Below are 57,671 nucleotides of genomic sequence, written 5' to 3' on the forward strand. Positions count from 1 at the left end.
CGGGTACCTTTATGGATATTCAAGCTAAAGCAGAAGCAGCAGGTATACAGCCCCCAGCTTTAATCATAGTAGGGTCGGTGGTAAGCCTGCATGAAAAATTAAATTGGTTTAATCCGCGCTAAAGGCTAATTGGAATTACTGTGTACTAAGGCGTGCAGTTTTGCTTCATACAAACTCTTATCTACCGTGTTATAAGTCAGCTCTATCGCTCGTGTTAGGGCTTTTTCCGATAAGTTTTGACGGCCAAGTTGATAATAACTTTTGGCTAAACCAAAGTATGCCTCATGCAGGTAAGGCGCGATATTCTCGGCTTTTTTGTAATATTTATTAGCTAACGTAAAACTATTTTCTGCAAAAGCTTGCTCACCTAAATCAATCCAACGATAGGGATTATCATCGTCAATGGCATCGACTTTTTGTTCGAGTGCCGTCACCTCAATCTCTCGCCCCTGAGACTGCAGCAAAGCAACATAATTACTGATAACGTTACCTGAGGCCAAACCGTTGTCCAACATAAATTGGTATAAGACTTCTGCCTGATTAGGATCGCCGGCACGATTAAACGTTACGGCCAAAGTATTTAAGGTCTCAGTATTAAGAGGATTAAACGATAAGCCCTTTTGCAATAGCGAATAAGCATGGTCCAACTGTTTGTTTAATAAGGCCTCGGCAGCAACGTTTTGATAGTACATAGCCATAAAATCCGCTTGCGATACCCTAACACCAGTGACATCTGATCTACTCGGGAAATAATCAATGATGATGCTTGGTCGTCTCACCACTATTACGGATGCAGGGGGGGCATAGTTCGGGTCATAAATAAAGGTGCGAACATGAGATGACAATGTCATTAACCTTGAATTACGGGCATACACGGGGGCACTGTGCACCCTTTGAAATGCCGTTTCTAAATTCACAACATCAGCTAAGGCTTTTGTGACAATTGCCAGAGACAGACAATTACCCGTTTTTAAAAACAGGGCTTCAGATGCTCTTAATGTTGCGCCGCGAAAACCGAAATCGTCCACAAAGGTATCGAGATAGTCAAACAAACGAATATGTCCTTGTGTTTGCTGATTTTTGGGGTCGTGATAGTAACGAAGAAAATCTGTTCTCTGTTTTTCAGTTAGAGCAAAAATATCCTTTTTGGTCGGCACTGAGATGGGATCAAATATCTCGGTATTTAAGCTTGGCAGAGTCAATGGCGCTGGTACTGGTAATATTGACACTTGCTGTTTAGTCACTGATGAGCATCCGACGAGTAAAAGAAAACTACAGGTTGTCAGTAAAATTAACCCTTTTGGCATTAACAATTTCCCCTAAAACTTTGATAACTTACCAATAACGTTCCATAGATATGTGCCCGGGAGAGCGGCGCAAGTGTTTAGACAACCCCATTTCAGTAAGTAAACTAACGGTATCGGTAATCATCTGGGGATTACCACATAACATCACTTGGCTATCGGCTGAGCTAATGCGTAAATCTACTAGAGATTGAATCGTGTTATTCGCTAATAAAGCAGGAATGCGCCCTTGTAAACTGTCTTCACCTTGTTCTCGGCTGACCACAGGAACAAAATGAAATCGCCCTGCGTACTGCTCTTTCCACCCTTCAATAAGAGGTAAATAGGCTAAGTCTTGTTGCCAGCGGGCGCCATAAACTAGCACAATATTATGATATGTCGCCCACACTTGTTGAGTGGCTAATATTGACAAAAAAGGTCCCACACCCGTACCGGTTGCTATCAACCATAAATCTCGACTTTGCGGCACTTCATCTAATATCAAAAAGCCGGTAGGAGGAGCCATCACTTTCAAACCATCACCTACTTGTAATTCGTGTAACTTTGGCGATAACGCTCCCCCTTCTACCGGCACCGCAATAATCTCTAATTCACTGTCTTGCGGGGCATTTACCAGCGAATAGGGACGCGAAATAATCTTGCCATCATCTTGTAACAAACCGACTTTAGTAAATTGCCCGGCTTTGAAATTAGGAAAGTCGTCACATGAAAATCGCAAACTAAACAAATGGTCATTCCAGTCTATGCGTTTTACTACTGTTGCATCTAACCACTGCGCCATTGTGTTTCTCCTTACGATCCGAGTTGATTTTCAGCTGCTTTATTAACCATGTTGCACTGATAGGTTACAACAAGCAACCAGCGAAAGTAGGTATGTAACTTTCTTGAAGGTTGACAGAGCGCTTTTGCTATTCACAAAAAGTGCTAGGATGTTGACGGTCACTTCACTGCATCAATATCAAGTATAAAGAGGTTAATTAGATGAAAACGCTCAGCTCTTTTATTTTACTCAGTTCGGTTTTATTCAGCCCCGTCACGGTCATGGCATCAAGCTTATCAGAAGCCATTAATGCCGATTACCAGCAACATTTAGCCCCCTTGTGGGATCATTTTCACCGTAATCCTGAACTTTCCTTAATGGAAACCAAAACAGCCAAACGTCTAGCCAGTGAATTACGTGCCATAGGTTATGAAGTAACTGAAGGTATTGGTGGCACAGGTATCGTGGCAATGTTAAAAAATGGCGCTGGCCCCATGGTTATGGTTCGCGCAGATATGGATGGCCTGCCCGTCAAAGAATTATCAGGTTTGCCAAACGCCTCTAAAGTGATGATGACCGATTGGAATGGTGAAAACGTCAGTGTGATGCATGCCTGTGGCCATGATGTGCACATTACCGCGTTAGTCGGTACCGCGCGTTACATGGCTGAAAACAAAAACCAGTGGTCTGGCACCTTAATGTTGATTGGTCAGCCTGCTGAGGAAAAAGGCCCAGGCGCTTCTGCGATGATGCAAGACAATATATGGCAACGTTTCGGCCAGCCTGACTATGCGTATGCCTTTCATGTCGACGCTAATTCACTCGCGGGTAAAGTCACGGTAGATGAAAACTCGCCCTATGCAGGTGCAGATACGGTGGATATCATCGTGCATGGCATTGGCGCTCACGGTGCTTCACCCCATCAAGGTAAAGATCCCATCATGATTGGCGCACAAATCGTGACTAACCTTCAAACGATTGTCAGCCGAGAGTTGGCCCCAAGAGATGCTGGCGTCATTACCGTAGGCGCTTTTCATTCTGGCACCAAACATAATATTATTTCTGCCCAAGCGCATTTGCAGCTCACCGTTAGGAGTCTCAACCCGCGGGTACGCGAGCAGCTGCTATCAGCCATCAAGCGAGTGGCTATTGGTACAGCTCGCACCGCAGGTGTACCTGAAGATAAATTACCTGAAGTCATTATCAGTGAAGATGCTTACCCACCCACTTATAACGATAAAAAGCTCGCTCAACGTTTAAAAGTATTGATCAACGACAAAATGGGTGAAGACATGTTGTTGGCACCTAAAGAAGGTGGCGGTATGGGTGCAGAAGATTTTGGCTTTTTTACCACCGACCCTTATATTCCTAGCGTTTATTTTAATGTAGGCGGAACGCCCCAAGCTGACTTTGATCGCGCCGCAGCTGGTGGCGCTCCAGTAGGTAGCCACCATAGCCCGCAATTTAAAATTTCGCCAGAACCGGCAGTCAAATCAGGTGTAGAAGCAACGGTCATCGCCTTGCTTGATTTAATGCCTAAGTAGCGCATTAAACCCAAAACGAGCCGCAAACAGAGTCATTGTTGTATATTAACTATAGCATTCAGTGATTCTGTTTAGGCTCTCATATGAGTCGATTTACATTCGCAGTTTTTTCAAAGTCTCTATCAACTCTGTTGCTTGTAGCGCGGTATTGTAAATATGAAAAGACAATCTTAAAACGCCAGCGCGTTGGTCGTAATGGGCATTCAAGGCGGTTAAATCTTCAATCACTGCCAGAAGAGCCGCTGGTTTAAAGTCTAAACACAGCGTTCCGCCCTCTTCTTTTAGCTTATGCTGACTAAGCAATAAAGGCTGTGCGGCTTGATACACTTTTTCACGTAGTTGAAAATTGTGCTTGGCTATTTGCTCGATGCCTATCTTTTTCAGTTGCTGCAAACTGCCCAGAGCCGTCGCATATGAGGCAACATTGGGTGTACCGCCCCAAAAACGCTTCGCGTCATTGGCATAGACAAAATGTTCGATATCAAATTCAAAGGGATTGGCATGAGAAAACCAGCCAACATCAATGGGTTGAAGTTCGCTTAGTTGCGCAGATTCAAGCCAGATGAAACCAGCACCAGGCCCACCACATAACCATTTAACACAAGAGCCCAGTACACAATCCACTTGCCACTGGGTGATATCAATCGGCACCACGCCCACTGATTGCGCGATATCCACAACAACCTTGGCATTTTGAGCTTTGGCCAGTTTGGCAATATCAGCAACAGGGGATTTAATCCCAGAGTTGCTGTGCACATGCGTTATTAACACAATGGCAGTGTGGTGATTAATCTTATCAGCCCACACATCACAGTCTCGCGGATGCTGGTTTTCTGGAATAAGTTCGAAACGGTATCCTTGCTGCTCCAAACGTTTGGCCACAAAACCTAAAGACGGAAAAGCACTGGCATGCATCAATATTACGTTTTTATGCGCCTTTACTGGCATCGACATTAAGTACTTAGTTAGTGCACTGGAGACATTTTGCTGCGGGCAAATATCCTTGGCATCAACTCCCAACACCCCCCCAAGTTCATGGCAAAAGTCGTCAATAATACCAAGCCAAAGAGGCCAGGCTTCACCGCCATGTTGTTGCCATGGATTCAGATACCGTTCGTTTAGCACATGCCGGGCTTGATGGCTTAAACAGCCAACTGAGTGACTCAGTAAATACATACCTTGAGGCACAGCAAATTGTGCCGCTATATCTAGGTTCATGAGTGAAAAGGACATTGGCTGATAGATTCACGAACTTGACCATATTCCCCGCCCCACGTATCGGTCATACGGCTACGAATATTCCATAGTTCAGGAAAAAAGCGATGTTTTGCACCATTTTCTAAGAGCTCAACTGGGCGGCCTTTTAGCGATTTAGACGCCAAACCAATAGAACGCTGGATCAAAAAAATATGATTGGTGCGAAATTTTTGTAAGAGCTCGTCAAATTCTAATAGAGCTTCTGCTACGGCATAGCTATCGTCATGGGCAAATTGGCTGTTATAGATCTGCTCTACGGTCTTAGCCCGACCATCTAGGTAATGCTGTTTATACACATCCCATAAATCAGCAGGCACCTTGAGTAAGGTGCGAAAACCTGGCGATTCTTGGCCACTGCCATTGCCTAACTGCAAACGAATTTCTTGGTATTCTTTTGGAGACATGGTTTCGAGTACATCGAGTTGTTGAATCATCATTCGCTGTAAAAAGTGCACTCGCTGCATCAAGTTCAATACCTTTAAAGTACGTTCTTGCTGAATGTTTTCTAACACCTCAATTAAGGTATAAATCATCAGTTTCATCCACAACTCCTCAACTTGGTGCACAATTTGAAATTGTAATTCGTCACCATTACACAAGCTATCTAATGGCTTTTGACAGGTAAGTAAACGTTCACACTCTAAGTAAGTACCGTAATCGAGCATGGTGGGGTTATTTAATAAGGTGGAATATTTAGTGCGATACATAAATGTCTCAATCGGTGGAACATGGCTAAATATTAAGTGATTAGCCTTTGAACATTGTTCCGATTACACTGATTAATGCAAAGATTAAAAAACGTTGACCTAAAATATGACTAATTTAGAAAACAAAAGGACTCTTAAAGCCTTAGATGCCACTGACAAAAAAATACTGCAGTGCTTAGAGCAAGATGGTCGCATGTCTTTCGCCACACTGGGCGAGCACATAGGTCTAAGTAAAACGCCCTGTTGGAATCGTGTGAACGAGTTAGCCAAGCAAGGCGTAATAGCCGGCTACAATACTCGTATCGACCCTACTAAATTAGGCCTGACCATAAAAGCCCTTGTACATGTAGTAGTTGATTTTAGTTATTACCGTGCGTTTGAAGCGGCGATTATTGCTCACCCAAATGTACGCTCATGCCAAGCAGTCACCGGTGAATACGATTATGTCTTAGAAATATTAGCGACAGACATTCAAGCCTTCGACCACCTTCTGCGTGAAAATTTGAGTCAGTTACCGGGCGTTGAACGATTTAATACTGCGATCTCTACTCGCATGGTAAAAAGTGATGGCCCCTTTACGTTAATGCGTTAGCCCACGCCGTAGCATTCAATAAAAGCATTAACAAAACGTTGAGGTGAGGCAGGATCCATATTGAAATACAGTGAAGGCTCAATTAGCTCCACTTCCATCAAGGCAAATTCACCTTGATATCGAACTAAATCAACACGGGCATATAAAGCGTCGCCGGGTAGTGATGCCAAGGCATGCCTTGCGCTGGTTAACATCGCCTCATCAGGCTCAATGGTTTTTAATTGACCTCCGTGCTCTTCTTGTACCCGAAAATCACCGTGTTTAGGTTGTTTTAGAATGGCGTGACTATAGTGTCCGGCAAAATAAAACAAAGAGAATTCACCCTCTTCTACAATCGCGGATAAAAATGGTTGTAGCATGAACGGGCGTTGATTGAATAAGTGGTTCAAGGTAGATTCAGCAGCCAGCAGTTGCTCAACGCTTAAACGAAAGGTATCGTCAGCATTGGCACTCACTAAAGGTTTTATGACTATTTGCTCTGTGTCAAAGTACATAAAACCTTGTTGAATTTTTGCTAAATCAAATGCCTCGAACCATAGAGTAGGCACAATATTGATGCCCTGATTTTGCATGTCTTTTAGGTAGGTTTTGCTGATGTTCCACTTGACCAATTTGAGGCTGTTTTCAAGACGTGCGCCTGACGCTTCAATTTTTACTAAACACTGCAAAAACGCCTGAACATCACTTTGATAATCCCAAGTACTTCGAATAATCACCACGTCATAATCTGCCCATTGAACCGAGGTACTGCGCCACGACACAAGATCTGCAATCCAGCCTTGGTGCGCCAACGGCTCTATCAGCAGTTGGTCATAGGCAAAAAAGTTCGCTAGAGAATCCATCGTCAACAGCGCGCATTTTTTCATAGTACTGATTTTCCGATAAGTGAAGGGGCAATTAAAAACTCAACGTAAGCTTCAATATGCCTTAATTTAACCCGCCATTTATTATATTAAAAAATACGCAAAACATACTAATTGGCGATTAAACCACCAATTACTGGTCTTTCAAGAAGAAAGTTGTGTATTAACTAACAATTTCTAACAATTGCAAATACTAAGTTGTTAATACCTAAGGTAATATAACCTTATTGTAATTAGGGATATATGGACACCAAATAATAATGAAAACAAATTGGAAAAAATTCGCCTTACCTTTCGTCGTGTTGCTGGTGGGTGTTGGGGCTGTCAAAGCCATTAATGCATCAGCAGAAAAAGAAGAAGATAAACAAGCGGTAGATACTCGCCCTACAGTTAAAGTCGAAAGTATAGAATCTGCTGATTATCAAGTACTTATCACCAGTTTTGGTGAGGTTACACCCCTTGAAAGCACCGCCATTTCGTCACAAGTCGCGGGCGAAGTAACCGCTTGGAATGAAAACTTTGTTGCTGGTGGTTTGGTCCTGCGCGGTGAAACCTTGTTTAGTATTGAAAAAGACACGTATGAAGCCGCTTTGCTGCAAGCTGAAGCCAATCTGAGCTCAGCTCAAAGTTTATTGATTGAAGAACAAGCGCGCGCCAATGTTGCCAAACAAGAAGCGAAGAATTTACCCAACAATAAAGTCAGCGATTTATACTTACGTAAACCCCAAGTATTAAGTGCTGAAGCCGCGGTTAAGTCGGCTCAAGCTCGATTAAAAATAGCTCAACGAGACCTCGACAATTGTGAAATTAAAGCCCCTTATGATGCGCTAGTTATCAGTCGCAACGTAGGTGTTGGCCAATATGTTAATCAAGGCGCTCAAGTTGCGGTGTTAAATAATGTTGAAAAAGCCGAGATTGTGTTCCCTATTGCGGGTTTTGATAATGCCTTTTTACCTAATGACGTAGCCGGTACCCCTGCGATAATTACCACTAAGGGGTTTGACGCCATCACTCGAAAAGGCGCTATTGCTCGGGATTTGGGTGTCGTTGACCAGGCGACTCGTATGAGCCAATTGGTGATCAGAATTGATGACCCCTATGGTATTAAAAGCAATGTTCAGCCGCTTAAATATGGTTCTTATGTCGAAGTACAATTTGTAGGTAAAACCCTGCCACAAGTGTACCGCTTACCCCAAGAACTGGTGACTAATCGCACTGTATGGATAGTGAATCAAGACAACAAGTTAGAGCCCCGCAAGGTCGATATTGTTCGTGAAGAAGGCGCTTACTTTTTAATTAGCGAAGGCTTAAGCAACACAGACAAAATTGTGGTAACCCTACCCGAATACCCGCAAAAAGGTATGGAAGTCAAAACTGCCAAGCCTAAGCCTGCGTCTGACGACAGCAGCCTTAGCGTTAAAAAATCGTAAGAGGCGCGTATGGACATCAATGAACCTAAAGAAAAAGGCTTAATAGCGTTTTTCGCGAATAACCCTGTGGCTGCCAATTTAATGATGTTTTTTATCATTGTTATGGGCCTAGTGAGTTACTTCACGATACAGCGCCAGATGTTTCCCAATATTGAAATTAATTACATCAATATCAGTGCTACCTACCGCGGCGCCTCCCCCCAAGAAATTGAAGAAAGCATATTAGTTAAAATCGAAGAATCTTTAAAAGATATCACTGAGATTAAAAAACTCGTTGGCCGTGCTTTTCGTGATAGCGGCAGTATTAGTCTAGAAATTTATCCTGATGAAAAACTAACGGACGTACTCGACAAGGTTAAAGCTCGAGTCGACAGTATTGCCACCTTTCCTGCCGACATGGAGCCCGTGCAAGTATCGCAAGCCGAGTTTAAACAAGATGTGATTGAGATGTCATTGGTGGGCGATGTCCCGCTGACCGAACTCAAACCCTTAGCCAAGCAAATTGAAAACGAATTATTAGAGCTCGATAACATCTCTCTGACATCCGTTAGTGCGCCAGATGACGAGATTGCCATAGAAATTTTGCCTGATGTGCTGCGTAAATATAATTTATCCCTAAGTGATGTCAGTGCTGCCATACGCCGCCATTCTGCCAATTTTTCAGCCGGCCAAATTCGCACTGAAGCGGGCCTTATCTCTGTGAGGGTTGAAAACCAATATTACAACGGCGAAGAATTTGGCCAAATTCCCATTAAAATAGGCGCAAATGGTGCAAAAGTGCTGTTGCAAGACATTGCCACCATTTCAGATGGTTTTACCGAAGGTGAGCGCTATTTTAAATACAGCGGCCAAAATGCCATTTTTATGGACGTCAAAGCCACCAAAGCGCAAAACATCATTCCTGTTGCGCAGTCTGTGCACAGTTACATCGAGCAGAAAAATAAAAGTTTACCCGCCGGATTAGAATTGAAAGTGTTGGTCGATATGACGTACTACCTCAATGGTCGTCTTGACATGATGCTTAAAAACCTTGTTCAAGGGGCTATTTTGGTTGCCATCTTGCTCTCCATTTTTTTACGCTTTCGTTTAGCATTTTGGGTAATGATGGGTTTGCCCGTGTGTTTTCTTGGCGCAGTGATGATGATGCCGATATTGGGTGTCAGTATTAACGTACTGTCACTGTTCGCCTTTATCATGGTGCTGGGGATTGTGGTAGACGACGCGATCGTCATTGGAGAAAGTGCCTACAGTGAAATAGAAGAAAAAGGCGGCGGTGTTGATAACGTCGTACGCGGCGCTAAAAAAGTCGCGACGCCGGCAACCTTTGGGGTACTCACTACCATCGCAGTATTTGCCCCAACGGTATTTTCATCAGGTCCAGAAGGTCAGTTTTTTTATAATATCGCCTCTGTGGTTATCTTATGTCTGATATTTAGCTTAATTGAATCAAAATGGATCCTGCCTGCCCATATTGCTCATATTAACTTTAAACCCATCAAACCCGGTAGCTGGCGCGAACGTTTCAACAAAAAGTTCTTTGGCTTTGTCAACGGCCCCTACAAAAATTTTGTGAGCAAGTGTATTGATTGGCGCTACCTCACTTTTGCCGTTTTTATTGCGCTTTTAATGTTGAGTAAAGCCTTGTACGACGCTAATTATGTACGCTTTATCCCCACTCCCAAAGTACCCAGTGACTTTCCTTCTGTTATGATCGAAATGAACGAAAACGTGTCTGACTCGGCTACTATTGATGCCTTAAAAACCATTGAAAAAGTCATCATGGATATCGAACAACAAACCAAGGACGAATACGGAAAAGGCATGATTAGAGATATTCTCGCCTTTAACCAAAGTCGCACCGAGGCCCGCATCGTTGCCCCCTTAGTTGGTGAAGACGAACGTGTGTTTGATACCTTCGAATTAGCCAGAAAGTGGCGGGAAGCCATCCCCGTTATCCCGGGCTTAAAATCAATGACGGTATATGACGATCTAAACGGAGGCGGTAGTGATGGTGAGTTCGGCTATCTGTTGTATGGTCCCGACGTGGACACCCTTAATGCGGCAGGTTTGCAATTTATCGCCATGTTGCAACAGCAAGAAGGTCTCTACGACATCAGTTCGACTATTGACCCTGCCAGCAAAGAGATCCAACTTGAACTACTACCCGTGGCGTATGACTTAGGTTTGAATTTATCCAGCATTGCTAGTCAAGTGGGGGCCAGTTTTTACGGTGACCAATCGCAACGCGTAATACGTGGTGGTGAAGAAGTACGCGTCATGGTGCGTTATCCCAAGCTTACTCGGGAGCGCTTTGCTGCCTTAAAGTACACCGTTATCACCACACCTAGCGGCCAAGAAGTATTGCTAGGTGATGTTGTTACCTTGAGTGAAAAACCGGGGATCAGTTACATACGCCGCGAAAGTGGTTACCGTAGTGTGTATGTGTTTGGTTCTATTGATGAAGAAACCATCGAACCCAACGAAGTGGTTGAAGCCATTGAAGAAAAATTATTGCCACAGTTAAAAGAAGACTATCCTTCGGTTAAAACCGAATTAGGGGGCTCGGTAGAAGAACAACAAGCGCAACAAAACGAGCAAATGTTATTCTTTATTGCCGGCATGATCATGGTTTACATCTTGTTAGCCGTGCCGCTAAAAAGCTATGGCCAACCACTGATTATTATGTCAGTTATTCCTTTCAGTTTAACGGGCGCAATATGGGGTCATTTTGCCTTTGGCATGGACCTGAGCATGATGTCGATATTCGGCCTTATCGCTGCAGCTGGGGTGGTGATTAACGACAGTCTGGTAATGACAGACTTTGTTAATCAGCGCCGCGCTCAAGGTTTTTCAATTCGTGACGCCGTATCAGAAGCTGGAACGGCACGCTTTAGAGCAATTACGCTTACCTCGATCACGACCTTCTTTGGTGTTGTGCCCATAATGTTTGAACCTAGTATGCAAGCTAAATTTGTTGCGCCGATGGCAAACGCACTCGGCTTCGCGGTACTTTACGCAACCTTAGTCACCTTGGTTTTGGTGCCTTGTTTGTACATGGTACTGGAAGACATAAAAGCAGGCTTTGTCAAAATTGGGGGCTTTATTTCACGTCTGTTTCGACGTAAAAAAGCCTCAGTTGAAATCAGCCACTCACAGATATAAATCTATCCCCTAAAAGCGCCGCAAGGCGCTTTTTATCGCTTTGCAAATTAATGATGTCGCTGTTATTGCTGGGCGTAATGAGGAGAGGCCTAGCAGAGCTAGTCTGAAAATGATTGAAATGACTCAAGCTAGCGCAACCCTATTAAAAACACACTTGGCTCTTAGACTCTCCTTGTTTCAAGCGAAGGGCAGCCTTTTTTAATCTGAGCTGTTGTTATAACTCAACAGGTGTCCACTCCTGCTCTTGTTTACATGTCTGACGTCGAGCACGCTATTTGAATGCGTAGTGATGCAATGCATACTGCTAGGTAAACCGCTTATATCTGAACACACTAGGGCCTGTAGATGGCCTCCTCCATTCTTGCATAAGTAAACAGGTTGTTTTGACAATGAGGCTTGCTTTCTTCTCGGTTTCATTCTGCATTCCATATCTAAAACTGAGTGAATACAATGACCTGTGAAAGATGCTTAGTATAAAAAGATCAAGTATATTGGTGCTAATTGCACAAAAATCATCCTTACAATAAGAACAAGTCAAAATGAACACAATAACATCGCATCCAAAGTATGACCGGGTCACGCTATACTCGCGCTTTATGACCGTAAGGTATTAAGTCGTTTATGTCTGAAAAGCTCGCTCTTTTTTACATCGGTGACTGGCAAGTTACGCCCAATACCAATACCTTACGTAAAGGCGATATGCTCAAACAACTTGAGCCCAAAGCCATGGACGTGCTCATTGCCCTTTGCCAGCAGCAAGGGGAAGTCCTAAGCGCTGATGAAATTGTCGAACATTGTTGGGGCAACGCTGAACTCGGCGACAACCCTGTGCACAAAGCCATCAATCAACTGCGCAAAGCCTTTGACGATAAACCCAGCCAGCCCACTTATATCGAAACCATTCGTAAACGTGGTTATCGCATAGTTGCCAAGCTTAACTTCCCCTTAAATGATGAATTAAAAGCCCAGCAAAGTAGTTGGCAAGGCGAGTCGCCGTTTCCTGGTTTAAGTGCCTTTGAACCCAACGAGGCCGACGTATTTTTTGGTCGTAACGAGCAAATCAGCACGCTGCTAGAGCGGGTGTCCAAACAAGTGAGTTTTGGCCGCGCTTTTTGTTTGATCCTCGGCCCCAGTGGCACCGGTAAATCGTCATTAATTAATGCCGGTGTGCTGCCTAAATTACTGCACCATAACGGGTATGATGGTATTGGTGTGGTGTCGTATACCAGTTTAGATTTTGCTGATATTAACCAAAACCGCTTATTTATTGATTTGGCCTCTGCCCTACTCGATTGGGATATTGCTGATCAACCAGTGTTCTCCGGACTCAGCGCTGATAGCTTAGCTGAGCAATTGCAACACGATTGCCAAGCCGTGCTCAGCCAATGTAAACAGGCATTAAGCAATAGGCCAGCACTGTTTGCCAAACCATTGTTGTTTTTGTTTATCGACCGTCTTGAAGTTTTGCTTTCGTCGCCCTTGTTTAGTGATGCAGAACGTAGCCTGTTTTTAACAGTTATTGAAACATTGGCGACCTCAGGTTGCATTTTGGTATTTAGCGCCTGTCGTAATGACTTTTACCCTTTAGTGGTTAGCCACCCAAGCTTAATGGCCGGTAAAGACCATGGTGCCCATTTTGATTTGTTGCCGCCCACCCGCGGTGACCTAATGCAAATGATCCGCTTGCCCGCCATTGCCGCCAATTTAAGCTGGTCGCACGATCCGAGTAGCGCCATGGCGCTGGATGAAATTTTATGTGCTGAAGCGGCGCAACATCCTGACTCACTGCCAATGTTGCAATACACCCTACAAGAGCTGTATTTGCAACGCAGTAGTGCTAACGAATTACAGTTTTCTGTGTATCAAACCTTAGGCGGTATTGAAGGGGCCATCGGTAAAAAAGCGGAAGAGATTTACCAGCAACTGCCCCCAGAGCAACAAAGCCAACTTGCTTATGTCTTGTCGCTGTTAGTCACCTTAAACCCCGATGGCGAAACCATTACCAGTCGCGCAGCTCGTTGGGCGCAGCTAAGCCAAGCCAGCCAAAACGCGTTTGTACAAGCCATGGTCGACAGTCGTTTATTTGTCTCTCACCTGCAAAATAACGAAGCCTGTTTTAGTTTGGCTCATGAAGCACTATTACGCCGCTGGACTAGAGCCAGTGAGTGGATTGCCGATCATCAAGACAGCCTAGCGATTAAAAGCCGTTTACAGCAACTCTGCCAGCGCTGGTTAAATGAAGGCAAAAGCACCGCCTATTTATTGGCCGAAGGCAAACCTTTACAAGAGGCCTTAAGCCTGCAACACAGCAGCACCTTTAGTCTAGACAACAACGAGCAGGCGCTTATCCAACGTTCAGTAAAACGAGCCAAAACCAAACGCTGGTCAACGGGTGTAGCCATTCTAATGCTTTGTATCCTTAGCTTTACCTCGGTATTAATGAGCATAAAAAGCCAAGAATCACAAAACGTCGCCCAACAAAAAAGGTTAGAGGCAGAAAGTTTGTTGGGTTTTATGGTGGGCGAATTTGCCGACAAGCTGCGCAGCGTAAAACGCATGGACTTACTTGATGGTATTAGCAATAAAGCCTTGGAGTATTTTAGCCAGCAAGATGAGATAACTGAAAACACCTCACTTTTACCTTTTGCAAATAAAGAACAAAATTTTAAAGCTCGCTTTCAACACGCACAAACCTTAGGGGCTATGGGCGAAGTGGCCTACAGCCGAGGAAAAAATGACGAAGCTCAGCAAGCGTTCTCAGCCGCTAAAGTCATCTTAGATACATTGTATGCACAACAACCCAATAATATGGAACTGCTAAAAACCTCAGGCGCCAATGCTTTTTGGTTAGGGCAACTTGCTTATGAGCAAAGCAACTTTGCGAATGCTCAACCTATGTTTCAATTATATCGAGATTATAGTAAGGCGATGAATGAACTTGAGCCTGATAATGTCGATAGCTGGATGGAGCTGGCATATGCTCAAAGTGGTTTAGGCGCATTGTACTTATTAACCAACAATTACACTGAATCTGAATTGGCCTACGAGCATTCCATCGAGCTTATGCAGAAAGCATTGATTGCACAACCAGAGAATAATCTGATTAGAACCAACCTTGTTGATGTTTATTCTTGGCTGGCAACAACAGAGCAAAATTTAGGCAATATAGCCCATGCTTTAAGGCTTCATCAGCAGGGCCAACAAGACTTAGAGTTAATATTAGAGAATGAGCCAAACAACGCCAATACCATGGAACTATTGGCCTATTCATTTTGGCATCAGGCGAGAATACAAAATTATAAAGGAGAATTTACTCACTCAGCCAATAATACCCAGCGTGCGGCAGAAATACTGAAAGCCATTCTAATTCAAGATCCTGATAATGAATTATGGCAAGAACGTTATCTCAGTCTTCAAGTTTTTAGTATTTTACTGAATGCTAAAATCCATAAAGAAGACATCGATGAATCATCTAAAATGGAACAAATTACCAATAATTTGTTTAGCAAAATTATAACGCGGGTAGATTTGCCCATAATGATGATTAAGTATTATCAACGACACAATAAATGGCAAAAAAGTAAGTCACTGATTGAACAAACAGATATTTATTTTGATAACTATACAAAGCAAGATGAGCCCAATTTTATCGTTACCAAAGCTGAGTTAAAGATTCTACAAGCCTATCAAGCTAAGTTTACTGGTATTAACGCCGAAGTTAGCCTTAAATGCAGTCAAGCAATTGCATTACTTGAACCCTTGGTTTCAAAAAGCTTAAATATCGAATACTTGTTTCCTTTCGTAAAAGCGCATAGTTGCCTCAAAACCCTGTCTAAAATACCTAGTCAATTGGCATCGCTTAATGCGATGGGAGTGACTTCTTTTGACTTTGAAGACTCTTTGCAGCAAACCATTAATCAATAAAATAAAAGGACCATGCAAGGCCAGTACATTTTTCATCCTTAAAAAGCAAACTTAGGAGTAATTAACAAATGAACCAAAAATCAATAGCACCTGAAAAGCCCTTTAGAGTAGAAGTGGATATCACAACTACGCCACCTACATACACCTACTATAATCGAAGAGGTGTCAATTGTGACGGTTCAGTCAGCGTAACCGAAGCGAACACCGCAGTGAGTTATAGCTTGATCAATAACACTAACAATCTAATTTTTGCTGCACCAATTATTGAAGCTGAAGATCCTAGCGACCTCACTATTTTGATTTCCAATAATCAGCAAACAATCACCTTCTATGATAAAGATCTCACCAACGAATCAGTATGCATAAAATTAGTGGTAGTAAAACCTACTGTGCCAACCAATCCTTACGTTAGTCTCGATCCCATTATGAGAAATGTGCCAAATTAGATTATCTACATTGGCAATCTCAATAAATATGTCTTCGCGCTAGTACTCAGTTGCTAGCTTTTTTACTTCCTTCATTCCCATACTCACTCTACCGAAAACATTCCGTCATAAATTAAACTATTAAAAACAACAAGTTAAAATCAGAAGATTACCGGAAGGTTAAAGTACATCGATTTATCTACACTTCATTCCATCGAATTGAGCAGAACACATTCTGTTCAAATAAAGCCAAGTGCCAAAGGCAATGAGTCGTCTTTTGTAGTTGTAAAATAAACAGCAAATGTTGGAGAGAAATCAATGAAACTGATACTAGTCATTTATATCGGCTTGCTTACCTTGTTAGGCTATGTGGTTCAACTAGGTTTACCCACCCAGAATTTAACACTGGCCTTTATCGCACTGAACATCGTTTTTTTACCCATCATCATCGCTTACTTGCTCAAGTTTTATTTCACTTTCTCATTACGGCATAAAAATTACTAATAAAAACATGTGGTTAAGATAATAAGACGAGCAGAAGCGTAGCACTTCAACGTCCTACTACAGTGACGTAAATCAACAAGTCTTCGTGTAAACAATGTGCGTAAGTTAAGGAAGTAACGATGTCTGACTTTAAAAAAATAAAAACGTATGACGCATACAACACTGAGCAAAACTCGATAGTAGAGCGTTTTGCTATTCCACTGTCCAACGCCAAAATGGGCTCGTTTATCAGCATGATCAATGTCATCGCAGAGGGGATTTTTGTGGTGAACGCCGATGGCGTTATCGAAGTCATCAACCCTATCGCAGCCAAATACTTTGGTAACTCACAAGATAAATTAGTCGGACAAAAGTGGTTTCATTACTTGCATGACCGTCACCGTGAACATTACGAATATATTTTTTTAAATTGGAAAGACAACAATAAACTTCCTCTTAATCACGGTCCTAAAGAGGTTTTGTTAAATCGCGCCGATGGCTCGTGGTTAGAAGCTGATTTATCGATTTCATGTTTGCCAGAAAGCTTAACTGATAATGCCCCACTATTTGTTGGTGTAGTGCATAACCTAACCAGCCATAAAGCGGAATATAGCGAATTACGCCGCCAAGCGAGCACTGATCATTTAACGGGCTTAGCCAATCGTTTTAACTTAGAAAAAACCCTAAATTCGAGCTGGAACGACTGTTTAATGCATGCTCAGCCACTGAGTCTAATATTGATAGATGTGGATTATTTCAAACACTTTAACGACCAATTTGGTCATGTCAATGGTGACAAATGTCTACAGCGAATTGCGCAAACTATTAATAGTTGCCTGCCTTCACGAGATGCCCTAGCTGCCCGCTATGGCGGCGAAGAATTTGCGATTATATTACCGCGTAGTCATGCACCAAATGCTGAAACAGTGGCCAGGCGTATTCAGCAACAAATTAGTATTCTTAATTTTAGTGATTTAGGCTTGCCTGCCAACTTTAGAATAAGTGTGAGCCAAGGTATTGCATGTGAGCACAATGGCCAATACCGCACCCCTGAAGCATTGATATGCGCAGCGGATACCGCGCTTTACCGCGCCAAGTCAGAAGGCAGAAACAGAATTAACCTAAGTTTATAACGATCAACATCCTTGGCCAATGGTGGCGGATGACACTCCGCCCCTTGGTCTTTTTTATTTATACTGTCACTTCAAACAACTGACCAATGCCCATCGACACCAGCATTGCCAGCGCTCCCCATATTAGCACCCGCAATGCAGCCTTAGTTTTTGAGGCACCACCCACATGGGCAGACACACCGCCTAATAAAACCAATGAACCCAGCGAAATAACAATAATCGTTGGGATCAGGTTTTCCACCGAAAATAACAGCACAGTAATAAGTGGCAGGGCGGCACCCGCAGAAAATGATAACGCAGAAAATAATGCTGCCTGTAAAGGATTACCCTGCGCTAACTCGGTTATACCTAGCTCATCACGTGCATGGCTGCCAAGTGGGTCAACTTCCATTAATTTCTTGGCCACAGTAAGGGCTAACTCACTGTCTAGCCCGCGTTTCCGGTAAATCGTAGCAAGTTCGTGTACTTCGGCCGTCCAGTTTTCGTCTAGATGTTGTTGCTCGAGTGCAAGCTCGGCTCGTTCAATGTCGGTCTGTGAACTCACAGATACATATTCACCGGCTGCCATTGACATTGCCCCTGCCACCAACGCGGCTAACCCCACTAAAAACAAATGGTCTGCAGCAACACCTGAGGCCGCAATACCAACCACTAAACTGGCGGTTGATACAATGCCATCGTTTGCGCCCAGCACAACGGCTCTAATCCATCCAATACGTTCAGCTTTGTGTTCGTGATTGTATTCCATGTTAGCCCTTAAACTTCAGCATTCGTTTCAGTGTGCCGTCTTTCTTAATAAAATGATGAAACAATCCAGCAACAGCATGAATACCAATCAATACGTAACCCAGCTTACCCATGGTTTCGTGAATTTCTTCAATTTGATGGGCCAATTCTTTGTTTTCCTCAACTAGTTGCGGCAAAGACCATGAAAAAATGTGAATAATATGCCCTTCGGCACTCACTAATGTCCAACCCAGCAGTGGCATTGCGATCATCAGTCCATACAACGCAATAAACATTAACTTAGAGGCCCACTGTTGAAATGCACCATAGGTTTCACGCTCAGGAGTGGGTGTCACTAAACGAACTAATATGCGAAACCACACCAAGGTAAAAATCGACAAACCCAATAGGTAGTGCGTGGTTTTAATTAAATCACGAGCTTCGGTTCCCCTTTCAAACAGACCGCGCAATTCAATACTGGCATACACACCAGCCAATAAAATTAACATCAGCCAGTGCAACCACACGGATAGAGGTGAATATTGCTTTTGCATCATCGATTTCCTTGTAGACCAAGTGCTTGATACTAGAACATGGACCAAGCATGTTTGTGTTAACGAATTCGTAAACTGAGTGCATGTTACCAATGAATTATGATTGTACGCTTAAGGTTTTTAATAAACAGGCACGATTCTGTTTATATTTGAGTGTGATAAGCCGATAGCGACGGGATGTTTAATAATTTAGCTATTGTTCACAATAGGTAATAACGATGAACAAAAATTAATATTGTCCATCGTCATATTGAGCCTTTGTGACGCTGAGTTGGCTTAAAAACCTCTTGTTTGACTCATCAAGGTAATTTCATCTGCGCGCATGTATAGTTTGTTTTCTTTATATTGCGCTGCTGGCAATGCACCGAGTTCAACCGCTTTTTGGATGGCGCGCTCAATGACTTTTTCAGCTTCAACCGTTTCATCTAACATGCCTATTTTTGCAGCCGTTTCAGGGTCGTAACCCCGTGACTGAATAATAGCTTGAGAATGATGCCGTGGGTCGATATGCGTTTTGGCTAAAATTTTAAGAATGGGCGCAAAGCGCATACCAATTTCAGTTTCAGGTAACTTAAGCGAAAAGTTACCTTGGGCCCCTATCCGATAATCAGCAGCTAATAACATAAACACGCCCATGCCAATGGCATGCCCTTCACAGGCAATGACCAGCGGTTGCGGGTGGCGATACATTTTTTCGGCTAAGGAAAAACCGGCCAGAAACATTTCGTTAGCCACATCCATACCTTGTGCCACTACTTTTAAATCAAAACCCGCTGAAAAGATACCGGGATTACCACAGATCACCACGGCTTTGGCTTCGGATTCAGCCCGCTCAAGAGCCTCAATCAAAGATTCTGCTAACACTTTTGTAATTGGATTAACCTTGCCGTTATCCAATGAAATTTTGGCAACCCCATTGTCCAGTAATTCATATTTCATTTTGTGCTCTTCCGCTTAACTTCATGTGGTGTTAACTATACTCGAAACACCCATCAAATTTACATGCAAGTTGTTAATTATTTTAACGTTAATGACTTATTCTGGTGCGTGGCTGTTGAGCCGATGTATCAACGAAAAGCAAGGTAGCTAAACATTTCAGTGAGGTAAAAAAAGTTCAAAAAGAGAAGAGCCAAGCGATATCAGCCAATCAATCCACAAGGCTAAGCTCTACCTTACCTGAGGTGATATTGATTAATTCACGTTTAAATACACTCAGCTCAGCACTCGCGATGGCTAAGCACACGCTAACGCGCTGATCATAGCTAGCCTGAATGTCGGCAGCGTCAAACCGCCCTATTAGGCGCCCCACCGCACCGTCATGCTCATAGTCATAAACGAGTTTTAAGTCAGTTCGATTGACTTTTGTTGTTGTCGGCAAGATTTTCAATACTTCAGTAACCGCATCAGAATACGCGCGCTGTAAGCCGCCTGTACCCAATTTGGTGCCACCAAAATAGCGCACCACTGCCACCACAATATCACCTAAGCCACTGTGCTGAAGTACTTTAAGCATGGGCATTCCTGCTGTGCCGCTGGGTTCGCCGTCGTCGCTCATGGAACGCACGGTTGTACTTGGGTGCCCGGCAATGTAAGCCCAGCACACATGACTGGCTTGCGGGTGCTGATCTCGTAAAGAGCGAATAAAGATTTCTGCTTCGTCCCGATTAGCCGCCTTAGCTGCAAAAGTCATAAACTTGCTGCGTTTAACGTCTAATTCTATGTCAACCTGAGAAGCTGGCACGCTATAGCTAAGATGCGTCATAGGCATTTACTATCCATGCTCACCGACAAGCCCTAATATTTCCAATAATTCATCCAGTTGCTGCGCCACAAAGTCAGGGCGAGATAAGGCTATCGACTCACCATGGTTGTAGCCATAACTCAAGCCAAAGGAGCGACAACCTGCATTTTTGGCCGTTTCTATATCGTGTTTTGAATCACCCACCATTAGTACTTGCTTACTCTTGAGCTGGTATTTGTTTAACAACCAGGCTAATGCCATCGGATCAGGCTTTTTACGGGCAAAGGTATCGCCACCGATAATGTCCACAAAGCAGTATGCTATATTTTGCTGGGTCAAAATAGCGGGTAAAAATTGACTGGGTTTATTGGTCAATAGTGCCATGTTTATGCCTGCCTGATGTAAGGCAGCTAATGTCGTGCTTACCGTAGGATATAACTTGCTACTTTTGTGCTCTGTTTGGGCATAAAACTCATCAAATAACTGCCTTGCTCGTAAACACAATTCAGGCGCGAGTTCAGGCTTAACAATAATATTTTGGCTCAAAGCGCGGGCAAGTAAGGTATCGGCACCATTACCTACAAAATCACGCACTTGCGTTTCGCTTACACTCGGCTGACCAAGGACCTGCAAGGTTTGGTTGGTGGCAATAGCAAGATCAGGCACGCTATCAATTAAGGTTCCATCTAAATCAAACACCACCAGTTCAATGTCAGACAATTTCACTTAAACCACTTGCCCCGCAACCCAGCCGCTGCTCCAAGCCCATTGAAAATTGTAGCCACCCAGCCAGCCGGTGACATCCATCACTTCACCGATAAAATACAGGCCTTTGACTTTTTTGGACTCCATGGTTTTGGAGGAGAGTTCGTCAGTGTCTACCCCGCCCAAAGTGACTTCTGCGGTACGGTAACCTTCGGTGCCATTAGGTTTCAGTTGCCACTGATGAAACGCTTCGGCCACTTGCTGTAACTGTTTGCCTTGGTATTGCTTAAGCGGTTTATTATCAATGCCCAAATAGCCTAAAAAGGTTTGTACATAACGTTTTGCGTAGTGGGTGGCAAGGGCAGTACTGAGCAGAATATCCGGTTGTTGCTGTAGCTGTTTTTGCAGCTCAGCGTTTAAATCGCCATGGGGGAATAGATCAAATTCGACCGCTTGGCCGGGCTGCCAAAATGACGATATTTGTAATACTGCTGGGCCACTTAAGCCGCGATGAGTAAACAGAATATTTTCGTTAAAGCTGCTGTCGTTGCAGCTTGCTCTGGCATCGAGGGATATTCCGCTGAGTTCGGCTAGTACGCTTTTGTCTTGCTCGTGTAAGGTAAAGGGCACTAAACCGGCTCGAGTGGGCAATACCTTTAAACCAAATTGCTCAGCCACTTTATAGCCAAAGGGGCTCGCACCGAGCTTGGGCATCGATAAACCGCCAGTCGCAATCACTAAAGATTCGCATTGGTACTGCACGCCAGCAGATGCGCCTTGGCTGGTTTCAAGCACAAAACCTGAATCAATCTTTTCAATACTCAAGATCTCGCATTGGTTGGTGACGCTGGCTCCGGCATTTTCACACTCAGCCAGTAACATCGTTAAAATATCTTTGGCGCTATCATCACAAAATAATTGGCCTAAGGTTTTTTCGTGATAAGCAATGCCATACTCAGCAACAAGGCCTATGAAATCCCATTGGGTATAACGGCTCAAAGCAGATTTACAAAAGTGTTTGTTACTCGACAAAAAATTTTCGTGACTGGCATACATATTGGTGAAATTGCAGCGTCCGCCACCAGACATTAGAATTTTACCGCCTATACGCTTAGCATGATCAAGCACAGCAACCGAGCGGCCACGTTTACCCGCTTGTGCCGCACAAAATAGCCCAGCAGCACCTGCACCAATCACAATAACATCGACTTGTTTTTTCAGAATCAGTACTCTTTCTTCATAAGTTGGTAACTAGCATTACATATGCTTTGGTAAGGCATAATTCTACCAGCTTCTGAGCAACATTTGGCACTGAGTTTATACGCTTCTGACGATTGTTAAAAAAGCCATCAACTGAAAATTTGACCTGCGCTATCTAATACAAAAACGCCCTGACTGAATAACAGAGATTTACATGTGTTAAGCGGTTATGATAATTGATTAATATTAATGTCTGAGCACATCCTTAGATACTCAATGGTAAACTTAACCACCATGCGACAAAGACATTAGTGCAAGCCATTTTTGTTTGCTACAAAGGACAGTTCAATGCGCAATTGCTTACCCATCTACTACGCAATTTTTTCTCTTTTTTTTATGTTTTTAGGCAAACATGTTCTGGCGCAGGAAGTTAAACCAGCAAAGCTTGATTGGTGTTTTGACAATATTAATGGCGCCCATCAAATGCTTGGCTCTCCTCCTAAGCCCAGCGGCAAAAGTCTTGAATTAATGCAGTACCTCGCCACAGAAGTTGGCTTCGAGATCAGACATTTAGCGCCTATTCCCTCGGCCCGTTGTTTGATACTCATTCAAAAAGGAGAGGTGGATATTATGACTAATCTGGTCTATCACCCAGCTTTGGCAAAATCATTGTATTTGTATCAATACCTTAAAAATCAAAACGCTATCAAGTTTGTGGTACTAGCAGATTCTAATTACACCATCGACTCTGTTGATGCTCTAATGGCGCTCGATTTTGCTTTGGTTCGTGGCTATGCTTACGGTGACAAATTAGAAGACATATTTAAAAAGACTAACGGTTCTTCCACATTTTTTGTCAACTCTGCAGAGGTTGCCCTAAACTTATTAAAGACTAGACGCGTTGATGGGGTGTTACTTCCGTTGTCCAACACCTCGAATATTGAACAGCAAAATCAAGAGCAGCATCTTTTTAGGCACCTTGATCTACCTGACGAATTGAATCCAGTTGGAGCAGTGTATGTCGGCTTGTCGAAAAAAAGTCAGTACACACACTTAGGTCCCGCTATTGAGACGGCTTTGAATAAAGCGGTCAAAAATGGCTTTATCGAAACACTAGTAACAAAAAACCGCGCCAGTGGGCCGTAATAATATCAACAACACCCTGTTCGAAGGTATCCTTGCAGGCTCAATGCTTTTTAGTGCCCAGCGATTCTAAGGGGCGCTTAAGACTGTTGGGCGAGCCGACAATAAATCCGTTTAAATCGGTATATTTTTTAACATAATAAAGTGACATCTTTTTAGCACTTAACTACATTTAATTTTCTGGTATTTTTATGGGCCATTAGGCTAATGATTCGTTTACGTAGTCTCGGAGTGTCGTATCAAATTAAGTTCATTGATCAGTAAACCTCTTAACATGCTGCAGTCATGTTGCAATGACCCCACTGCTGATTTAAAAACTCAACATTACTACCGTTACCGTCAGTTTATCGCGGTGTTAAATGTCATCCCATTAGCTAGTTTTGCCACTTACTTTATTGCTGGCTTAGGGCTAGTAACAACTTGGCAGCAAATCAACCTTTGGGCTCTTGGGGTTTGGGCGCTGTTTTTAATCATCATTGCAAGCATTAACTTAGTGTTATGGCGACGATTTGTTTGGCACAAGATCAAACCCCATAATATTAACGTGCTCAGCTGGATATTGACCTTCAATCTAGGTGTCGCAGCCTTGCTGTATGCCTCCTTATGCCTAGCCATGTTTGGTTTATTTGAAGATCACCATCGCATTCTTTTGGTTGGTACTGCTGCTGCATTTTCTGCTACAGGATGCTGGATGTTTGCTAGCATGCCCATCGCGGGTGTTTTATGGGGCGCTTTACTGCCAGGCATCTTAGGTATCGGTTTACTGTTATCTTACTCTGACAGGCATGGCGATTTGGGGCTCATATCAATGCTGTATTCGTTATTTCTTATTGTTACGGTATTGGTCACCTCCCGCAAATTTGTTACCTCATTAATAGCGGAAACCAAAATCGAACAGCAGGGTGAACTCATCAGCTTGTTACTCCACGATTTTGAAGAAAATGCCAATGACTGGTTGTGGGAAATAGACAGTAAAGGTTTTTTACGCCATGTTTCTGTTCAATTAATTAATGCATCTGGCAAAACTGAAAAAGAGCTAAAAAAACAGCCCGTAGCAGACATTATCAAAACGTTTTTGGCAGTAAATAACGAGTATAGCCAAACTGAATTTGAGAAAATTACAGACGCTCTGGCAAAGCCGTTGGCCTTTAACGATCTCCGGTTAAAAGTTAACGTTAATGAACAGCAAAGGTGGTGGTCTTTAAAAGCGAAGCCGTTGTTTGATGAGCGTAATCGATTTGTGGGGTGGCGCGGCGTAACGTCAGATATTACCGCCGCCTATAGTCGCGAATTGGAGATGACAAGGCTGGCCAATATTGATTCGTTAACGGGTTTAGCTAATCGCTATCATTTTTTAAATGTCCTAAGGGACTTGGTGCCCAACAAGGCCGACGTTACGCCATGTTATTTAATGATGCTAGACCTAGACAATTTTAAAATAGTAAACGACTCCTTGGGGCATTATGCTGGCGACCAATTATTAGTCCACTTGGCTGAGACATTAGGTAAAATTATTCCGCCATCCGCCCTACTCGCTCGTTTAGGTGGCGACGAATTTGCCATTATTATGCGAGAAGGATTAACTCAGGAAAGCGCCACCATTTTTGCACACCATTTACAGTTTGCTATTGCCAAGCCCTTTACCTTGCAAGAATACAAAATAGAAATGAAGGCAAGTATTGGTATTAGTTTTGCGCCGGATGACCAATGTACTGCGGCTGATTTATTAAATGCTAGTGATATCGCGCTATATGACGCTAAAGAAGCGGGCCGGAACAAGCTCAGCTTCTTTAGCCCACAACTGCAAAAACGTGCTTTATTCAAACAAAAGCTGCTTATCGATTTAAAATCCGCCATTGTTAATCAGCAATTTTTTCTTCTTTATCAACCACAAATCGATTTGGCCACTGGCCAATTAGTTGGTTTTGAAGCCTTAGTAAGATGGCAACACCCTACCGAAGGACTCATTTCGCCTGATGACTTTATTCCACTAGCAGAGACCAGCAAATTGATCATTGAGCTTGGGGCTTGGGTATTGCAACAAGCATGCAGGGACGCTGTTTTATGGCCTGAGCATTTACGAGTGGCGGTCAATGTTTCAGGGGTGCAGTGCGAAGATATAAGGCTACATAAAGTCATTCATCAAGCGTTGGTTGATTCTGGATTGGCTCAGCATCGCCTGGAACTGGAATTGACTGAATCCGCTTTGATGAATCAAAGCAGCGAATTATTAGGTGTGTTAAGTGAGTTTCGCCAAGCTGGCGGTACCGTGGCTATCGATGATTTTGGCACTGGGTTTTCATCTTTTTCTTATTTGCATTCTTTTCCCTTAGACAAACTCAAAATAGACCGGTCTTTTGTCAAACTTTTAGGTTTTGAACAGAGCAATAACAAAGCCGAAGCGATCGTGCAGTCAATCATATTATTAGCAAAATCTCTCGACCTCAGCCTAACTGCAGAGGGTGTGGAAACCCCGCAACAACAAGTATTTTTAACTAAACTCCATTGCGATTTAGCCCAAGGTTACCTATTTTCAAAACCTATTAGTGCCGAATGCGTCACCGAATACATCGCGGAATTTGCTCCTGCCCCTCCCCATATTTAACAGACACAGTGCAGTAATTATATTGTTGAAGCTCGCCTATTTGGGAGCCCTTAATCCGACTAAGCTGCTAGACATTGCGTAGCACTTAAGTGATTGACCTTGCCTAATCATCCTTTTGCTCCTTTTACAAAAGCCTCATCTCTTCCTAAGTAATTGATTAGTAACAATAATAGTGATTACCTAAAATATTTTAATACCAAAATTTTCGATTGTGCTTGACCGTTAGCAGGGTACTTGTGATAGATTAAATGCAAATGAGAATAGTTAGCATTTAGATTAGATGAAAAACCCCCCTATTGTTTGTCTCCTGTTATATATCAGTCACGGCCTAGTAGCACATGCTGGCGATATGGAAACATTGGTTGTTACTGGCACTCGTGCAGAGATATCTCAAGCACAAAGCCCTGTCAGCATTGATGTTATTAGTGCAGCACAGTTGCAGCAAGTGAGCCAAGGGACCCTAGCGAGCGCCCTAAATTATATTCCTGGCATTGTAACTAAACGCAATGCAAAAGACGGTTATACCGTGCAAATGCAAGGCTTTGATGGTGACCATGTATTAGTGTTACTGGATAGCCAACCCCTAATCTCACCAACAGGTGCGGCGGTTGACCTTGATCAAATCAGTGTGGTGGACATTGAAAGAATTGAAGTATTACGGGGCGCAGCTTCAGTGCTGTACGGTAGCTCAGCAATGGGTGGTGTCATTAATATTATTAGCCGTAAACAGCGTAAAAATCGTCTTACAATGCATTATCAAGGCAGTAGTTATGCCAACAATGCGATAGATTCAGGCGATATTGCTCATCAGCTTCAATTGGATGTCAATCAACAGTTAGGCGTATGGCACGCCAATTTAAATTTACAAAAAATCGATGACCCCGGTTTTGATTACGATGCAACAAGCCTTGCGCAAAGTGCCCCCAGCAACGATAAATCCTTTGTCAACGTTGGTTTAAGTCGCCAACTAAACGACATTACGCTAGGGCTAAAAAGTCGTTATTTAAGCGAAGATAAATATAAAGTGCGATACGCCTTACCTGGGCAAAACAGCAATATCGGGTATTTGTCGAAAGTAAATCAATGGCAACAAGATGTCAGTCTAAGCCAAGCTCAGTGGTGGAAAGTACAAGGCCGCTATATTCAGCACAATGAAACCAGTGGCGATTCAAATGGCTTACGCGACGCAGATATTACCTTGGCAGAAATTGACAGCCAATATCAATGGAGCCTCGATTCTCTCGATTTTATCTCTGGCTTGGTACTACACCGCGATGAGCTATATCAAGAGAAACACCCTAATTCGCCAAGTGAATCAGCAACGATTGAAATAGACAATAAAAGTCGAAATAGTGTTGAAGCCTACACACAAGCAGGTTGGCAGTGGGATGAGCACTCACTATTGGCAGGTATTCGTGTTCAGCAAGATAGCGATTTTGGTTGGCATTCAGCACTGCGGATAAACAGCCTGTATAACCTAGCTAGCACCGATGACGCTCAGTGGCAATTTCGAGCCGGTGTAGGGCAAAGTTATCGAGTCCCCACCCTGAAAGAACGTTTTTACATTTTTGATCATAGCAATCTTGGTTACATGGTGCTGGGCAACCCAGAACTTCAGCCCGAAACCGCGCTCAGTAGCAATCTCGAAGTAAGCTATCAACGAGCTTTAACTGAGCCAACCAAGCACTTATCTTTAAGCGCTAATTTACACTACAGCAAAGCCAACGATTTTATCGCAACCTTGACCGACGTTGAGGCCTCAAGCACCAGTGGATTGTTGATCTCGCGATATTACAACATCAATCAAGCTTACATAAAAGGGCTTGATTTAACAGCCAAACTTAACTGGGGCGAACTCGATTATCAGCTCAGTTACAGCTTTTTGCATGCCACAAATAACAAGAGTGAGCACCTAAGCGACAGACCTACTCACCAAATTAAAGCCAATGTGAACTGGCAACTTCCCTACGACTTCAATGCATTAGCGTATTTGGTGTATGAAAGTGGCGAATATCCCACTGCGGAGCAAGTGGGTGTTGCTAGGGATCATTGGACAAGCCTTAACCTCAATATCAGTCAACAGTTTAACCAAAATTGGCGCTGGAACGCTGGCATCGACAATGTGTTTGACAACCACCAAAACAGCAATGCGATCGCGGCTGGCTTGTTAGATGTGAGGCCCCTTTCAAGCCGACGTATCTTTGTTGGCATGTCTTATCAATTTTATTAACTACAAGGAATACATATGAAGATCAGTTATTTAGCAAGCCTCACCTTGGTGATATTTCTCAGTGCCTGTGGGAGCTCCAACGACACAGCTGAAACACCCAATACGCCTGAGCCTGCTGATCCGGTAGTGACAGAAGGCACAATTGCTGGCCCCTTTAGCACCGGCTCAACCGGGGACCCTAAGACGGTATATTTTGATTTAGATGCGGGGCTTGTGGTTGATTTAACTGATGAGCAAGCGCGGAATGACAGCTCATGGGATGTGGCATTTAACCGCACCAAAGTGTCATTAAACAAACATGCAGACAACACCGTAGGTATGTATTTTACCGCCGTTAACAGCGATTTTTTCGCAGACGATAGCAGCCCAATAGCAGAAAAATTTATCGCCGCTAACGCTGAATCAGAATTAGCGGATTATCTGGCGATAAGTGCCAGCGACATACCTGCAGACGAAGCGTTTACTGGTGATTCTGAAGAGAATGTCATCGGCGCTAAATTTTATCATTATGATATGACCACCCACGTGGTGAGCGCCGCTGATGACCAGTATTTTATCGTCAATTCAGATGACGCTTTTACTAAATTTAGAGTAAAAGCCCTCACCACCGCAGGACGTACCATGTCGTCAATCACCTTGGGTGTTCAGCACCAAAGTGCCTTAGACGGTCAAACTGAATTTTCTGCTGAAACCGACCTTGTGATAGACACATCCCAATGCAGCGATGATATCTATGTGGATTTTGATCTTGGCGCCAGTTTATCGCTTAACGATGCTTGGGATATCACTTTACCCTGCGTGACCATTGACGATGTAACAGGCGCAAATTTCTCTATTCATATTGCGCCAGACGCTACCGCCTTACGTGATACCGAAAACACTTATACTGGCATTGATAGTCAAGCCTTAGCCTTTTATGGCTTTGTGCCTGATGTTACCGAGCAACTGGCCTTTGATAGTGCACCTTGGTATCAATATGGTTTAGATGGTGGACATCTGTTGTGGTCGCAATACGGGGTGTATGTGATCAAAACCAACACCGCCTATTACAAACTGCAAATCACCAGCTATTACGATGAAGTAGGTACCTCTGGTAACTACAGTTTCCGTTTTGATCCGCTTGCTACGCAATAAACCCTTGGCGAACCGAGGTTCGCCGTTCAACTAACACGAGTAATCTATGTTCAGGACATTGTTATATTTTTTCATGTTTGTATCGGGGATAGCCCATAGCGGTCAAACTATGCGCCTTGTTAGCGCCGGTGGCAGCATCACAGAAATTATCTACACCTTAGATAAACAAGACCTTATTGTGGCAACGGATAGTACCAGTTTGTCTCCCAGTGCCGCTCGAAACCTTCCCAAACTGGGTTATTTTCGGCAATTGAGTGTTGAGGGTGTATTAAGCTTTCAACCGACTCACTTGATCGGAGCACAAGCTACCGGACCTGAAGAACTTGCCGAACAACTGCGCGCGGCAGGTGTTTCGGTAACGATTTTAGGCGAGCAACGCAACCTAGGTGGCTTATATGACATGATACGCGACGTGGCTGTATTAGTTGATGCACAAGACAAAGCACAACAGCTGATTAACGCTATTGATAAAAAGGTCGCTGCATTGAAAATTCAGGCACATGTTCTTGCTCCATCCACCGCTTTGTTTGTGATGTCCACAAGTGAAAGGGGGCTAACCGTAGCAGGTGGCAATACGGTTCCCCAGGCCTTATTTGATGATGCCGGCATTGTGAATGCTGCGGCTAATATGCAAGACTATAAGGTGATGGATAATGAGTCTATTTTACGGGCTGACCCTGACTTAATTTTTGTTGCCAGCCACAATGTTTATAGTGAGCAAGCTAGATTGGCTTTGTGCCAACACCCCGCCTTAAAAGCGACAAAGGCCGGCAAAAACTGCAACATTACCACCATGGAAAGTAGCAGTGCGCTGGGTTTATCACCTAGGTATCCAGAGGCGCTACAAGCCATAATTGCCAAAGCTGCCTTGATAGAAAAACAGGTCGACTAAGATGCTGACCATACCAACACAGCAATTACAGTTGATTTTGCAAAAGCGCCGACAGAAGCAAGTAAAAAGCCTGTTAATCGCCACCTTGCTGGGCTTTTGCATGTTACTTGTCGGCATACAAACTGGCAGTGTTCAGCAGTCTGTATCGGTCTTGATGGATATTGTGCTACAAAAATTTCACCAACAAGCCCTTAGTCAAGAGCAAACAATTCAATGGTATATCTTTGCCGAATTGCGCGCACCGCGAATGATAATGGCCATGTTGGTGGGTGCCTTATTAGCCATGTCTGGCTGTGCTATGCAGGGTTTGGTAAGAAATCCTTTGGCAGACCCTGGCTTAATTGGTATCTCTGCTGGGGCCGCGGCGGCGGCGGCCAGTGTATTAGCAGTGACTAATCACTTTCCTGATATTGTTTTCAGTGGCTATTATCTGGTTGCGTTGGCAGCTTTTCTCGGTGCGCTACTTGCCGTATGGTTGGTCATCGTGATTGCACGAAGCCCCGCTGGCATGGCCATTTCCACTTTAATTTTAGCAGGCGTTGCTGTTAATGCCGTGGCCACTACCCATATTGGTGCCATCAGCTATATGGCCAATGATGATGCGCTGCGTCAAATCACCTACTGGACCATGGGCAGCCTTGGTGGCATAAACTGGTCTAAAGTCGTCTTTGTAGGCGCATTTTTCCTCCCTGTATGTTATCTGTTTTTGCACCTGCGCCAAGCACTTAATATGCTAGCCTTAGGTGAAAACGAGGCACAGTGTATGGGTCTAAATGTCAGTAAATACAAGCGCTTAGTCTTGTGGCTTGTGGCATTTTCAGTGGCCTTAGCCACGGCATTGTGCGGTATAATCGGATTTGTTGGCTTAGTTGTACCGCATATTGCGCGCTCCTTATTTAGCGCAGACCATAAATACTTAATGCCTGCCTGCGGCGCATTGGGCGCCATCCTAATGTTGGTTGCTGACACTATTTCACGCGCGTTATTTGCGCCAATAGAGATACCCATTGGTATCGTCACATCTGCTATTGGAGCACCTTTTTTCTTGTATTTATTAACGAGAAACAAGTCGAGAGGTGTCTATGCTTAAACTCGAAAACCTCTCTTTACATCACGGAAATACTCACTTATTAGAGGATCTATCATTGCACGTTCAAAGCGGTGATTTTGTTGCTGTGATTGGCGAAAATGGCTGTGGAAAATCCACTTTATTAAGTTGTATTGCTGGTTTACATAAGCACTATCGCGGCACACTTCTCTTTAATGGGGTGCATTTACATCAATGGCACATCAAACAATTGGCGAAGTTCCGGGCCTATGTCAATCAACATAGCCAACTGCAATTTGCTTTTCTAACCGAAGAGGTTCTGCAATTAGGCCGTGCAAATCAGCTTGAAAGCCAACAACAAAGTAGTGCTGTTATATGTGAAATAGCAGAAATGCTCAGTATCAGCCATCTCTTTGGGAGAGATATTCGAACCTTGTCAGGCGGTGAGCGCCAACGGGTGTTTATCGCCAAAGCTTTAATTCAATTAGTGCCACAACAAAACGAAAAAATCACCAACTACAAGGATAAATTATTGTTGTTGGATGAGCCCACCTCAGCCCTCGATTTTCGTTTTCAAAAAGCCATGATGGACCTTGTGCATTCCTTTTGTCAGCAAGGCTTGGCCGTTATTTGCGTAAGCCATGACATCAATTTAGTGCTGCCATACGCAAAGGAAGTCATGTTGCTGGCAAACGGACGTTGCTTGGCGTCAGGCAGCGTCGCTCAAGTGATTACCAGCGAAAATTTGAGGCAGTGTTTTGGCATCACCCCAAGACTGATAACTCAAACTGGCGCAGCTCCTTACATTACCCATTGATTTTTATAGGATAAGAAATGAAGAACCAACATCATATTTTTAATGCTAAAACCCTTGTTCGCCAGCAACATTCGGGGGTGCTCAGTACACTTTCTGTGTCGCTACCGGGCTATCCCTTTGGCTCAATAGTGCCTTATTTTATGACGAACGAGGGCAATATCATTATCTACATCAGTCAAATAGCCCAGCATACTCGCAATATTAAAGCAGATGCTAAAGTGTCTATGACCCTATTTGATGCGCTAGAAGATGATTCTCAAGCTGCAGGTCGAGTCACCCTATTAGGCGACGCCAAGCCAGTAGATAGTGACGAGTTGATGGTGCAATATTTAGCACTTTTCCCGCAATCACAGAGCTACAAACAAACCCATGACTTTCAGCTTTACCAAATCGACGTGCAAAGGGTGCGCTTCATTGGTGGCTTCGGTCAGATATTTTGGATAAGCAAAGAAGATTGGCTAATAACAAGCACAAATTGGCAGCAAATCAGCCACGGTATTGTGGCTCATATGAATGAGGATCATCAGGATGCGATGCGCGCTATAATCGCCCATCAATTTAACTATAAAGCCAGTTCGGTGATGATGGTTTCAAGCTTCCAAGAAGGGGCTCATATTCGCGCCGACACGCATAATTACTATCTCCCTTTTTCAGCATACTGCACTACAGCACAAGAAGTAAGACAGCAGTTAGTAGACTCAACCCAAGCAGCCAGAGCAGCCTTAGCCTCCAACTTGTGTTTGGCCTAACGGCATCATCACTAGGGCGAGAAGTCAGTTTCTACGCCCTAGTTTTTATTGAAAAACGATTAACCCTGCTGGAGCTGCTTAATTCGCTCATCAAGCGGTGGGTGACTAGAAAACAGTTTTTGTACCTTACCCGCGCTAATTGCAAAGGCGGCCATTTCATCTGGTAAAGGGGGCGCATCTTGATTTTGTTTGAGCCGTTGTAACGCAGCAATCATGTTGTTACGACCCGCTAGCTTGGCACCGCCTGCGTCAGCGCGAAACTCACGATAGCGAGAGAACCACATCACAATCATTGAGGCAAAAATACCCAATATAATTTGTGCCACGATAGACACAATCCAAAACGCGGGGCCATGGCCTCGTTCAACTTTAAACACCACGCGGTCAACCACATGACCAATCACGCGAGACAAAAACACCACGAAGGTATTTACCACACCTTGGATGAGGGTTAAGGTCACCATATCGCCATTCGCTACGTGGCTCACTTCATGAGCTAACACCGCTTCAATTTCATTTTTTGACATGTTGTGCAACAAGCCTGTGCTCACTGCAACCAAGGCATCATTTTTATTCCAGCCAGTGGCAAAGGCGTTAGGGCTGGCATGATCAAAAATACCCACCTCTGGCATACCAATATTGGCACGCTCTGCCTGTAATTTTACCGTTTGCACCAACCACCTTTCAGTTTCATTGCTGGCCTGTTTAATGACATGAACACCCATAGTGCGTTTGGCCATGAACTTAGACAGCAACAAAGAAATAATCGAGCCACTAAAACCGATGACTGCCGAATAAACCAACAAGGCTTGCAAGTCTAAATCAACGCCGTTTTGCGCTAACAAGCCCTGAAATCCAAATAAACTAAACACCAAACTAATCAGTGCCATCACAGCAATGTTAGTGGCGAGAAACAACAGAATTCTGAACATATTTACTCCTTAGTTGATTCCTGAGATATGGAGTTAACTGATGTACGGCACAAGTGATTTAGAAAAATATTTTCACGTGTTGGACCCACTGCATTCAATCAGGTTTTGTCAGCACATTTAATCTGTTTTTCACCAATGTGGTATACATTGTTTACTGCAACATAGACTGTCGAGACAATGGCAGAAGTAGGGATGATAATAAGTGATAAAAACCGGTCATTCCATTCATAAAAACTGGTATCTCCTTCTAGAAAAATTAACCACTTTTAAGTTTCGGAACTTCTATAAGCATCATTGCTTTGCTTAATACCAAGTTATCCTTACTATAAATACAGTAAGTAAACGAAGGCGCACTTACTAATGACTTTTATAAAATAACACAGTCGGTTAATTTAAATACTTAAAGTAAAGCCGGTTTTATGCTTCGGTGTAAGCAGAAGTCATATTCAAAAGGAATGTTGCATGAAGCTATTTTTAGTCTTTTTCTATCTGACTTTAATAAGCATATTTTGCCACGCTAATGATGGGATAAACGATTCCAGAAGCTGTTTCAGAGGATCATTTGAGAGTCACGAAAGTTGGTTCGCTTATTCAGCTACAAAAAAGAATTTTAACAAAGAGCGATTCTTAGCATACTTTCCAAAAAGTAAATTCAATGAGCGAAAAGACACATTGGAATGTGTCGATTTCACGTATCAGGTTGACGGTTTAACCATCGAAGGTTACTACCTTAAACCTAAACAGCATGATAATAAAAAGTTACCACTTGTGATTTTTAACCGAGGCGGTAACGCTGACTTTGGGTACGTGGGTTTTAATAAAAAGATGGACTTTATTGCCGACATTGCAACGCACGGTTATGTGGTGATTGGCAGTCAATATCGTGGTGCCAGTACGCGTTTTATTCAAAATAATGGTAACGATGAGTTTGGTGGCAATGATGTAAACGATGTTATCGCGCTCGTTACATTAGCCGAATCTATACCAAATGTTGATAGCGCTAACATTGCATTGGTTGGCTGGAGCCGTGGTGTTATGCAATCTTATCTAGCGGCAAAAAAATTAAAAAATGTTAAGACGATAGTGGCCATTGCCGGTAACGCAGATGCAGAAAAAGCCTTAGCAATACGCCCTGAAATGGAGCGAGTTTATCAGGCCAGAATACCGGATTTTCAAAGCGACAGAGCTAACCAGCTAGCCCAACGCTCAGTAATAAAATGGGTCGATAGGCTACCAGCTGATATGCCAATTTTATTGGTGCATGGCTCAGAAGATGAGCGCGTGAATGTTGAACAATCACTTATGTTGGCCGCAGTGTTGAGTGAACAAGCTTACCCGCATAAATTGGTTATTTTTGCTGGCGGTAATCATGGCTTAGATAAAAATAGGTCAGAGCTGATTGAGCTGACAATCAATTGGCTGGATAACTACCTTAAACCTAAGTAGTTGGTGATGTTAACCGGCTAATTCGCTGTACCAGCAATTTTTAGTTTTTTACAAAATTTTTGTCACACATTCTTTAGTCGTCGTGCCTTTACTTTGTACCCACTCTACAACGTTAAAGGAAGACCTAGAGATGAAAACCCTACTGCAAACTATATGTATCCGCAGATCGTTCAAATTTAAGCTTATATTCACGACAATATTTATCGCCTCAATCGTTTTTCAGCTATTGGCTAATGGCCTCGTGTTTGCTGAAGAAAGGTCCAAGAATCAATTTACGGTGAGGGTGGTAGGCCAAGGTAAACCGGTGATATTGATCCCGGGGTTAATGTCAGATGCACGCGTTTGGCAAGGTTTAAGTACAGCGTTAGCCAAGCATTATCAACTGCACTTAGTAAACCTAGCGGGCTTTGGCAAAACACCTGCCATTGAGCGACCCTCCTTGCATGACGTTAAAACGCAACTGCTCAGCTATATTGAGCAAAACAAGTTACAAAATCCAGCTGTGATAGGCCATAGCTTGGGGGGTTTTATGGCGTTTTGGTTAGCGAGTAGCCAACCCGATAGTATTGGCGCGGTGATCTCCATTGACGGCCTACCCTATATTGGCCCAGTATTTACCCATAGCAATACATCAACGGTGACAAGTTTGGCTGCACAAGCAACACAGTATAGAGACATGTATCAGTTAATGTCCCAGCAGCAACTCAGCGCGCAAAGTCGTTACGGTTTGGCTATTCAAGCGACCAGCGCAGAAGCGCAAGCCAAGGTCATGGCTATGATAGCGACGTCTGACCCAACAACAGTAGGTGAAGCCATTTACACGCTGTTAAGCACGGATTTACGCCAAGATATTGCCAACATAAAAGCACCGACAATGTTGCTAGGTGCCTCTGGTGGTTTTGATAATAAGGCGCAACAAGCAGCAGCTGAGCAACTTTATCAAGAGCAATTAGCGGCGCTGCCTAAGGCCAAACTTAAAATGAATACTCAGTCACGTCACTTTATTATGTTTGATGACCCACAATGGCTGAATGCACAAATACGTGAGTTTTTAGGAGCAACATTATGAGCATCAGTTCTAACCTAAATGACACACTATTCGCCGACGTAGAAATGGCTCAGCAAGGTGATAAACAGGCTTTTTCACGCCTAATTCAACAAACAAGTAGGATGGTCAGCAGCATTGCTTTGTCAATTGTGAAAGATTTAGACAGCAGTGAAGACGTGGCGCAGCAAGTCTACATTGGCGCTTGGCAACAATTGGATAGTTTGCAAAACAGCAAAAGCATATTGCCTTGGTTACGCCAAATGACGCGCTACAAAGCTTTAAACTTTTTACGTGACAACAAAGTAAAACAAAAACTAGACAGTGTGCAGGCGGACTTGTTGCTATCACAATTTTGCGACCCTGAAGAAACGTTAGATGTCGCCCTTGAACGCGACCAACAAAGTGCCATTGTCCGTGATTTTATACAGCAACTACCTGAAGAAAGTCGCGAAATTGTGTTGCTATATTACCGTGAAGACCAATCAAGCCAGCAAGTCGCCCGATTATTAGAACAAAGCGAAGCCAATATTAGGCAGAAGCTGTCGCGAGTCAGAAAATTACTACAAGAACAGATATTGGCTAAACATGGCCGTTTATTGTTGTCTACTGCGCCAACCATTGGATTGAGTAGTTTAGTTTTGGGCGCGCTCACTACCAGCAGCCCAGTAGCTGCCGCCACCCTAGCTGGCAGTGCGGCGAGCGGTAAATCAGGCTTTTTGGCTAAATTTGCTGCCTTACTCGGCGGCTCAATGTTCGGGGCACTTTTTGGTATCATTGCCATCCGCCTCAGTACGGTACTGTTACTTAAAAAAATAAGTCGCGAGGAAGCCAAACAACAGGTTCTACACTACCGTAAACATATGACTGTCTGGATTCTTTTTGGTGGCATATTGCTCACTCTAGCTTATGAGTTAACTGCAGGATGGTGGGCACCTGTCTGTGCTTATTCGCTATTTGCTGCTGGGGTTATTGTCTTAGTGAGAAGAATGCATAGGTTAATTGAAATCGAGATTTATTCAGTTCCAAGCCTTGATCCAAAAGAATTGCGCAGTAGAAAGATCCAACGCTTTTGTGGCCTCTGGGGCATGGTGCTGGGTATAGGCATGGGTTTTGCTGGATTATTGATTGGCTTAGTAAATAGCGGTCGATTGCCACTGTAACAGTGGCAATCGTATATCTTAAACCAATTACATGAGTGCCAACATACTTTCTGCATCACTGACGTCAAATTTTCCAGGGGCTTCAACGTTAAGGATTTTAACCACACCATCTTCTACTAACATGGCATATCGCACTGAACGCGTGCCACCAAAAGTACCGGTTTCTTTGGCAAGACCCACTGCCTTGGCAAAATCTGCCCCGCCATCAGCCAACATAATTAAATGTTCAGCATTATGTAAATCGCCCCAAGCGGTCATTACAAACGCATCGTTCACTGAAGTGCACACAACTTTATCTATGCCTTTCGCGTTAAATTCATCAAACAAAGTCACATAACCGGGTAAGTGTGCTTCTGAACAGGTTGGAGTAAATGCTCCAGGTACAGCAAACATCACGACTTTTTTACCACTGAAAATATCTGCCGTTGTAGGGTTTGAGTTAATACCATTCTTACGTAAACTAAACGTGACTTCAGGTAAGCTATCTCCGACTTTAATCATAATTCTCTCCTTTTTCCTTCATTAATTTTTAGCTTGTAATAAATCCCATTTATTGCCTTCACAATCACGAAATATCACTACTGTGGCATAAATTTCCTCTCGTGGCTGCTCTAAAAACGCCACGCCTGCCGCTTGCATTCGCTGATAATCTCGCCAAAAATCATCGCTTTGCAAAAAAAGGAATACGCCATCCCCCCCTTGCTTACCTACAAGTTGCTTTTGCTGCGGATTGGCTTTACATAAAACCAAAGCGCTACTTGATTCAGCGCGTGTCGCTGGTGCAACACGTACCCAACGCTGCTCTTCATTAATTGCCACATCACACAACAAGGTAAAACCCAGCTTGTTCACATAAAAATCGATAGCGCGATCATAGTCAGTAATTAGTAGGTTAATATTGCTTATCATCATAAACCCGCTTCCTTGATTGTGAGACTCAGATAAATATCAAAGCGGTTAGCTTTGCCTTGTAATTCAAGCTGCGGTTTTTTGTCAGCTAAATACGGTGCGCCGGCGGGACGTTTAACCACGACGCGTTTTTTAGCTAAGGCTAAGGCGGGTGCAAGTAAAGCATCAGCATCTTCATCAGGGCCGAGTAATTGCTGAAATAAACGCATTTCCTTTTTTACTGCTGCTGATTTTTTGCGATGCGGGAACATCGGGTCAAGATACACCACATCAGGACGCTCACCTTGCCAATTTGCCATGATATTAACCGCAATACCATGTTGTAGGCTCATTCGTTGTGGCAACCAGCCAGCCAGTTCAGCATGTTCACCAGCCCGTTGTAAACCATCAGCCAATAGTGCAGCCACGGCAGGTGAGCGCTCAATGAGTTGCATCTTACAACCAAGACTCGCCAGAACAAAAGCGTCACGACCTAAGCCTGCTGTCGCATCTAGTACACTCAAAGCGGTTTGTCCTTTTAAGCCCACCGCTTTGGCAATCGCCTCTTTTTTACCGCCGCCATGTAAACGGCGAAACGTTAATGCCTCGGACGCAAAATCGACTAGCACTTCCCCTACTTTAGGCTCGTCTAGTTGCTTGAGGCCCAAATGGGTTTCGCTTTGTACTAACACCAAACCTTGATGGCTCATTTCAACAAAGGGTAAGCCCCATTGTTGAGCGGTTTGTTGCGCCTTGATCCGGAGGATTTCAGTGGCATGTTCCGCCACCGTAACGGGAATACAATCAGTAGTTTGTGACATATTAGGCATGACCAAAGTGTGCTTTATGAGCGAGCCAACGGTTGATAATTCCTTGGGCGTTGGCTGGGTAATGTTGCCAAAGGTGCTGCGCCATATTTTGAACTTGCGGTATCAACTCAGCATCACGGATTAAATCGGCAATTTTTAAATCGGCCAAACCGGTTTGTTTGGTGCCAAGTAGCTCGCCCGGCCCTCGTATTTCAAGATCTTGTTGGGCGATATAAAAACCATCATTTGACTCACGCAATACCGATAAGCGCTTACTGGCAGTTTTTGACAAAGGGCTTTGATACATCAGCACACAATGGCTTTCTACCGAACCACGCCCTACACGACCTCGAAGTTGGTGCAACTGCGCTAAACCTAGGCGCTCTGGGTTTTCAATGATCATTAAACTGGCATTGGGCACATCTACCCCGACTTCAATCACCGTAGTGGCTACTAATAAATCAAGATTACCGGCTTTAAACTCCGCCATGATGGCTTGTTTTTCAGCTGCTTTTAAACGGCCATGGACTAAACCCACTTTAAGTTCTGGCAAAAGGGTCGTTAAAATGACGGCGGTGTCTTCAGCCGCTTGGCTTTGTAAAAACTCTGACTCTTCAATCAAAGTACACACCCAATAAATTTGACGATGCTGCTCAACAGCGGCATTGCGCACCCTGAGGATCACTTCATCACGACGAGTATCGGGTAACACCACCGTTTTAACTGGCGTACGACCGGGTGGCAGTTCGTCAATAATTGAGGTGTCTAAATCTGCGTAGGCAGTCATGGCTAAAGTTCGTGGAATAGGCGTAGCCGTCATAATTAACTGATGGGGAAATCTGCCTTGAGACTCGCCTTTTTCTCTTAGCGCTAAACGCTGCTGAACCCCAAAACGGTGTTGTTCATCCACAATCACCAGCGCCAAATTAGCAAAGTGCACATGTTCTTGAAAAATGGCATGAGTGCCAACCAGCATCTGAATATCGCCTGATTGCAAAGCAGTAAGTGCTTGCTCACGGGATTTTGCCTTCATCTTGCCTGCCAACCAGCCTACTTCAATACCGAGTGGTGCTAACCATGACTTGAAGTTATTCGCGTGTTGCTCAGCTAATAATTCAGTGGGAGCCATTAACGCTACCTGATACCCCGCATCAATGGCAGATAAGGCCGCCATCACGGCGACTAGGGTTTTACCTGAGCCCACGTCACCTTGCACTAAACGCATCATGGGCCGATTAATTTGCATGTCTTGCTGAATATCCTTTAATACTCGGCTTTGTGCATTCGTAGGCGAAAAAGGTAAGTTGCTTAAAAACTGTTGAAGCAGTGCCTTACTGGGTTTAATCATATAACTTTGATGCTGCTGACTTTGCGCCCTTACTTGCAAAACACTCAGATGATGAGCAAGCAGCTCTTCCATGATCAAGCGCTGCTGGGCTGGATGCTTACCCTGCTCTAACAAAGTAAGCGTGACGTCAGGTGGCGGACGGTGCACCAGCTGCAAGGCGTCAACTAAGCGTATTTGTTGTTGATACAAGCCATCGGGTAGCAATTCAGCCAAGCCCCCTTTATGCACTAGGTTTAAAGCCTGCTCTGTTAGGTTTCGCAGGGTAATTTGCTTGATGCCATCTGTGGCAGGGTAAACCGGTGTGAGCGATTCTTGAACTGGGGAGGGATTATCTAAATTTACCAGTTTGTATTCAGGATGCATGATCTCAAAACCAAACTTGCCTGCTTTAACTTCACCAAAGCAACGTACTGTTTTTCCCACTTCTAAGTTATTTTTTTGCGCCGCACTGAAATGAAAGAAACGTAAGGTCAAGGTACCGGTACCGTCACTGACTCTGACAATTAACATGCGCTTACGACCAAACTGCACATCACAAGACATGATTTCGCCTTGCACATTGGTAGATAAGTGCGGCTGTAAATCGACAATAGGATAGATACGGGTGCGGTCTTCGTAGCGATGCGGCAGGTGAAACAATAAGTCCTGCACATTAACGATGCCCAGTTTAGCTAAATTTTCTGCTACTTTGGCTCCAACGCCTTTTAGCTCAGAGACCAGTGTAAAGGCTAGGCCGCGCATGAATTCCTTGTTAAACCGGGCGCTAATAAACGCAATTATGTGACAATTTGAACGGCATAATACAACAAATGCGACAAAAGGCTTACCGGATATTTGGCATCCATTGAAAAGGAAAAACCCAGAAAATAGCTCAACCGAATAGATTGAGCTTAAGCATTACTTGAATACTGATGTTTTTCTGAGTTGAATGACTGGAACGTTATTGCAGTAATTGCGCAGCAGATAGCAGAAATTCTGGCGATAAACGTTCTTTAAAGTCAGGGTTAACAAAGCTAAACTTCACTTTTCCTTTAGTATCGAGAATAAATACTGCGGGTGCGGGTAGCACTGCCTTGCCGCTTTTATCTTGTTGATTTAAGTCGATATCCCAGCTGGTTTTATATTTACTGGTAGTTTGATCATCAACATAAAAAGCAATACCAAAACCTTTGATCGTGTCTAAGCTGGCATCTGACAACAAGCGCACAGTAAATTTTTCTTGTAATTTTTGGGCTTGTAATTGAGCAGGGGTTTCAGGTGATACGGCAATAATTTGATAACCTAAAGCATCTAATTGCTCTTCGATATCCTTTAGGCCCGCTAACTGACGATTACAGTAAGGGCACCATCCACCACGATAAAAAATGATAACAGACGGTTTTTCTAAGGTCAGTGCTTTTAAACTCACTGGCGCCCCATCAACCGTTAAAAGCGTACTATTAGGCACACTTTGGCCGATTAATAATGGGCTAACGTCATCAGCAACATCAGCTATTTGAGTGCGATCAAAAGCACTCGCTGCTTGTGTCAATAAGCTTGTGCATACAACAAAAATTAAAACAAGTAGTGAATATTTCATGGATTCCTCAATAAAAAATAAGATTCACTGTGGTAGACCTAGGCCAAAGCAAAATACTTTCATCGATAAGTCTTGTTTAGGGCCTGTTAAACTTTGTGGTATAAATTTTGTTCAATCTACACGCTTTTTAAGCGCGGCCTCGATTTGTAGGCCTAGTGAAACTCTGTTGCGGGACAAGTCAAAAATCAGTCACAAAGAGTAAAAAGCGTTTGTGCTACATTTCTACCATTTCATCACCCATTCAAGTAGAACAACTACATCACATTCGTGCTTCATTGTTTAAATACTGTACAACTCGCTGCAAAAACATACCCCAAAGGTCAACTGGCTCCAGTCTGTATTGCATAAAACCAATAGATAAATATAAAAAAGGCCATCTAAGATGGCCTCATGCTAATGGATATTGCCTAAGGCAATAAAACGGTATCGATAACGTGTATCACACCGTTTTTAGTTTTTAAGTCAGTTTGTACTACATTGGCATTGTTGAGCATGACTCCAGCGTCGCTGGCTTTAATCATGACAGTGCCGCCTTGTACTGTTTTAGCCTGTGTTAATTTCACCACATCTTTGGCGTACACTTCGCCAGCAACAACATGGTAAGTTAACACGGCAACTAACTTGTCTTTGTTTTCTGGCTTTAACAGCTCTTCTACTGTTCCGGCAGGCAGTTTTGCAAACGCTTCATTAGTAGGAGCAAATACCGTAAAAGGTCCAGCACCTTGCAAGGTATCAACCAAACCAGCGGCTTTAACAGCTGCAACTAGAGTTGTAAAAGAGGAATTACTCGCTGCGGTTTCGACGATATCCATTTTAGCTTCGTCATGATGACCTGCTATAGCAGGTGCAGCTATTAGTGACAGTGATACTACGCTTGCAGAGATAAATTTTAATAGAGTGCTTTTCATATTTTTCCTTAATTTATGTAGATAATTCATGTTGCTTTTACGACGCAGTAAGCCATTTTAAAGAGTGGCTTAGCGCATTAATTAACACTCCATTGATACCGTGCAAAGCAGCACTTTGATCAAAAATTATATTAAGAAATATTAATAAAATTCAGATACTTAAATAACATTAAAAAGAAAACCAAGAAGACGTAGCCACACTATACGTGATAACAAACAAAAAAGATTAGAGTGATTTTTGCGCAGGTGAAAGGCGTAGTATTGAAATGAAAAGGCTAACGACTGGGGGTAAATTGTACTTGTTGCCACCAGCTAGGGTCGGCCACAATTTTACCCGCGGCATCAATCGGTGGATGACTGATCCCCTTACGTTCACACAAGGCATACAGGCGCGGAAAGCCGCCTTTGAACAGCAATAACTGGCGTTGCTCATAACTTAATTGCGCCTTGTTATACATTCCTGCTTGTTGACGTTGACGCTGGGCTTCGTAAAGGATTAAGGCTGCAGCAACAGAAACATTCAGTGATTGCACCATGCCAACCATGGGAATGATGACTTTTTTGTCTGCCAACGCAACGGCTTGTGGTGTCGCGCCAAACTTTTCTTGGCCGAGTAATATTGCAGTGGGTTTGGTGTAATCAATATCCCGAAAATCAACCGCATCCTCGGCTAAATGGGTGACTAACACTTGCATATCTTGCTGATGAAAATATTCAACGGCGTTTTCAATGGTGCTATGACGCTGGGTAAATACCCAATCTTCGGCGCCCATGGCCGTATCTTTGCGCATCAAATGTTCTTCACGAGATACCGCATGCACTGTATGAATGCCTACGGCGTCACAGCTACGAAGCACCGCAGATACATTATGAGGTTTATGCACTTGTTCCAAGCAGACAGTTAAGTCTGCTTGGCGCAAGTCAACAAAGCTTGATATGCGTTGGTAACGTTCGGCTGACATAGTAGTGTAGGCCGCTTCGTTACTTTTAGAACGGATAGGCATATTCCCTTACTCAGGTAATTCCATCACACCGTCTATTTCAATTTGAGCTCCACGAGGTAAGGCACTCACTTGCACTGCAGCACGTGCAGGGTAAGGTTGCTTAATGTATTGGCTCATGATCTCGTTCACTGTCGCAAATTTACCCAGGTCAGTTAAGTAAATATTCACCTTAGCTAAATCGGCAGTAGAGCCACCAGCTGCTTCACATACAGCGGTGATATTTTTAAATACTTGGTGTGCTTGTTCAGCAAAATCTTCTGACACCATCTCCATGGTTTCAGCAACTAGAGGAATTTGGCCCGATAAATAAACGGTAGTGCCACATTTAATAGCTTGACTGTAGGTACCAATAGCTTGTGGTGCCTGATCAGTGTGAATTACAGACTTAGACATGTTAACCCTTCTTTATTAGTTAGACGTTCGTCGACTTGGAGTGTCTACTTTGACTATGTCGCGATACGCGTTGGACTTCTGGCATGATCCGAATTTTGCGCATGACATTGGCCAATTGCACTCGGTTTTTCGTTGTTAGCTCGATATCGATGTAATAGATATTGCTTTCTTTTTCTTCGGTTTGCAGGCTGATGATGTTCGAACCACAGCTGGCAACCGTATTCGTAAGTGTAGCTAAAGTGCCTTGATGATTAACCAGTTCAATACGCAGTGCTGCATTAAATTCACCACTTACATTGCTGTCCCATTGCATCACCAATACACGATGTGGCTCTTCGCGGCTTAATTTACGAATATTACTGCAGCCGTGCTGATGAATAACCATGCCTTTGCCAGGACTGAGTATGGCCACGATTTCATCACCAGGAATAGGGTGACAACAGCGGGAATAAGAAACCAGTAACCCTTCAGTACCTCTGATTGCCACCTTTAATTGTTTGTCAGATAAATGTTGTGAGTCACCCAATAAACGACGCGCAACAATAATACTGAGTTCGTTGCCTAAACCGATATCGGCGAGTAGTGCATCAAAATTATCATGTTTGGTTTCTGAAACGACACGATTGATATCGGCTTGTGGGATCTCATCTAATTTTACCGTGCCTAGTGCATGACGAAGAAGGCGATTACCCATTATTACCGCTTCTTCTGAGCGCTGATTTTTCAAATAATGACGAATATGTGCCCGTGCTCTCGCACTGACCACAAAATTTAACCAATTCGCGTTCGGTTTAGCTCGCGGTGAAGTAATAATCTCAACCGTTTGCCCATTTTCTAGTGGCTTACTTAAGGAAAAAGTACGTCTCTCTACTTTTACACCAACACACGAGTTACCCACATCGGTATGCACTGCATAAGCAAAATCAACTGCAGTAGCGCCCATAGGCAATTCGATAATACGGCCGTCTGGAGTGAAAACATAAATCTCGTCGGGAAACAAATCCGTTTTGACGTTTTCAATAAACTCAAACGAAGAACTCGCGCTTTGCTGTAATTCAATTAACGACTGCATCCACTTACGGGCTCTTACCTGTGCGGTGGTATCATTTACGTCATCAGAATCTTTGTACAGCCAATGGGCCGCGACTCCTTTATCTGCCATTTGATCCATGGCCAGGGTACGAATTTGTATTTCGACCGGAATACCGTGCGGACCAATCAACGAGGTATGTAAAGACTGGTAGCCATTCGTTCGCGGAATCGCAATATAATCTTTAAAACGACTTTCGATGGGTTTATACAAACCATGCATCGCCCCCAGCGCGCGATAACAATGATCAACACTTTCTACAACCACTCTAAAGGCATAGATATCCATCACTTCGTTGAACATCAATTCTTTGTTCTTCATTTTGCGATAAATAGAATACAAGTGTTTTTCGCGGCCACTGGTTGTGGCTTCAATGCCCGCAGCGGCGAGTCGCGATTCGACTTCTTTGCGCGTGTTTTCAATCACTTCTTTGCGGTTACCACGGGCTTGTTTTACGGCCCCTTTTAACGCTCGGTAACGCAGTGGATACATGGCTTGAAAACCTAAGTCTTCAAGCTCATTTTTAATTTCGTGAATACCTAGGCGATGTGCAATCGGGGCATAAATTTCAAGAGTTTCGCGCGCTATGCGGCGGCGTTTATCTGGACGTAATGAACCCAAGGTCCGCATATTGTGCGTGCGATCAGCCAACTTAATCAAAATAACGCGAATATCTTTGACCATGGCCATGATCATTTTTCGGAAGTTCTCAGCCTGAGCTTCTTGGGTACTACTAAACTGAATTTTATCTAACTTACTGACACCCTCAACCAGTTCACCCACAGTTTGACCAAACTGGGCACTTAAGTCGTCTTTGTCGTGATGCGTGTCTTCAATAACATCGTGTAATAACGCTGCCATCAAGGTTTCGTAATCAAGGCGCATGTCAGCCAATATACCGGCCACTGCAACAGGGTGCGTAATGTAAGGATCGCCACTTGAACGCATTTGCCCGCTATGTGCATCACGTGCTAATAAAAACGCACGTTGAATGTCCGCAACCCTATCGGGTGGCAGATAGCTCTCAAGTTTTTGTTTTAAGCCCTCAAACAAATACACAAATTACGCTTTTAGTCAGTGATGAATACAGCAAGAATACGGGGATTTTGTTTACAAGCCAACGGCTAAACACAGAGAATGTTTAGCCTTGCTATAAAAAAATAGAATTAATGCTCAGAAAGGATGTTTGCAACTGATGCGAATTCAACACGATCTTGTTCATGTTGATCACGAATGCTTTGCTCTTCAAGGGTTTTAGCGTTAACTAAACCTTGCTCAATTTCACGTAATGCAATTACGGTTGGCTTGTCAGTGCCTCTTGATACTAAAGGATCTTTTCCTTCAATAGCTATTTGACGAGCACGGCGAGCTGCCACCAAAACTAAATCAAATCGATTGCCAATTTTATCTACAGCATCTTCAACTGTTACGCGAGCCATGATGATTTCCGTTAAATGTTTATTGAAAAAAGGTCGCATAGTGTACTGATTTATGCGCCCGTTTAAAAGCAATTTGATCGATAAAGCACTAATCAGATCGACTTACTCCTCATCAACAAATCACTTGTGGCTAATTTCCTCTTATGTTTATACTAAAAGCTCTTGTCGGAGTGCCTAAGGGCTGAGACCGTTAATTCGGGATCCGTTGAACCTGATCGAGTTAGTACTCGCGAAGGAAACAAGCGTGATAGCGCTAATTGTTCATGAAAGTGAATCTAATTGGTTTTCATCATTTTGCTAACAACTGTATTTTTGTGCCACATCAAGCGGCTGAAAATAAAGCGTTGTTAGTGCTTTTCAACACAATACTTCTCCAGACAAGCAACTTTCTTTTTAACTACAAGTGAGATTGCTAATGTCAAATCGTCGTCAAACCCGTGCCCAGGCACAACAATTTATTGAAAATTTAAAACCCTTATTACACCCCAATTCTAAAAAAGTGTATTTGTCAGGCTCTGTGCACAATATCAAAGTGGGCATGCGCGCTATTAGTCAAGCAGATACTTTTCTCGGGGGCACTGAAGATTCCCCAATCACCGAGTCAAATCCCGACATTATGGTGTATGACTGCGCAGGCCCCTATTCCGATCCAGATGCAGAAATTAACGTGCACCAGGGCTTAAGCAAACTCCGTCAGGCATGGATACTGGCAAGAGGTGACGTAGAACAACTTAACCAAGTCAGTTCACACTATACCCAACAGCGCCTTGCTGACGATGGCCTTGATCATCTCAGGTTTGATGCCTTACAAACACCTCTTAAAGCTAAACAAGGTAAATGCGTTACCCAAATGCATTACGCCAGAGCCGGTATGATTACACCAGAAATGGAGTACATTGCTCTGCGTGAAAACATGGCCCGCGAGCACGTAGGTGACGGCGTATTAACGCAAAAGGCGCCTGGCAATGCCTTTGGTGCCAATATTGGCAAGCCCATTACCGCGGAATTTGTACGTAACGAAGTGGCCCGTGGACGAGCGATTATTCCGCTGAATATTAACCACCCTGAGGCCGAGCCCATGATCATTGGTCGAAACTTTTTGGTGAAGGTCAACGCCAATATTGGTAACTCAGCGGTTACATCGTCAATTGAAGAAGAAGTCGAAAAGCTAGTATGGTCAACACGCTGGGGCGCCGATACGGTAATGGACTTGTCGACTGGGCGTTATATTCATGAAACCCGCGAATGGATTATTCGCAACTCCCCTGTGCCTATTGGTACGGTACCCATATATCAAGCCTTAGAAAAAGTAAATGGTGTGGCCGAAGACTTAACCTGGGAAGTATTTCGCGACACGCTAATTGAGCAAGCTGAGCAAGGCGTAGATTATTTTACTATCCACGCTGGCGTGTTGCTGCGCTACGTACCCATGACCGCCAAACGCCTTACGGGCATAGTGTCCCGTGGTGGTTCTATCATGGCCAAATGGTGTTTATTTCATCATAAAGAGAGCTTCTTGTATCGCCACTTTCGTGAAATCTGTCAAATCTGTGCGGCCTATGATGTGTCACTGTCTTTAGGTGATGGCATGCGCCCAGGCTGTATTGCTGATGCTAATGATGAGGCTCAGTTTGCTGAATTAGAAACCCTCGGCGAGCTTGTAAAAATAGCGTGGGAATACGATGTGCAGACCATTATCGAAGGACCTGGCCATATTCCCATGCAACTGATTAAAGAAAATATGGACAAGCAACTGGCGATTTGTAGCGAGGCGCCGTTTTATACTTTAGGCCCCCAGACTACTGATATTGCGCCGGGTTATGATCATTTTACTTCGGGCATTGGCGCGGCATTAATCGCTTGGTATGGTTGTGCCATGTTGTGTTATGTCACTCCCAAAGAGCACTTAGGTTTACCCAACAAAGAAGACGTTAAACAGGGTTTAATGGCATACAAGATTGCTGCACATGCCGCCGATATCGCCAAAGGACACCCTGGCGCGCAAATTCGCGACAACGCCTTGTCTAAGGCACGCTTTGAGTTTAGATGGGAAGACCAATATAACTTAGGCCTTGATCCTGATACTGCGCGAGCTTATCACGATGAGTCTTTACCTCAAGAATCCGCCAAAGTTGCGCATTTTTGCTCGATGTGCGGCCCTAAATTTTGCTCAATGAAAATCACTCAAGAAGTCAGAGATTACAGCGCCAAACAAGCCATAGAAGTAGAGCCAGACGCCAGTCGATTAGTAGACAGTCGCATGCTCAACGAACAAGAACTTGAACAATATATGCAAGAAAAGTCGGCTGAATTTAGGGCACAAGGTGCGCAGATTTATGCCCCGCTGTCCCAGGCGTTGACAAAAGAGCCGGTATAAAGATGGCGACCTTCGATGCAAAGTCGCAGGCGGTTCGCCCCATTGTATGGAGCATCGCTGCTTCAGACAGTGGCGGCGGCGCTGGCATTCAAGCAGATAGCCTGACTATCAACGATTTAGGCGGACATGCCTGTAATATTGTCACCGCGATTACTGCGCAAAATTCACTTGGTGTAAAAGACATGGTCGCTACCTCGGTGGCCATTTTGGCGCAGCAAGTCAACTGTTTACTGGAAGATATGCCGCCAAAGGCGATAAAAATTGGCGTACTGGCCAATGCGCAGCAGGTACGCTGGTTGAGTCAATGGCTCAGTGAGACCTTTGCTAATTACCAACAGCAGCTTCAAGTGTCAATACCCATCATTTGGGATCCTGTGATGCTGGCAACCACGGGCCAAAGCTTAACCGATAAAGACGCCCCGCCGCTACTAGCCGACTATTTGCACTTAGCCAAACAAGTGAGTTTGCTGACTCCTAATGCCCAAGAGCTTAGGTATTTACTTAACGCAGATGTGGCCGTTGAGCATACTGAACAGTGGTGGTTATGGCTTGAAATACTGGCTCATTCAATACGCAGCAATGTGCTGTTGACCGGCGGTGGTATGCAGCAAGGTTATGCCGTTGACTGGATGATGGTGCATGACATTGCCTATAGCTCAGAGCAACATCAACACCAAATTGTGGGCTTTAAAAGTGCCGCCATTAATACGCCCCATCAGCATGGCACCGGCTGTACGTTTTCATCGGCTATCGCCACCGTTTTGGCCCTCGATTATCCTATGCTTGATGCAGTATGTGTTGCAAAAGCGTATGTTAACCAAGGCTTGTTAGCAGGCTATAAAGTAGGACAAGGGGCGGGCGTACTTGCCAGAAACGGCTGGCCGCACACTTTATCTTTATTCCCGACAATTACCTTACCCCACGTTGCTCTGTTACACACCCATCAGCCCCTAGATTTCGCGCCAGTGACGACTCCACTTAACATATACCCCGTGACAGAATCCTTAGGCGTGCTCAAGCAAGTGCTTGAAGCGGGTGCTCGCACGGTGCAACTAAGGGTCAAATCCACAACAAATCAATGGGAGCTTGAGCAACAAATAAAAGAAGCGGTTGCCTTAGGTACACAGTTTCAGGCGCAGGTGTTTATTAATGACCACTGGCAGCTCGCAGTAAAATACGGGGCATTTGGTGTGCATCTTGGACAAGAAGACCTACTTCAGGCCGACTTAACGTGTATTGCCAATGCAGGTCTAGCATTGGGGCTGTCGTCTCACGGCTACTTCGAGTTGCTCATTGCTCAACAATTACACCCAAGTTATTTGGCCCTTGGGCACATATTTGCAACGCCCACCAAAACCATGCCATCACAGGCACAGGGCCTAATTAAGCTCAAGCGATACTGCCAGTTACTCAGCGGCAAACTGCCCTTAGTCGCCATCGGCGGCATTAACGCCGATAACCTTGCACAGGTCAAAAGAACGGGCATTGGCGATGTCGCGATTGTGCGCGCCATAGAACAAGCACCGTGCCCTGCTAGTAGTTGGCAATATTTGCAACAGCAATGGGAGATGCAAGCATGACAACATCACTCAGTGAAACGCGCTTTGTCCACTACTACCGGCAAATCTTACTACCAGAAGTGGGGGAATCTGGCCAACAAACACTCCTGCAAAGCCATGTATTAATTGTAGGAGTGGGCGGCTTAGGCACACATGTTGCTCAACAACTGGCGGCGGCGGGTGTGGGGCATCTTTACCTGATGGACAATGACAAGGTTGAACGCTCAAATTTACCACGACAAGTTCTTTTTGCCGCGCCCGATATTGGCCAAAACAAAGTCGATATTGCTAAAAGGCAAATCCACCAGCACAACCCCGATGTCCATGTTGTTGCATGGCCTTGGCACTTTGATCTTGACTCTGTCGCTATATTTATTCAGCAACAGCCGCTACTATCAGCCGCCCTGCACCAGCAAAAACTCACGGTATTGGATTGCTCTGACAATTTAACCACTCGGCACAGCGTTAATCTGTGGTGCGTTGAGCACAAACTTGTATTGGTGAGCGCCGCCGTGAGTGCCTTTTGTGGCCAATTGCTGCTGGTGGATCTGCAAAACGCCCAGCACGCTGGGTGTTATCGCTGCCTATTTAACGAGCACGCTATAACGCAAGACTGCCAAAGTATGGGCGTTTTGGGCCCGACAGTGGCAGTGGTCGCCAGTATGCAAGCCGCGCTCACCCTTAAACATATTCTGAGGGTTGGCGCAGCTGACGATCACCTGCATGTTTATGATGGATATACCCTTAGTTGGCGAAAGCTAAAACGCCAGCGTGATAGACATTGCCCAGTATGTTGCACGCCATCCAACTCCCCTATCTCACACCAACGAGAGGCGTCGTTATGATTACTGTATATTTTAATAGTCAGCCACTCTCAGTGCCTGCTGATACCAACTTGCGCGATATCTTAGCGCTAGTTGCAACTACTCAACAATCGCATGAGGCGTTCGCGAATGTTGCCGCCGTAGTAAACGAATGTATTGTGCCCAAAAGCCAATGGCCGCACTACCAATGCCAAGCCAGCGACAATATTGAGTTATTCGCTGCCGTAGCGGGAGGGTAAGCTATGTTAAAAATTGCTGATCACACGTTTAACTCCCGCTTATTTTGTGGCACAGGCAAGTTTGCCAACAGTCAAACTATGCTAGATGCCTTACACGCTTCTGGCTCTGAATTGGTAACGCTGGCGATGAAACGCATCGACAGGCACAGCCACACCGACAATCTCATGCTGCCACTGCAAAAAACAGGCATTAAATTATTGCCGAATACCTCAGGTGCCAGAACCGCCAAAGAAGCGCTATTTGCCGCTGAGCTTGGTCGTGAAATGTTTGCCACCAATTGGGTGAAATTAGAAATACACCCAGACCCAAAGTACCTATTACCTGATCCAATCGAGACCTTAATTGCAGCTGAAGCGCTAGTTAAAAAAGGCTTTGTGGTATTGCCCTATGTACACGCAGACCCTGTATTATGCCGCCGACTTGAAGCCCTAGGTTGCGCGGCAGTCATGCCCCTCGCTAGTCCTATTGGCAGCAATCAAGGCTTAGTCACCAAAGCTTTTTTACAGATCATCATCGAGCAATCAACGGTTCCGGTCGTCATTGATGCCGGTATCGGCTGCCCATCCGATGCCACCGCAGCGATGGAGTTAGGCGCTGATGCTGTACTGGTCAATACCGCCATTGCTTCAAGTCGTTCGCCGCAGCAAATGGCTCAGTGTTTTAAACAAGCGGTTGAAACCGGCAGAATGGCCTATGAAGCAGGTTTAGGTCAGGTGTACCAATATGCCCAACACACTAGTCCGCTAACAGGTTTTTTACGGGAAAATCAGGAGCATCAAGGAGGACTCAATGCACTTTGATAGCGTTTTTGCAAAGCTTGACCAAGTGGATCTGCGCCTCGCACTTTATGCCACCACACCTGCTCAAGTGGAGCAAGCATTACATAATCCGGCAGGCAATATTCAGGCACTTATGGCCTTGCTGTCGCCAGCGGCCCAACCCTACCTAGAGACCATGGCTCAGCGTGCGTCACAACTGACCCAACAGCGCTTTGGACACACCATTAACCTGTTTATTCCGCTATATTTGTCCAACTTATGCGCTAACGAATGTGACTATTGCGGCTTCACCATGAGTAATAAAATCAAGCGAAAAGTTTTGAATTTAAATGAGATAAACAAAGAGATCGACATATTAAAACGCAACAAGTTTGATTCTGTGCTGTTAGTGGCTGGCGAACATGAAAGCAAGGTCGGCATTGACTATTTTTGCCAAGTTCTGCCCACAATTAAGCAACACTTTAGTCAGGTAAATATGGAAGTACAGCCACTTTCGAGTCAGGACTACGCAAGTTTGCAACTGCTTGGTTTAGACGGCGTCATGTTGTACCAGGAAACATACAACCAAGTGACTTATGCTCAACATCATACCCGCGGTAAAAAACAAGACTTTAGCTACCGGCTCACAAGTCCCGACAGGCTTGGCGAGTTGGGTATAGACAAAATTGGCTTAGGGGTTTTACTCGGTTTAGATGACTGGCGACTTGATGCATTGATGATGGGCTATCATCTTCAACATTTAGAAAACCGCTATTGGCGCAGTAAATTAAGTATCTCTTTACCGCGCTTACGGCCCTGTGTGGGCGGCATTCAACCAAAGTCTGTGCTAAGTGATAGCGGCTTAGTGCAGCTTATTTGTGCTTTTAGGCTATTTAACGCTCACCTTGAGATCAGCTTATCGACTCGAGAAAGTGCCCCCATGCGCAACCATCTCATTCCCCTTGGGATCACGCATATGAGTGCAGGCAGTTCAACTCAACCGGGCGGTTATGCCAACCCAAGCAAGGCACTTGAGCAGTTTGAAATAAGTGATGAACGCTCAGTACAAGAGATAAGTAGTATGTTGAGCCAAAGAGGCTATCAAGCAATATTTAAGGATTGGGAAAGGGACTGGCATTAAAACGCCAGCCCTTATTACTTATGGCGCGAGTAAGTTTTCAAACAGTTGTTGATGACGCATCACCTGTTTTTCTTTACGTAAACGGCGCGAGGTAACAATGGCATCGAGCTCAGCCAATGCGGCTTCAAATTCATCGTTAACCACAATGTAATCAAATTCATGGTAGTGAGAAATTTCAGCCACCGCTTGTTGCATGCGTTTATCGATAACGTCTGCAGAATCTTGGCCGCGGTCAGTGAGGCGGCGCAACAGTTCTTGTTGAGAAGGCGGCGCGACAAAAATAGTCGCGGTGTCAGGAATTTGCGCTTTAACTTGTCGAGCACCTTGCCAGTCAATATCTAAAAATACATCGATACCTTGACGTAAAGTATGTTCGATCACGATTTTAGAAGTGCCGTAGTAGTTGCCAAAAACTTCGGCCCATTCAAAAAACGCATCTTGTTTGATCAGTGCTTGGAATTCTTCACGGCTGACAAAGTGGTAGTGCTCACCGTTTATTTCACCTGGCCGAGGGGCACGCGTAGTGTGTGATACCGATACTTGCATGGCATTATTATGCAAGCCTGTTTCACTATGCTTTTGTAATAAGGCTTTGATTAAGCTAGATTTTCCAGCACCTGATGGCGCTGCTAATATAAATAAATTACCTAAGGTGTGGGCCATAATATGTTAGTTTCAATAAATAAAGTGTCGGCGGTAAGTTGCAATGTTAGCATAATGTCGCCAGATCCATAGCGGGTGTCTCCAAATGTTGGATAACATCTGCCCTTAGCAATAATCAGGAATGCTTATGAACGAAAGCCAATATCATCAGATGGTAGACGATCTGTTGATCGATATTGAAGAAATGTTAGACGACTGCGGTGCCGATATTGATTATGAATCTGCGAGCAGTATTCTAACCATGATTTTTACCAACGGCAGTAAAATTATTATCAATAAACAGCCGCCTTTACTGCAATTATGGGTTGCCACTAAATTCAACGGCCATCACTTTAATTTTAAAGATGGATTGTGGATTGATGAACGTACCGGCCTTGAGTTTTGGTCATTTTTAGATGACGCAGCCAGTAAACAAGCGGGACAACCCGTTACCTTTAATAGAGCATAACGAGAGAATTAAATGAGCGAACACGTGCTAGATTTTGTCGAAGTAAACCCTACAAATCCACCCAAAGCCCTAGTTATTTGGTTACATGGCCTAGGTGACTCCGGTAATGGTTTTGCGCCAATTGTGCCAGAACTGATGATACCTGAAGAGTTGGCTGTTCGTTTTATTTTTCCTCATGCACCAGTACGCCCTGTTACCATCAACAACGGCATGAAAATGCGCGCATGGTATGACATTACCAGTCTCGATTTTAATAATCGCGCAGATAGTAAGGGCGTTTTAGAATCGTCTGCCTTAGTCGAGCAATTGATTGACGCTGAGATAGCCAAAGGCATTCCAGCCGATAAAATCGTTTTAGCTGGATTTTCTCAAGGCGGCGTCATTGCATTGCATTTGGGCACTCGAATTGAGAAAAAACTGGCTGGCATCATGTCACTTTCAAGCTACATGAGTGAGCCTGAAAAGCTTGCCGCTGAGGCCAAACAAACCAACAAATCAACGCCTATTTTTATTGGTCACGGGCAACATGATGACGTTGTTCCAATGATAATGGGTAACGCTGCTCGCCAAGTACTAGAGGGTAACCAGTATGCTGTTGAGTGGCATGAATATCAGATGCAGCACAATGTGTGTATGCAAGAGCTCAACGACATATCAGCTTGGTTACAACAACGCTTTGCATAAGGGCGACTCGCGCCAGTAGAGAAGGGCGTTATCGATGTATCGAGGCAGGCAGGCGATAAGGTATGATTACCCAAGTCGAATTTCAACTAGCCAAACCTGAGGATGCGGCTCATTTAAGTGCCCTCGCACTGCGCTCAAAAGGTTACTGGGGCTATGATCAGCAGTTTATTGAGCGGTGTCGCTCCGAACTCACTTATTTGCCAGAGCACATTGCCTCTGGCAGCTATACCTTTATTAAAGCCTTAGATTATCATCATCACCAAATACTGGGGTTTTATGTCTTGGCGCACTCAAAAACAACGACAGTAGAACTTGAAGCCTTGTTTGTTGAACCAAGCGCTATTGGTCAAGGAATTGGTGGACAACTTATCAACCTCGCTAAACAAACCGCCACGCAGCAGGGTTATACAAGCATGCTTATTCAGGGCGATCCAAACGCCAGCGATTTTTATATAAAATTTGGAGCCAAGCTACAGGGTAAAAAGCCCTCGGGTAGCATACCAGGACGATTTTTGCCCACTTTTCTTTTACCCCTTAATAAACAAAGGCAGTGGTAATAAAGACATTTGTAAAAAATCCATCTATAACTATTAGCGTGCGAAAAATTATGACGTATGTACAGAACAATAATTAAGGGAAAGATGTGTTGCTGAAATTTAGTGTCGTTTTGGCCAAGTTGTCATTTTATAGTTGTTTGCTTATTTTTCTTTGCGCCTTTGGTGTTGCGGCCCAGCAGGTAAAAAACTTAGTTATCGGTGTCGAAGATATCGCTTATTATCCTTATTTTGATTACACCGGCAGCGACACATCGTTAAGCAAAACGATTCTTGATAAGTTTGCTGCTGACAGCGGTTACACCCTCACTTATGTTGCCCTACCCGTGAAAAAGTTTTCTAAGTGGTTATACGAAAACGACATTGATTTTAAGTACCCTGACAATAAACGCTGGCATCAACCATCTGCTACTGAACACAACGCAGAATATTACAGCGACCCTATGTTTTTCTTACGTGCCGGTACGGTTGTGCTCCTAGAAAACTCAGATAAACCGAAGACTTACTTCCATAGCTTGGGCATGATCAGTGGATTCGACCCCACCCTATGGAGAGAAGAAATAATCAAAGGCGAAGTGAGTATTCTTGATGATTCGAGCACTAAGGTATTGATTAAACACTTGGTGAATGGTTTGGTCGATGGCATTGATGTGGATATAGCGGTGGCCAATTATTATCTCAACACCTTAGGCCTAAACCACGCACTGACTTACAGTAACACTTTGCCTCAAGACCTATTTAGCCATCAATTATCAACCATAAAATACCCAGAAATTATCGAGCAATTTAACCAGTGGTTAAACGCAAACCACGCATTTATCCAAGCCAACTTACAACAGTTTAACATTCCAAAAGAAGAGCCTGTTCGCCCTTGTGCGCAATTATGCCCATAATGTTGGTAGCTAAGCGTAAATTAGCCTTAACTTTGCACCGGCTTTTGGTAAACTTTGCTCCAGATTTTAAATGCGCTAAAGCCTAAAAAGGCATTGATTCAGCCATTCTTCGCCCTACAAGGACAATAATGACACACCGTGTAATTCGTATCGCCACCCGCAAAAGTGCCCTCGCCCTCTGGCAAGCTGAATATGTAAAAGCCAAACTAGAAGCCACACATACCGGTATTAGCGTAGAGTTAGTCCCTATGAGTACTCAAGGCGATAAAATTCTCGACACCCCTTTAGCTAAAATTGGTGGTAAAGGTTTATTTATCAAAGAGCTAGAAATTGCCATGGCTGAAGGCCGTGCAGATAT

53 protein-coding genes and 1 riboswitch (1 of these 54 running past the window's edge) are annotated in these 57,671 nt (G+C 44.0%); of the genes, 30 read left to right on the forward strand and 23 right to left on the reverse strand.

Annotated features, from left to right (window positions below):
* Positions 1–125: 125 nt before the first annotated feature.
* Positions 126–1,307: a lipopolysaccharide assembly protein LapB gene (locus tag NWQ57_RS03940; RefSeq protein WP_306020777.1), complete on the reverse strand. Its 1,182-nt coding sequence runs from the start codon at positions 1,305–1,307 to the stop codon at positions 126–128.
* Positions 1,308–1,335: 28 nt separating this feature from the next.
* Positions 1,336–2,085 (reverse strand): ferredoxin--NADP reductase, encoded by a 750-nt coding sequence (locus tag NWQ57_RS03945; RefSeq protein WP_306020778.1) that lies wholly within the window; start codon positions 2,083–2,085, stop codon positions 1,336–1,338.
* A 200-nt stretch (positions 2,086–2,285) separates the two neighbouring features.
* Between NWQ57_RS03945 and NWQ57_RS03950 the strand changes: the two genes are divergently transcribed.
* Entirely contained in the window at positions 2,286–3,608 is a 1,323-nt protein-coding gene (locus tag NWQ57_RS03950; RefSeq protein ID WP_306020779.1) for an amidohydrolase, read from the forward strand.
* Positions 3,609–3,701: 93 nt separating this feature from the next.
* On the opposite strand, the gene NWQ57_RS03955 is transcribed toward NWQ57_RS03950, so the two are convergent.
* Together NWQ57_RS03955 and NWQ57_RS03960 are read right to left on the reverse strand one after the other, a co-directional pair.
* Positions 3,702–4,826, reverse strand: a complete 1,125-nt coding sequence (locus tag NWQ57_RS03955; protein WP_306020780.1) for an aminotransferase class V-fold PLP-dependent enzyme — start codon at positions 4,824–4,826, stop codon at positions 3,702–3,704.
* Positions 4,823–5,572: a tryptophan 2,3-dioxygenase family protein gene (locus NWQ57_RS03960; protein WP_306020782.1), complete on the reverse strand. Its 750-nt coding sequence runs from the start codon at positions 5,570–5,572 to the stop codon at positions 4,823–4,825. The genes NWQ57_RS03955 and NWQ57_RS03960 overlap by 4 nt, the downstream gene beginning before the upstream one ends.
* Before the next feature lie 106 nt (positions 5,573–5,678).
* Here NWQ57_RS03960 and NWQ57_RS03965 point away from each other — a divergent pair, with 106 nt between their 5' ends.
* A complete protein-coding gene (locus NWQ57_RS03965; RefSeq protein WP_306020783.1) occupies positions 5,679–6,164 on the forward strand; it encodes an Lrp/AsnC family transcriptional regulator in 486 nt (161 codons plus the stop codon).
* On the opposite strand, the gene NWQ57_RS03970 is transcribed toward NWQ57_RS03965, so the two are convergent.
* The gene (locus tag NWQ57_RS03970) at positions 6,161–7,030 is read right to left on the reverse strand and encodes a RimK family alpha-L-glutamate ligase (protein ID WP_306020785.1); all 870 of its coding nucleotides are present in this window, start codon (positions 7,028–7,030) and stop codon (positions 6,161–6,163) included. The two genes, NWQ57_RS03965 and NWQ57_RS03970, sit on opposite strands and share 4 nt — an antisense overlap.
* Before the next feature lie 257 nt (positions 7,031–7,287).
* Between NWQ57_RS03970 and NWQ57_RS03975 the strand changes: the two genes are divergently transcribed.
* The 6 genes from NWQ57_RS03975 to NWQ57_RS04000 all read left to right on the forward strand — a co-directional run bounded on the left by NWQ57_RS03975 (position 7,288) and on the right by NWQ57_RS04000 (position 17,584).
* Positions 7,288–8,457, forward strand: coding sequence for an efflux RND transporter periplasmic adaptor subunit (locus NWQ57_RS03975; RefSeq protein WP_306020786.1), 1,170 nt, complete (start codon positions 7,288–7,290; stop codon positions 8,455–8,457).
* A 9-nt stretch (positions 8,458–8,466) separates the two neighbouring features.
* Positions 8,467–11,619 carry an efflux RND transporter permease subunit gene (locus NWQ57_RS03980; RefSeq protein ID WP_306020788.1) on the forward strand — a complete coding sequence of 1,051 codons (3,153 nt, stop codon included), beginning with the start codon at positions 8,467–8,469 and terminating at the stop codon, positions 11,617–11,619.
* Positions 11,620–12,240: 621 nt separating this feature from the next.
* Positions 12,241–15,543 carry a winged helix-turn-helix domain-containing protein gene (locus NWQ57_RS03985; RefSeq protein ID WP_306020789.1) on the forward strand — a complete coding sequence of 1,101 codons (3,303 nt, stop codon included), beginning with the start codon at positions 12,241–12,243 and terminating at the stop codon, positions 15,541–15,543.
* A gap of 68 nt (positions 15,544–15,611) precedes the next feature.
* Positions 15,612–15,989 (forward strand): DP-EP family protein, encoded by a 378-nt coding sequence (locus NWQ57_RS03990; RefSeq protein WP_306020790.1) that lies wholly within the window; start codon positions 15,612–15,614, stop codon positions 15,987–15,989.
* 297 nt (positions 15,990–16,286) lie between these two features.
* Positions 16,287–16,472: a hypothetical protein gene (locus tag NWQ57_RS03995; protein WP_306020791.1), complete on the forward strand. Its 186-nt coding sequence runs from the start codon at positions 16,287–16,289 to the stop codon at positions 16,470–16,472.
* 233 nt (positions 16,473–16,705) lie between these two features.
* A complete protein-coding gene (locus NWQ57_RS04000) occupies positions 16,706–17,584 on the forward strand; it encodes a diguanylate cyclase domain-containing protein (RefSeq protein ID WP_372340884.1) in 879 nt (292 codons plus the stop codon).
* Between the two features lie 58 nt (positions 17,585–17,642).
* Here the strand turns inward: NWQ57_RS04000 and NWQ57_RS04005 are convergent, their stop codons facing one another.
* The 6 genes from NWQ57_RS04005 to NWQ57_RS04030 all read right to left on the reverse strand — a co-directional run bounded on the left by NWQ57_RS04005 (position 17,643) and on the right by NWQ57_RS04030 (position 22,534).
* Positions 17,643–18,332, reverse strand: a complete 690-nt coding sequence (locus NWQ57_RS04005) for a VIT family protein (protein ID WP_306020794.1) — start codon at positions 18,330–18,332, stop codon at positions 17,643–17,645.
* Between the two features lies 1 nt (position 18,333).
* Positions 18,334–18,867, reverse strand: coding sequence for a cytochrome b (locus NWQ57_RS04010; protein WP_306020796.1), 534 nt, complete (start codon positions 18,865–18,867; stop codon positions 18,334–18,336).
* Positions 18,868–19,140: 273 nt separating this feature from the next.
* Positions 19,141–19,803, reverse strand: coding sequence for a crotonase/enoyl-CoA hydratase family protein (locus tag NWQ57_RS04015; RefSeq protein ID WP_306020797.1), 663 nt, complete (start codon positions 19,801–19,803; stop codon positions 19,141–19,143).
* A 208-nt stretch (positions 19,804–20,011) separates the two neighbouring features.
* Positions 20,012–20,632 carry a YigZ family protein gene (locus tag NWQ57_RS04020; RefSeq protein WP_306020799.1) on the reverse strand — a complete coding sequence of 207 codons (621 nt, stop codon included), beginning with the start codon at positions 20,630–20,632 and terminating at the stop codon, positions 20,012–20,014.
* 3 nt (positions 20,633–20,635) lie between these two features.
* Positions 20,636–21,331 carry a phosphoglycolate phosphatase gene (locus tag NWQ57_RS04025; protein WP_306020800.1) on the reverse strand — a complete coding sequence of 232 codons (696 nt, stop codon included), beginning with the start codon at positions 21,329–21,331 and terminating at the stop codon, positions 20,636–20,638.
* Complete coding sequence (locus tag NWQ57_RS04030) at positions 21,332–22,534, reverse strand: NAD(P)/FAD-dependent oxidoreductase (RefSeq protein WP_306020855.1); 1,203 nt, start codon at positions 22,532–22,534, stop codon at positions 21,332–21,334.
* A 324-nt stretch (positions 22,535–22,858) separates the two neighbouring features.
* Between NWQ57_RS04030 and NWQ57_RS04035 the strand changes: the two genes are divergently transcribed.
* From NWQ57_RS04035 to NWQ57_RS04070, 8 genes are all read left to right on the forward strand, one after another.
* Complete coding sequence (locus NWQ57_RS04035; RefSeq protein ID WP_306020801.1) at positions 22,859–23,656, forward strand: ABC transporter substrate-binding protein; 798 nt, start codon at positions 22,859–22,861, stop codon at positions 23,654–23,656.
* Between the two features lie 271 nt (positions 23,657–23,927).
* Positions 23,928–26,258, forward strand: coding sequence for a bifunctional diguanylate cyclase/phosphodiesterase (locus NWQ57_RS04040; protein ID WP_306020802.1), 2,331 nt, complete (start codon positions 23,928–23,930; stop codon positions 26,256–26,258).
* Between the two features lie 280 nt (positions 26,259–26,538).
* Complete coding sequence (locus tag NWQ57_RS04045) at positions 26,539–28,488, forward strand: TonB-dependent siderophore receptor (RefSeq protein WP_306020803.1); 1,950 nt, start codon at positions 26,539–26,541, stop codon at positions 28,486–28,488.
* A 15-nt stretch (positions 28,489–28,503) separates the two neighbouring features.
* On the forward strand, positions 28,504–29,622 hold the full coding sequence (locus NWQ57_RS04050) for an HmuY family protein (protein WP_306020805.1): 1,119 nt from the start codon (positions 28,504–28,506) through the stop codon (positions 29,620–29,622).
* Positions 29,623–29,668: 46 nt separating this feature from the next.
* Positions 29,669–30,514, forward strand: coding sequence for a hemin ABC transporter substrate-binding protein (locus NWQ57_RS04055; RefSeq protein WP_306020807.1), 846 nt, complete (start codon positions 29,669–29,671; stop codon positions 30,512–30,514).
* A 1-nt stretch (position 30,515) separates the two neighbouring features.
* Positions 30,516–31,604 carry a FecCD family ABC transporter permease gene (locus NWQ57_RS04060; RefSeq protein ID WP_372340883.1) on the forward strand — a complete coding sequence of 363 codons (1,089 nt, stop codon included), beginning with the start codon at positions 30,516–30,518 and terminating at the stop codon, positions 31,602–31,604.
* Positions 31,597–32,379 carry an ABC transporter ATP-binding protein gene (locus NWQ57_RS04065; protein ID WP_306020809.1) on the forward strand — a complete coding sequence of 261 codons (783 nt, stop codon included), beginning with the start codon at positions 31,597–31,599 and terminating at the stop codon, positions 32,377–32,379. The genes NWQ57_RS04060 and NWQ57_RS04065 overlap by 8 nt, the downstream gene beginning before the upstream one ends.
* 17 nt (positions 32,380–32,396) lie before the next feature.
* Positions 32,397–33,128, forward strand: coding sequence for a HugZ family protein (locus NWQ57_RS04070; RefSeq protein WP_306020811.1), 732 nt, complete (start codon positions 32,397–32,399; stop codon positions 33,126–33,128).
* A 59-nt stretch (positions 33,129–33,187) separates the two neighbouring features.
* Here the strand turns inward: NWQ57_RS04070 and htpX are convergent, their stop codons facing one another.
* Entirely contained in the window at positions 33,188–34,060 is an 873-nt protein-coding gene (gene htpX / locus NWQ57_RS04075; RefSeq protein ID WP_306020813.1) for a protease HtpX, read from the reverse strand.
* Positions 34,061–34,522: 462 nt separating this feature from the next.
* Between htpX and NWQ57_RS04080 the strand changes: the two genes are divergently transcribed.
* The 3 genes from NWQ57_RS04080 (at position 34,523) to NWQ57_RS04090 (ending at position 37,714) form a co-directional block, all read left to right on the forward strand.
* A complete protein-coding gene (locus tag NWQ57_RS04080; RefSeq protein ID WP_306020814.1) occupies positions 34,523–35,506 on the forward strand; it encodes a S9 family peptidase in 984 nt (327 codons plus the stop codon).
* A gap of 130 nt (positions 35,507–35,636) precedes the next feature.
* Positions 35,637–36,575 carry an alpha/beta fold hydrolase gene (locus NWQ57_RS04085; protein WP_306020815.1) on the forward strand — a complete coding sequence of 313 codons (939 nt, stop codon included), beginning with the start codon at positions 35,637–35,639 and terminating at the stop codon, positions 36,573–36,575.
* Positions 36,572–37,714 carry an RNA polymerase sigma factor gene (locus tag NWQ57_RS04090; RefSeq protein ID WP_306020817.1) on the forward strand — a complete coding sequence of 381 codons (1,143 nt, stop codon included), beginning with the start codon at positions 36,572–36,574 and terminating at the stop codon, positions 37,712–37,714. Before NWQ57_RS04085 ends, NWQ57_RS04090 begins: the two co-directional genes overlap by 4 nt.
* 27 nt (positions 37,715–37,741) lie before the next feature.
* On the opposite strand, the gene NWQ57_RS04095 is transcribed toward NWQ57_RS04090, so the two are convergent.
* The 10 genes from NWQ57_RS04095 to rpoZ form a co-directional block, all read right to left on the reverse strand.
* Positions 37,742–38,215 carry a peroxiredoxin gene (locus NWQ57_RS04095; RefSeq protein ID WP_306020819.1) on the reverse strand — a complete coding sequence of 158 codons (474 nt, stop codon included), beginning with the start codon at positions 38,213–38,215 and terminating at the stop codon, positions 37,742–37,744.
* 21 nt (positions 38,216–38,236) lie between these two features.
* On the reverse strand, positions 38,237–38,626 hold the full coding sequence (locus NWQ57_RS04100) for a VOC family protein (RefSeq protein WP_306020820.1): 390 nt from the start codon (positions 38,624–38,626) through the stop codon (positions 38,237–38,239).
* The gene (locus tag NWQ57_RS04105) at positions 38,623–39,432 is read right to left on the reverse strand and encodes a class I SAM-dependent methyltransferase (RefSeq protein ID WP_306020822.1); all 810 of its coding nucleotides are present in this window, start codon (positions 39,430–39,432) and stop codon (positions 38,623–38,625) included. Before NWQ57_RS04105 ends, NWQ57_RS04100 begins: the two co-directional genes overlap by 4 nt.
* Positions 39,425–41,500 carry an ATP-dependent DNA helicase RecG gene (gene recG / locus NWQ57_RS04110; protein WP_306020824.1) on the reverse strand — a complete coding sequence of 692 codons (2,076 nt, stop codon included), beginning with the start codon at positions 41,498–41,500 and terminating at the stop codon, positions 39,425–39,427. Before recG ends, NWQ57_RS04105 begins: the two co-directional genes overlap by 8 nt.
* A gap of 199 nt (positions 41,501–41,699) precedes the next feature.
* A complete protein-coding gene (locus tag NWQ57_RS04115) occupies positions 41,700–42,338 on the reverse strand; it encodes a peroxiredoxin-like family protein (RefSeq protein ID WP_306020825.1) in 639 nt (212 codons plus the stop codon).
* Between the two features lie 407 nt (positions 42,339–42,745).
* The gene (locus tag NWQ57_RS04120; protein WP_306020826.1) at positions 42,746–43,246 is read right to left on the reverse strand and encodes a fasciclin domain-containing protein; all 501 of its coding nucleotides are present in this window, start codon (positions 43,244–43,246) and stop codon (positions 42,746–42,748) included.
* A gap of 275 nt (positions 43,247–43,521) precedes the next feature.
* Positions 43,522–44,208 carry a tRNA (guanosine(18)-2'-O)-methyltransferase TrmH gene (trmH, locus tag NWQ57_RS04125; protein WP_306020858.1) on the reverse strand — a complete coding sequence of 229 codons (687 nt, stop codon included), beginning with the start codon at positions 44,206–44,208 and terminating at the stop codon, positions 43,522–43,524.
* Between the two features lie 48 nt (positions 44,209–44,256).
* Positions 44,257–44,643: a RidA family protein gene (locus tag NWQ57_RS04130; protein WP_306020827.1), complete on the reverse strand. Its 387-nt coding sequence runs from the start codon at positions 44,641–44,643 to the stop codon at positions 44,257–44,259.
* 19 nt (positions 44,644–44,662) lie between these two features.
* Positions 44,663–46,792, reverse strand: coding sequence for a bifunctional GTP diphosphokinase/guanosine-3',5'-bis pyrophosphate 3'-pyrophosphohydrolase (spoT, locus tag NWQ57_RS04135; protein ID WP_306020828.1), 2,130 nt, complete (start codon positions 46,790–46,792; stop codon positions 44,663–44,665).
* 107 nt (positions 46,793–46,899) lie between these two features.
* Positions 46,900–47,172 (reverse strand): DNA-directed RNA polymerase subunit omega, encoded by a 273-nt coding sequence (gene rpoZ, locus NWQ57_RS04140; RefSeq protein ID WP_306020830.1) that lies wholly within the window; start codon positions 47,170–47,172, stop codon positions 46,900–46,902.
* 156 nt (positions 47,173–47,328) lie between these two features.
* A riboswitch (TPP riboswitch) is annotated at positions 47,329–47,427 on the forward strand.
* Between the two features lie 160 nt (positions 47,428–47,587).
* On the opposite strand from rpoZ, the gene thiC reads away from it, so the two are divergent.
* Genes thiC through thiH form a run of 6 tightly spaced genes read left to right on the forward strand, consistent with a single transcriptional unit; the run spans position 47,588 to position 54,071 of the window.
* Positions 47,588–49,549 carry a phosphomethylpyrimidine synthase ThiC gene (gene thiC, locus NWQ57_RS04145; protein WP_306020831.1) on the forward strand — a complete coding sequence of 654 codons (1,962 nt, stop codon included), beginning with the start codon at positions 47,588–47,590 and terminating at the stop codon, positions 49,547–49,549.
* 2 nt (positions 49,550–49,551) lie between these two features.
* Positions 49,552–51,129, forward strand: a complete 1,578-nt coding sequence (locus NWQ57_RS04150; protein WP_306020833.1) for a bifunctional hydroxymethylpyrimidine kinase/phosphomethylpyrimidine kinase — start codon at positions 49,552–49,554, stop codon at positions 51,127–51,129.
* Positions 51,126–51,953 (forward strand): HesA/MoeB/ThiF family protein, encoded by an 828-nt coding sequence (locus NWQ57_RS04155; protein WP_306020834.1) that lies wholly within the window; start codon positions 51,126–51,128, stop codon positions 51,951–51,953. Before NWQ57_RS04150 ends, NWQ57_RS04155 begins: the two co-directional genes overlap by 4 nt.
* Positions 51,950–52,171 (forward strand): sulfur carrier protein ThiS, encoded by a 222-nt coding sequence (gene thiS, locus NWQ57_RS04160; RefSeq protein WP_306020837.1) that lies wholly within the window; start codon positions 51,950–51,952, stop codon positions 52,169–52,171. The genes NWQ57_RS04155 and thiS overlap by 4 nt, the downstream gene beginning before the upstream one ends.
* A gap of 3 nt (positions 52,172–52,174) precedes the next feature.
* Positions 52,175–52,972: a thiazole synthase gene (locus NWQ57_RS04165; protein WP_306020838.1), complete on the forward strand. Its 798-nt coding sequence runs from the start codon at positions 52,175–52,177 to the stop codon at positions 52,970–52,972.
* Positions 52,962–54,071, forward strand: coding sequence for a 2-iminoacetate synthase ThiH (gene thiH / locus NWQ57_RS04170; protein ID WP_306020839.1), 1,110 nt, complete (start codon positions 52,962–52,964; stop codon positions 54,069–54,071). Before NWQ57_RS04165 ends, thiH begins: the two co-directional genes overlap by 11 nt.
* An 18-nt stretch (positions 54,072–54,089) precedes the next feature.
* Here the strand turns inward: thiH and gmk are convergent, their stop codons facing one another.
* The gene (gmk, locus tag NWQ57_RS04175) at positions 54,090–54,734 is read right to left on the reverse strand and encodes a guanylate kinase (RefSeq protein WP_306020841.1); all 645 of its coding nucleotides are present in this window, start codon (positions 54,732–54,734) and stop codon (positions 54,090–54,092) included.
* Positions 54,735–54,861: 127 nt separating this feature from the next.
* Here gmk and cyaY point away from each other — a divergent pair, with 127 nt between their 5' ends.
* The 5 genes from cyaY to hemC all read left to right on the forward strand — a co-directional run.
* The gene (gene cyaY, locus NWQ57_RS04180) at positions 54,862–55,182 is read left to right on the forward strand and encodes an iron donor protein CyaY (protein ID WP_306020843.1); all 321 of its coding nucleotides are present in this window, start codon (positions 54,862–54,864) and stop codon (positions 55,180–55,182) included.
* Positions 55,183–55,194: 12 nt separating this feature from the next.
* Positions 55,195–55,866 (forward strand): alpha/beta hydrolase, encoded by a 672-nt coding sequence (locus NWQ57_RS04185; RefSeq protein ID WP_306020844.1) that lies wholly within the window; start codon positions 55,195–55,197, stop codon positions 55,864–55,866.
* Positions 55,867–55,928: 62 nt separating this feature from the next.
* Entirely contained in the window at positions 55,929–56,423 is a 495-nt protein-coding gene (locus tag NWQ57_RS04190) for a GNAT family N-acetyltransferase (RefSeq protein ID WP_306020845.1), read from the forward strand.
* A gap of 86 nt (positions 56,424–56,509) precedes the next feature.
* Positions 56,510–57,313 (forward strand): hypothetical protein, encoded by an 804-nt coding sequence (locus NWQ57_RS04195; protein WP_306020847.1) that lies wholly within the window; start codon positions 56,510–56,512, stop codon positions 57,311–57,313.
* 128 nt (positions 57,314–57,441) lie between these two features.
* Positions 57,442–57,671 carry the start of a hydroxymethylbilane synthase gene (gene hemC / locus NWQ57_RS04200; RefSeq protein ID WP_306020848.1) on the forward strand. The gene runs 703 nt beyond the window's last position, so the window shows 230 of its 933 coding nt (coding positions 1–230); the start codon lies at positions 57,442–57,444; its stop codon lies off the right edge, out of view.

It is taken from the genome of Paraglaciecola sp., assembly GCF_030730205.1.
Taxonomy (GTDB): domain Bacteria; phylum Pseudomonadota; class Gammaproteobacteria; order Enterobacterales; family Alteromonadaceae; genus Paraglaciecola.

What these genes read in the sequence shown, in the direction of transcription:
- NWQ57_RS03940 (WP_306020777.1), bottom strand. Translation starts at nt 1,307, where the DNA reads ATGCCAAAAGGGTTAATTTTACTGACAACCTGTAGTTTTCTTTTACTC.
- NWQ57_RS03945 (WP_306020778.1), bottom strand. Translation starts at nt 2,085, where the DNA reads ATGGCGCAGTGGTTAGATGCAACAGTAGTAAAACGCATAGACTGGAAT.
- NWQ57_RS03950 (WP_306020779.1), top strand. Translation starts at nt 2,286, where the DNA reads ATGAAAACGCTCAGCTCTTTTATTTTACTCAGTTCGGTTTTATTCAGC.
- NWQ57_RS03955 (WP_306020780.1), bottom strand. Translation starts at nt 4,826, where the DNA reads ATGAACCTAGATATAGCGGCACAATTTGCTGTGCCTCAAGGTATGTAT.
- NWQ57_RS03960 (WP_306020782.1), bottom strand. Translation starts at nt 5,572, where the DNA reads ATGTATCGCACTAAATATTCCACCTTATTAAATAACCCCACCATGCTC.
- NWQ57_RS03965 (WP_306020783.1), top strand. Translation starts at nt 5,679, where the DNA reads ATGACTAATTTAGAAAACAAAAGGACTCTTAAAGCCTTAGATGCCACT.
- NWQ57_RS03970 (WP_306020785.1), bottom strand. Translation starts at nt 7,030, where the DNA reads ATGAAAAAATGCGCGCTGTTGACGATGGATTCTCTAGCGAACTTTTTT.
- NWQ57_RS03975 (WP_306020786.1), top strand. Translation starts at nt 7,288, where the DNA reads ATGAAAACAAATTGGAAAAAATTCGCCTTACCTTTCGTCGTGTTGCTG.
- NWQ57_RS03980 (WP_306020788.1), top strand. Translation starts at nt 8,467, where the DNA reads ATGGACATCAATGAACCTAAAGAAAAAGGCTTAATAGCGTTTTTCGCG.
- NWQ57_RS03985 (WP_306020789.1), top strand. Translation starts at nt 12,241, where the DNA reads ATGTCTGAAAAGCTCGCTCTTTTTTACATCGGTGACTGGCAAGTTACG.
- NWQ57_RS03990 (WP_306020790.1), top strand. Translation starts at nt 15,612, where the DNA reads ATGAACCAAAAATCAATAGCACCTGAAAAGCCCTTTAGAGTAGAAGTG.
- NWQ57_RS03995 (WP_306020791.1), top strand. Translation starts at nt 16,287, where the DNA reads ATGAAACTGATACTAGTCATTTATATCGGCTTGCTTACCTTGTTAGGC.
- NWQ57_RS04000 (WP_372340884.1), top strand. Translation starts at nt 16,706, where the DNA reads ATGATCAATGTCATCGCAGAGGGGATTTTTGTGGTGAACGCCGATGGC.
- NWQ57_RS04005 (WP_306020794.1), bottom strand. Translation starts at nt 18,332, where the DNA reads ATGGAATACAATCACGAACACAAAGCTGAACGTATTGGATGGATTAGA.
- NWQ57_RS04010 (WP_306020796.1), bottom strand. Translation starts at nt 18,867, where the DNA reads ATGATGCAAAAGCAATATTCACCTCTATCCGTGTGGTTGCACTGGCTG.
- NWQ57_RS04015 (WP_306020797.1), bottom strand. Translation starts at nt 19,803, where the DNA reads ATGAAATATGAATTACTGGACAATGGGGTTGCCAAAATTTCATTGGAT.
- NWQ57_RS04020 (WP_306020799.1), bottom strand. Translation starts at nt 20,632, where the DNA reads ATGCCTATGACGCATCTTAGCTATAGCGTGCCAGCTTCTCAGGTTGAC.
- NWQ57_RS04035 (WP_306020801.1), top strand. Translation starts at nt 22,859, where the DNA reads ATGCGCAATTGCTTACCCATCTACTACGCAATTTTTTCTCTTTTTTTT.
- NWQ57_RS04040 (WP_306020802.1), top strand. Translation starts at nt 23,928, where the DNA reads ATGCTGCAGTCATGTTGCAATGACCCCACTGCTGATTTAAAAACTCAA.
- NWQ57_RS04045 (WP_306020803.1), top strand. Translation starts at nt 26,539, where the DNA reads ATGAAAAACCCCCCTATTGTTTGTCTCCTGTTATATATCAGTCACGGC.
- NWQ57_RS04050 (WP_306020805.1), top strand. Translation starts at nt 28,504, where the DNA reads ATGAAGATCAGTTATTTAGCAAGCCTCACCTTGGTGATATTTCTCAGT.
- NWQ57_RS04055 (WP_306020807.1), top strand. Translation starts at nt 29,669, where the DNA reads ATGTTCAGGACATTGTTATATTTTTTCATGTTTGTATCGGGGATAGCC.
- NWQ57_RS04060 (WP_372340883.1), top strand. Translation starts at nt 30,516, where the DNA reads ATGCTGACCATACCAACACAGCAATTACAGTTGATTTTGCAAAAGCGC.
- NWQ57_RS04065 (WP_306020809.1), top strand. Translation starts at nt 31,597, where the DNA reads ATGCTTAAACTCGAAAACCTCTCTTTACATCACGGAAATACTCACTTA.
- NWQ57_RS04070 (WP_306020811.1), top strand. Translation starts at nt 32,397, where the DNA reads ATGAAGAACCAACATCATATTTTTAATGCTAAAACCCTTGTTCGCCAG.
- htpX (WP_306020813.1), bottom strand. Translation starts at nt 34,060, where the DNA reads ATGTTCAGAATTCTGTTGTTTCTCGCCACTAACATTGCTGTGATGGCA.
- NWQ57_RS04080 (WP_306020814.1), top strand. Translation starts at nt 34,523, where the DNA reads ATGAAGCTATTTTTAGTCTTTTTCTATCTGACTTTAATAAGCATATTT.
- NWQ57_RS04085 (WP_306020815.1), top strand. Translation starts at nt 35,637, where the DNA reads ATGAAAACCCTACTGCAAACTATATGTATCCGCAGATCGTTCAAATTT.
- NWQ57_RS04090 (WP_306020817.1), top strand. Translation starts at nt 36,572, where the DNA reads ATGAGCATCAGTTCTAACCTAAATGACACACTATTCGCCGACGTAGAA.
- NWQ57_RS04095 (WP_306020819.1), bottom strand. Translation starts at nt 38,215, where the DNA reads ATGATTAAAGTCGGAGATAGCTTACCTGAAGTCACGTTTAGTTTACGT.
- NWQ57_RS04100 (WP_306020820.1), bottom strand. Translation starts at nt 38,626, where the DNA reads ATGATGATAAGCAATATTAACCTACTAATTACTGACTATGATCGCGCT.
- NWQ57_RS04105 (WP_306020822.1), bottom strand. Translation starts at nt 39,432, where the DNA reads ATGCCTAATATGTCACAAACTACTGATTGTATTCCCGTTACGGTGGCG.
- recG (WP_306020824.1), bottom strand. Translation starts at nt 41,500, where the DNA reads ATGCGCGGCCTAGCCTTTACACTGGTCTCTGAGCTAAAAGGCGTTGGA.
- NWQ57_RS04115 (WP_306020825.1), bottom strand. Translation starts at nt 42,338, where the DNA reads ATGAAATATTCACTACTTGTTTTAATTTTTGTTGTATGCACAAGCTTA.
- NWQ57_RS04120 (WP_306020826.1), bottom strand. Translation starts at nt 43,246, where the DNA reads ATGAAAAGCACTCTATTAAAATTTATCTCTGCAAGCGTAGTATCACTG.
- trmH (WP_306020858.1), bottom strand. Translation starts at nt 44,208, where the DNA reads ATGTCAGCCGAACGTTACCAACGCATATCAAGCTTTGTTGACTTGCGC.
- NWQ57_RS04130 (WP_306020827.1), bottom strand. Translation starts at nt 44,643, where the DNA reads ATGTCTAAGTCTGTAATTCACACTGATCAGGCACCACAAGCTATTGGT.
- rpoZ (WP_306020830.1), bottom strand. Translation starts at nt 47,172, where the DNA reads ATGGCTCGCGTAACAGTTGAAGATGCTGTAGATAAAATTGGCAATCGA.
- thiC (WP_306020831.1), top strand. Translation starts at nt 47,588, where the DNA reads ATGTCAAATCGTCGTCAAACCCGTGCCCAGGCACAACAATTTATTGAA.
- NWQ57_RS04150 (WP_306020833.1), top strand. Translation starts at nt 49,552, where the DNA reads ATGGCGACCTTCGATGCAAAGTCGCAGGCGGTTCGCCCCATTGTATGG.
- NWQ57_RS04155 (WP_306020834.1), top strand. Translation starts at nt 51,126, where the DNA reads ATGACAACATCACTCAGTGAAACGCGCTTTGTCCACTACTACCGGCAA.
- thiS (WP_306020837.1), top strand. Translation starts at nt 51,950, where the DNA reads ATGATTACTGTATATTTTAATAGTCAGCCACTCTCAGTGCCTGCTGAT.
- NWQ57_RS04165 (WP_306020838.1), top strand. Translation starts at nt 52,175, where the DNA reads ATGTTAAAAATTGCTGATCACACGTTTAACTCCCGCTTATTTTGTGGC.
- thiH (WP_306020839.1), top strand. Translation starts at nt 52,962, where the DNA reads ATGCACTTTGATAGCGTTTTTGCAAAGCTTGACCAAGTGGATCTGCGC.
- gmk (WP_306020841.1), bottom strand. Translation starts at nt 54,734, where the DNA reads ATGGCCCACACCTTAGGTAATTTATTTATATTAGCAGCGCCATCAGGT.
- cyaY (WP_306020843.1), top strand. Translation starts at nt 54,862, where the DNA reads ATGAACGAAAGCCAATATCATCAGATGGTAGACGATCTGTTGATCGAT.
- NWQ57_RS04185 (WP_306020844.1), top strand. Translation starts at nt 55,195, where the DNA reads ATGAGCGAACACGTGCTAGATTTTGTCGAAGTAAACCCTACAAATCCA.
- NWQ57_RS04190 (WP_306020845.1), top strand. Translation starts at nt 55,929, where the DNA reads ATGATTACCCAAGTCGAATTTCAACTAGCCAAACCTGAGGATGCGGCT.